This window comes from Psychrobacter sp. APC 3279 (genome assembly GCF_030407795.1).
In the GTDB taxonomy this organism is placed as follows: Bacteria; Pseudomonadota; Gammaproteobacteria; order Pseudomonadales; family Moraxellaceae; genus Psychrobacter.
In genome coordinates this window covers 1-56,162 of sequence record NZ_JASDCR010000024.1, presented here as the reverse complement: position 1 = coordinate 56,162, position 56,162 = coordinate 1, and the positions used below count along the sequence as shown (strand labels likewise).

Here is a 56,162-nt window from a genome sequence, read left to right as displayed (position 1 = left end):
GTTTGCAAGGCTTAAACACTTTCGTAGTATCGCCACTCGCTATGAGAAGTTAGCGCGTAATTTTAAGTCAATGCTTTATCTGGCGTGTACTATCGTTCATTGTAAGATGAATTGAAGACACGCCCTAGTATCTTTTTCATCATTTTATTCCTTTGAATTTATATTTAGTGTCGTTATAGATAATTCACTTAGTGTTAAATGAACTATCGTGATAAAGCTTTACTCTATCGACAAAGAGAATGATAAATGATTCTAGTATTAAGTAGATTTATGAAACTTGAAGAAAGGTTGCGATTGTTACGAGGGCATGCGCGCTTAAAGGCATGTTAAGTGTTGGCGTAATGTTTGGTTAAATGGCAGCGTATTTACGCTTTATCGGTAAGCATCGTAGACAGGATATTTATAAAAACGCGAATGACTAGCTGATTGATAAATAATGCAAATACAGAGACGGTTAGGCTAAAACTTCTGTATCGACCTTTCTGCTATTCGAAAAACCTAACTCATTAGAAATTTCTGGTTAATGTTTAAAACGAGCATGGCAATACTTCATACTGCTATGCTCTAAATGTGCTAAACAGACGTTTTCTGCAAAATATAAACCACAAACTTTGCCTTTGTGCTAAATGCTGCTGTTTCTACGGCTGCCAGTAGCGCTTGCCTTTTTTCGCTGCGGGCACGGTACGCATAAGGTGTCATCGTCATCAAATCAGCCAAATTCTCTGCGGATAATGTCAGCTCCTTACTGACACGGCAAGTCTCAGCCAACGTAAAATACGGTGCTAATTCTTGCAAAAATTTATCAGAATCATGCTCACGCACATCATCAAATAGCGCATCACGCATCGTTGCCAAATGCCCGATATCAGGTTTGGCAATGATTAAATAGCCATCATCCATCAATACATTGTCGAATGCCTCGGGCAAAATAGGGCTAAAGATACTACTAATACCCGTCATACTGTGCGGGCGTAACGGTAGATGTGCAGCACTGGTCACTAATGGATAGATCGCTGTCGTCTTGGCAGTATCTTCTTTGCGCGGCTGATACCATAGATGACCTGCTAGTTTACTGACTTTGGCCAGCTCAACCACTGCAGGCTTACTGATGTCAGCAGCTATCAGCGTATCTATAACATCTGAGCCCGTTTGCGCCATTGCCTGTGTGTAATAGCCTTCTCCGCAGCCAATATCGAGCCAATTGACCGGCTTGCTATCTTGCTCGTTTATGAGCTCATCGTTAGACAGCAATTCTGCCATTTTTTGACTAATTAGGTTTTGGAGTGGTGCGTAGTGACCATGATTTAAAAACCGCTTACGTGCATCGATAGATTCTTGGCTATCCCCAGGTGCTTTGGACTTTTTATGTTGTACTGGCAGCAGGTTGACATAGCCTTGACGCGCTACATCAAAGGGATGTGAAGTCTGTTTGGGATTCAAACTGCCATCACAGCGCCAAGTATCGGCGGCAGGCTGTAGTGGTGACTGACAAAGTGGACAAATAAATAACGACACGGGCATCTCAAATTGATAGCAATATGCTTCGCATTCTAACAAAATTCATGTGTCTTGAGCGACAAAAAGCCGTCTCAATCATGATTGAAACGGCTTTCTGGATTTTTGCAAATTGATATCCATATAGATATTCGATTGTTATAGCTTAACGTAGCTTTAGCGTCATTAGCCCAAGGATGACAAGAATAATGGCAATGATCCAAAATCTCGCCACCACTTGCGTTTCTTTCCAGCCAATTTCCTCAAAGTGATGATGCAGCGGTGCCATACGGAAGACGCGTTTTTTGCGCAGTTTATACGAGCCAACTTGCAACATCACCGATAGCGCTTCTGCGACAAACAAACCACCCATAATCGCAAAGGCAATCTCTTGGCGGGTCATCACGGCAATAGTACCTAGCATTGCACCTAGCGCTAGCGCGCCAACATCACCCATAAAGACTTGTGCTGGATGCGCGTTGAACCATAAGAAACCAAGACCTGCTCCGACCATTGAACCACAGACGATGATGACTTCGGAATTGTAAGGAATATAAGGTACATGCAAGTAATCAGCAAAGCGCACATCGCCTGATACATAGGCCATCGCACCCAAACCTGCAGCGACGAGAACGACTGGCAAAATCGCCAAACCATCCAAACCATCGGTTAGATTGACTGCGTTAGAAGCGCCATTAATCACAAAATAGGTAAAGATGATGAAGCCAATACCAAATGGCACTGCTGAAAATGGAATCATCCAGTCTTTGAATACTGGCAATAGCAGATCCTGCATCTCACGCGTGGTATTAATATCTGGTTGTAGCGTGGCGATATAATACAAAGACACACCGACAAACAATGCACCCATAGACAACCAAAAATACTTTTTGCGAGCGATTAAGCCTTTTGGATCTTTGTACTTTATTTTTAGCCAATCATCTGCCCAACCTACGGCGCCGAAGATAACCATAACCACGAGCAAAATCCAAACATAAGGATTGTTTAGTCGTGCCCATAGTAGCGTCGATATACCAATCGCACTTAGGATTAATACCCCGCCCATGGTTGGCGTACCAGTCTTGGCCAAATGCGATTGAGGCCCATCATTACGAATGGCCTGACCATATTTGAGCGAACGCAAGTGCCGAATGACACGGCCACCAAACATCATACTAAATACAAGGGCGGTAACAACGGCAAGCAATGCTCGCAGCGTCAACGAAGAAACCGCAGAAAACGGCGTATAATACTGGCCAAGCCAGCCGAACAACCAAACTAACACCGCCTACTCCTCTACTAGCGCATGAATAAGTGTTTCCATTCCCATGGAACGAGAGCCTTTGAACAACACAGTACAAGGCTTAGCTTGTTGCGCTTGCAAATACGGCTGTAAATACTGTAATAGATTGTCTTTGTCAGCAAAGGCATGAGCACTGATATCAGACACCTCTTGCGCACCCGCAACGGTATAAGGGGCATACTCGCCCACACAAAGCAGCACGTTGATACCCGTGGTCGCAATAGTACGACCCAAGCTTTGATGCTCACTGATAGCCGCCTCTCCTAGCTCACCGATATCGCCTAGCACCATGACCTGCGTACCTGTTTGCGCAGCCAATACTTTGGCAGCAGCACGTACCGAATGAGGGTTGGCATTATAAGTATCATCAATAAGACGATGCATACCAAGTATCTGGCTATTTAGACGACCTTTAGCAGGACGTGCGTTTTCGAGTCCAATCACAATGTCACTTACTTCAATATTTAGCGCATGCGCACAGGCAGCAGCAGCTAAGGCATTATTGACATTGTGCTCACCTGCCAATGGCAAGTTGATATCATGGATTTGGTTACCGATATGTAGCTTAAACTCACTACGCTCAGGCTCTACATCTAGATGGCTTGCGCTTACGTCCGTATTACCAAAGCCAATCACATGCGAGGTGTGCTTTTCAGCGATACGACGCAACTGATTGGTAAAATCATCCTTATCAGGAACAATCGCAAACTGCGCGTCCGTCAACGTATGGTAAATCTCAGCCTTGGTTTGGCAAATACCTTCACGGCTACCGAACTCGCCCAAATGCGCTGTACCGATGTTTAAGATACAGGCCACATCAGGCTGAACAATTTCAGTCGTATAAGCAATCTCGCCAATATGATTTGCGCCCAACTCCAAAATAGCGTAACGATGATGATCTGATAGCTCAAGCAACATCATTGGCACACCCAAATCGTTATTAAGGTTACCACGAGTAATCAAGGTCGGTGCCAATCTACCAAAGATACTTCCTAGCATTTCTTTGCAAGTAGTCTTGCCACTAGAACCCGTAATAGCAATCACGGTTAAATCTGGATGCTGCTGACGACGATATGCTGCCAATTGACCTAGCGCCAAACGGGTATCGCTGACCACCAATTGCGGAATAGCATTTGGGCCGGACAACGAGATAGGACGCGAGACGACAGCGGCAACAGCGCCTTTAGACATCGCTGTCTCAATATAATCATGTCCATCGAAATTATCGCCGCTTAGCGCCAAAAATATATCGCCTGGCTTTATCGTACGGGTATCGGTGGCTATACGTTTACTGGCTAAAGCAGTCTGCTCTGCTGCATAGCCTTGTGGTAGTTGCCACTGCCCATCGAGCGACGTGGTCGCTGCGAGCAGATTGTCCATTTGCCAGACATAGAGCCCTTGCGACTGGGCAGTATTATCGGTGTCGGCTGTCATAATGATTACCTTATATGATGACTACTTAATTTTTATATTTAATGATCAATTTTTACTAATGCATGTATTGAAAGCCAATCAATTACACACGTCCCGCCTGACTCAACGCCTGCTGCAACACAACACTGTCATCGAAATCATAGCGAACGTTATTAATCTCTTGATAGGTCTCATGACCTTTGCCTGCGATGACAACGATATCATCTACACCTGAGTGACTAACTGCATACTCAATAGCGGTTTGGCGGGCAGGCTCGATATGGGTTCGTTGATATTGCTCAGCGGTCATACCAGCCTGCATATCTTGCAAAATTACATTTGGGTCTTCGGTACGTGGATTATCCGCGGTCAAAATAACTTGATCAGCACCTTCTAGACCTGCTTGCGCCATCAACGGTCGCTTGCCTGCATCACGATCTCCGCCGCAACCAAATACTGCCCATAGCTGACCTTTACAGTGGGTTTTTAAACTTGCCAGCACTTGGCTTAGCGCATCTGGAGTATGCGCATAATCAACGATAAAGCAGCCATCATTTGATGGTACACGCTGCATACGCCCAACCGCACCTTGCAACTGTGCAACAGCAGGTGCAATACGCTCAATATTTATAGCCAAATTAGTATCAAGTGCTACGACAGCTGCTATCGCTGCGAGCAAATTGGCTACATTGAATCGACCTAATAATGGACTGACAATCTCTATGTTGTCAGCTTTGTCATCGCCAAAATCAGTACGCAGATTTATTTTGACGCCTTGCAGACTGGGCGTGATATCAGCGGCAACAAAAGTAGCAGCTTTTGATGAATCCAAACTGTATGTCCATACCGTCAAACCGCTATCATTTGCCATATCTAACATAACTTGAGCGTGCTCATCATCGATGTTGATAATGGCATGGGTCAAATCTGGGAAATGGGCTTTATCAAACAGCTTTGCTTTGGCAGCGGCATATTCTGCCATATCAGCATGATAGTCTAAATGGTCACGGCTCAAATTGGTATAAATCGCTACAGTGACTGGCATACCTTGTAGACGTTGCTGATCTAACCCGTGAGAGCTGGCCTCTAATGCCAATATTTCTGCCTTTTCTGTTCCCATTTGATATAAGAACTGCTGGACAGCTAAAGCATCGCCCGTGGTATGACTGGCTTGCACCAGAGCACCAAGTCTACCATTACCTGCCGTACCCATCACCGCGCTACTCTGACCCATCAACTGAGTAAGCTGTGCCACTAGTTGACTGATGGTTGTTTTACCATTCGTACCAGTCACCGCAACCACGGTCGGTAGAGTCACTGGCTGCTGATATTGCAGGCGCACTTGAATTAAGCTACCCAAAAAGTCGCGAATATTAGGAACGTATAAGACCGGGCATGGCAATGCTGCTATTTGCTGCATACTAGCGATACTATCTGTCTGCGGTTCACTACTGGCATTTGAGGAACTTTTTGCTTCGCTAAGCAAAATACTAGGATCAATTTCTGAGAGAATAAACGCAGCTTGCTCAGCGGCTTGCAGTAGATAATCGCGACTTTTTTGAGGGTTGGCTGTTTGGCTTTTTAACAGGACAAATACGTCGTTCACTTCCAATTGGCGATTATCCAAGCGAAACTGTTGAAACGGAATATGGGCAATAGACTGGGATTGATCTGAACCTACCTGATTGGATGCTTCCTGCATCGATGCTGCTATCATCGCTGTAAGCTGCTCAGCCAGTTTTTGCTGCTGACTTTTATTGGCATCTATAAGCTGTTGTAAAGTAACAGTAGCGCTATCTAGCGATGATATAGTCATAGATAAATCCTAAACAGTTAAAACGTGTCAGCTCAGTAGAACTGGACATTTAAAATAATTGAACGCTTACTGCGCTTCCGTTTTTAGTGGCTTATCCAAAGGCACATTATACAATCGTAATGCTTCTTTCATCACATTATGGAAGACAGGGGCGACCGTTAGACCAGCATAAATTTGACCACGTGGGTCTTCAATAAGCATTACGCCTACCAGCTTTGGATTGGATGCAGGTGCCATGCCAGCAAAGACGTTACGATACTGGTCGGTATAGTAGCCACCATCTGGATTGATACGGCGTGACGTACCTGTCTTACCTGCCACGCGATACCCATCAATGGCGGCGGCTTTCGCCGTACCACCAGGCTCAGTCACGCTCTCAAGCATCTGTACGATAGACATTGCTTGCTCATGCGCCATAATGCGTTTGCTTGGCTGCGACTTGTCATCTTTAATTAAAGTTAATGGATGCATGACCCCACCTGCTGCTAGGGCTGAGTACGCCTGTGCAACCTGCGCCAATGTCACTTGCAGACCGTAACCATAACTAACCGTCGCACGGCGCGAGGTTTCTTTCTCTTTTGGCGTAACGATCAAACCACTACCCTCACCTGGGAACTGCAAAGGTGTTTTTGAGCCAAAGCCAAACTGTCGTTGCATATTACTAATAGCATCGGCTGGCAGTGATAGCGCAATCTTGGTAGAGGCAACGTTACTAGATTTCTGTAGTAGCGTTGCCATGTTAATCATACCCAAATTATTATGATCTCGAATGGTATAGCCACGTACGCGAATCGAACCGGGATTGGTATCAATCAAAGTTGTCGGCGTATATTTACCCGAGTCTAGCGCTGCCGCCACGGTAAACGGTTTCATCACCGAACCTGGCTCAAACACATCTAACAGTGCGCGGTTACGCTGGTTTTCACCCGTCATCTCATTAAGGTTGTTTGAGTTAAACGACGGCCATGTTGATAATGCCAACACTTCACCAGTCTGCACATCAACGATCATACCCGTTGACCAGCGTGCTTTTTGCAAACGCCCAGCCTTTTCTAGCTCTTTATACAGCAAATACTGTAAACGCGAATCAATCGTTAATGCCACATCTTTGCCAGGTACTTCTGGCTCGATTTGTTTGATTTCTTTTAGGCTGTTTTGTTTAGCATCTTTTAGAACCAAAACTTTCCCATCATCACCCGCCAGATCTTTTTCATACTGACGCTCAATACCAGCACGGCCTTCGTAACCGCCTTCAGGATCTTTGGCGTTTTGACCCATAAAGCCCAGTAGCTGTGCATTGGACTGTGGCTGTGGATAATAACGCTGAAAGAAATTCTTTTCGTAGACGCCTGGGAAATCAAGTGAGCTGACGCTTTGGGCAATCTCAGGTGTGACCTTATTAAGCAGTGGCAAATAGTGTGAGCCCGCACCAGATGGTAAAGCAGCTTTTACGGCTTTCTCATCGGTCACATCAATACTGTCATCAATAGCAGTGACTTTTTTCAACTCATCGACCGAGATATTGGCAGCAGCGGCTAGCTTTGTCAGGTCCATATTATCCAGACGCTTTTGCATACGCGCCTGTAATTGTGGACTGCTAGGATTGGTAATGATAATGCGCTTTAGCTCGTAATATTCACGAGAATAATCATGTGGACTAAACGAAACAGTCGCGAGCGGCGCACTGACTGCAAGCGGTAGATTATTACGGTCGGTAATCATACCGCGATAGGATTTTTGGGTGCGCTCACTGGTAATGAGCTCATTACCTTTGTCTTGATAAAACTGTGCATTAGCAACCTGAATATAATAGGCGCGGCTAATCAATAGCGCTAATATGACCAGCGCTAGACCCCAGACCATACGAAAACGGTTTTTGTCTTGTTCGAAACCACCGAGAGCAGAAGCACCTGACGCTTTGCTCGAAAAAACCATTTTGCTCTTGCGGTTTTTTACACTGGTGTAAGCCCCTTGGGTATCGCTTTTTTTGATGCGTCCGAATAGTTTGGCCTTACGATTGCTTGCAGCTTTATCGGGCTTGCTGCTCGTCTGACCAGACTTAGCAGCACTGGCTCGGCGGAGAGGTTTGGTTACCTTGCCGCTGGCTGGTTTCTTGCTAGTGTTTTTTGCGGTGGATTTAGGCTTTTTCTCACTCATTGTCCTGCCTCCGTCGCTGGTTCTTCAGGAGAGATGTCGGTAGAGGCACGTGGCCCAACTACGTCAGACATATCTTCATCTGAGTCTTCCGTAACCACTGGCACCAATGCAGTCGCAACACCAGGCTGAATAATCAACTTATCCTTTAATGTTGGCGAATACATACCCAATTCAGCAACCGCTCGACTGGCAATCTGCGGAGTGGCGCTAAAGGTTTGCTGCTCAATCAATAGACGCTGATGCTCTACTTGTAGCTTACGTTCTTGTTTTTTCATGTCTTGCAAAGTTTTGTAGTCCTGATGATATTGCTGAACTTCTTCGGCAGTTTTGATACCACTCCATACAATCGTGGCTGCCAATAGCAGTAGCACGACCACATAAATGCTCACCACATTAAACCGGCGCACGAACAGCTCGCCGACATCGGTATTATAAGGTGTAGCAGTGCGGCGATTCGCAGGTTTGTCAGATATTGCCATGACGATCTCAAAAAGGTGAACGTAAACGATAGAGTAGATAACGGATTGCGAAAGATGAACGTGTCATTATTCGGTCATACCATCGATAAATATAAAACCAAAGACACTTATAACTGTAAAAACTAAACCTAAAAAACCGAATGTAAAAAACACATCCAATAGCCAATATATTCAGGAGCCACAAGTCATCACAACTCATGGCTATCAATAGGTCATGCCACAACCAAACACGTTGCATGGCTGTACTACATATAAAGCCACTCAACTATTAAGCAGATAAAAACCAACTGCTGAGCCTAACAGACAATATTTACAGATTTTTAACAGTGGCGTAGCCATTAGGACATTTGCGCATCATTTAGACAAACATTAGCAATCTTAGACTACTCAATAATCATATTCGACTATGACTTATGCCGTCATGATGTTCTTCTATAGCCCTGTTGTCTGCTCATAAGCTGTATCAGTACGCGTTGCCATACGCAACCATGCACTACGCGCGCGCGGGTTTTGACTCGTTTCAGCTTTGCTTGGGCCGACACGTTTTGGCTTGCTAAAATAGCGTGGACGATTCGGCGGCATTGGCAGGTTTTCGTCTTCTGGATATTGGCCTTTGCTATGTCGCTGCAAAAACTGCTTGATACGGCGATCTTCTAATGAGTGAAAGCTAATGACCGCAAGCTGCCCACCTGACTTTAAGATAGGAATGCTTTGCGCTAAAAAGTCGTCAACATCGCCCAGCTCATTATTAATAAAAATACGCATGGCCTGAAAGCTTTGCGTCGCTGGATGTTTGCCGCGCTGCCAGTTGGGATGCGCTACCTTGATCACTTCTGCCAGCTCAAGCGTAGACTCGTAGCTCTCCATCTGTTTGATAGCACGTGCAATACGGCGACTGTGACGCTCTTCGCCAAACTCATAAAGCACATTGGCCAACGTTTCATCATCGACTTTCTCGAGCCATTCGGCAACTGACTGGCCTCGACTGGTGTCCATACGCATGTCTACTGCCCCATCACGCATAAAGCTAAAGCCGCGACTACCGTCATCAATCTGCGGAGATGAAATGCCCAAATCCGCCATCAAGCCATCAACTTCAGTGATGCCCATAGCAGCCAGACTGTCGGTCAACGTTGCGAAACTATCGTGAACCACACGCACACGTCTGTCTTTGCTTGCCAGCTCTTGCGCCACGCTGATGGCTGTCGGATCTTTATCGAAGACAATTAGTGTGGCATCTTCAGCGAGTTGACTTAATAGCAGTCGGCTATGACCACCACGACCAAAGGTCGCATCAACATAGATACCACTTATATTTAAGCTATTTTGGTCGCCTTCTGTTTGCTTAGGCAAGGATTTTACGCCGAGCACTGCAGCGACAGTCTCTTGCAGCAGCACCGCATCATGGACAAAACTTAATACATCAGACGTGATATCGCCCTCATGACGGGCGTGAGTAACATCCAGATCGACATCTTGCGTAGACGCATCCTTTATAGCAGAAGGACTAGACACTGACTCAGAGAGATCAGCGGCGGCAGAAGGACTGGCTTTCGATTTTGGCTTAGACTTTGATAGGGACACAAACAACTCAATAGATGACGACCGTACTGGCCAGTAATTAGATGAAAATAAACAAGTTATGACTTGCTTAGCATTATTATCGCAAGGATACACCTGTAGTCAAGCACTAGAAGGGCTTTTCATTAAAAATATCACATGTCTCTGTTATACTAGCGCTATATTTTACGCTATTTCTTAACATCGACTTCATATCTTTCATCGCTATTTATACTAATAGCTTATATCGATAGCAAACTTTGAGACTTTTATCATGCAAACCTCTACTGACAGCACGCACCCTGTACGTACGCGTATCGCCCCATCACCAACTGGCTTCCCACACGTAGGTACTGCCTATATTGCCCTGTTTAACTTGGCTTTTGCCAAAGCTCACGGCGGTGAATTCATCTTACGTATCGAAGACACTGATCAGACTCGCTCAACTGAGCAATCAGAACAAATGATTTTGGATGCCCTACGCTGGGTTGGTCTGGATTGGAGCGAGGGCCCAGATATTGGTGGCCCACACGCCCCTTATCGTCAGAGCGAGCGTAGCGATATCTACAAAAAACACGCCGAGATACTCATAGAAAAAGACCATGCGTTCCGCTGTTTTTGTACCCCTGAAGAGTTAGATGCCATGCGCGCTGAACAAATGGCCAGTGGCGAGACTCCTCGTTATGATGGTCGCTGTGCTCATCTTGCACCAGAAAAAACTGAGCAATTGGTAAGCGAGGGCAAACCGCACGTGATTCGTATGCGTGTACCGACCGAAGGCACTTGTCAGGTACAAGACATGCTACGTGGCACCGTTGAGTTCCCTTGGACTCAAGTCGATATGCAAGTACTGTTAAAAACAGACGGTATGCCAACGTATCATTTAGCTAACGTCGTCGATGACCATCTGATGGAAATCACTCATGTGATGCGCGGTGAAGAGTGGCTGAACTCTGCGCCTAAGCATCAACTGCTTTATGATTATTTTGGTTGGGAAATGCCAACGCTTTGCCACATGCCGCTACTGCGTAACCCTGATAAGTCAAAACTGTCTAAACGCAAAAACCCAACCTCTATCACCTACTATCGTGATGCAGGCGTGCTACCTGAAGCGCTGCTAAACTATCTCGGTCGTATGGGCTACTCAATGCCTAATGATGCTGAGCAGTTTACGCTAGAAGAGATGATTGCCAGCTTTGATATTCAGCGTGTGTCGCTTGGTGGCCCTATTTTCGATATCGAAAAGCTAAACTGGCTCAATGCCGAATGGCTACGTGCGCTTAGCCCTGAAGAATTAAAGAATAAAATCCTTGAGTGGGCCAGCAACAGTGACAAGCTAACCGCTATCGCAGCGGCGATTCAACCACGTATCGAGCTATTGTCTGATGCGGTTAATTGGGGTGGTTTCTACTTCCAAAACCTACCTGATATCAATGCTGAGAGTTTCACTCATAAATCACTCACGCCTGAGCAAGTTATCGAGATGCTGCAATTAGCGCTTTGGCAATTAGAAGTCTTGCCAACTTGGTCAGAAGAAAACATTTATGCCACGCTAAAAGGCCTTGCTGCTCATCTGGATATCAAGATGCGCGACTTTATGGCGCCGTTCTTTATCGCTATCGCTGGTAGCACTTCATCGACGCCAGTCATGAACTCTATGGCAATTATCGGCGCTGACATGACCCTGACTCGCTTGCGTCATGCAGTTGATGTACTAGGCGGCCTCGGTAAAAAGAAACTGAAAAAACTTGAGAAACAAGCGGCAGAATTGCCAGATTTCTTAGCTGCTGCTGAATAGTTCAGAAGCTGAACAACTTATCTACTAAACAGTTAACTAGCTAAACTTGTCGAATGTAAAAGGGTCAGGCCATCTCTGGCCCTTTTTTCGTTGTTAATCAGTACAACTACCCTCGTATTATTAAACGTCTTTTATTAAATATTTCAATTGGAAATAAACATGGCCGCTAAAACCATCACAATAGAAAGCAAAGATTATGTCTTTAACACGCTAAAAGAAGCACAGAAATATTATGATGCCATCGTCAAAGAGCTTTTTGAGGCAAACCTAACCCTGACGACAGGTCAAGACTTCGAAGATTTTAAATGGATATACACCACGTACTGTGGCTACACCAAGCATAATCTAGATAAATTGGGCGAATATGACATCATTGGCGTCAAAGGTATCAGAACGATCAGAGAAAAAGGCGGCCAATATATGCCAACTGAATGCTGTGCGATTATTTTTTCTGATGGTAGCGAAGAAGAGTTTTATACTGATAAAGCCATCAAAGAGATCGCACTTAAGCAAAATCCACGCTAATTTGGGCCTATTGAGCCTTTAAAATAGTCTAAATTACTTTTTTTTGCATATTTATGCATTATTTTTAAAATAGTTGTTGACAAGACTGCTGCTCTTACATAAAATACGCACACTCTTAGCGAGGGGCTATAGCTCAGTTGGTAGAGCACTTGCATGGCATGCAAGGGGTCAACGGTTCGACTCCGTTTAGCTCCACCATACTTATTTATAGCAACGCTCAGTATTACTGAAACGTAATAATAAATACTCGCTAGTAGGACGATATCAGCACCTAGTCAATGCTTATTTAATAAGCTATCTGATATTGTGAAGTACCGTTGTAACCACTGGTTATAACACTCTATGCGTCCCCATCGTCTAGAGGCCTAGGACACCGCCCTTTCACGGCGGTAACGGGGGTTCGAATCCCCCTGGGGACGCCACTATTCGGCGTCACTTATTAGCACTTTTGCTTAGCATCAGATCAGACTAATAAGCGAACAATAAAAAAGCCCAGTCATCATACGGTGACTGGGCTTTTTTATATCTGTCATTTCTTAAAACCCTCTATTCTGTTGTCGTTAGCTTATTATTAATAGCTGCTAGCTTACTGTTGATAGCGCTATTGCCAACCTATCTAATACTCGTTAATATCGATCTGACGAGCGTATTGATAAAGTGCACCTACCTAATATAAATTATTGGGCTTAGCGTGATTAAAGGGAAGTGATTGCTATGTTTGGTATCGAGAATTATCTAGGGTTTATTTTAGCGGCTATTTTGTTAAACCTAACGCCAGGTACAGATAGCATGTACATCATCACCCGTAGTGTCTCACAGGGGCAAACAGCAGGGGTTTATTCTGTTCTTGGCATTACTTCGGGTATTTTGGTACATACGTTATTGGCGGCGCTAGGATTGTCCGTATTACTTGCCAACTCCCCTACCGCTTTTATGATTGTTAAGTATATTGGGGCCAGCTATTTGTGTTATTTAGGTCTAAAAATGCTACTGAGCAAAAACTCGAGCTCGATAGCAAACAATTTATTCAAAGATCAGAACGTGACTAGCCAAAAGGCTGTAGATGGTTGGCAAATATATAAGCAAGGTGTGTTAACCAATACTTTTAACCCAAAAGTCGCTCTATTCTTTCTCGCGTTTTTTCCTCAGTTTATCGACGCTAATTATGCTTATGGCATGCTGTCATTTTTAATGTTGGGACTGACTTTTGCCACCACAGGCTTTATATGGTGCTTGTGTTTGGCAATGTTGGCGTCAAAGTTCAGCAAAAAACTAAGAGAGAATCCAAAAATTGAATCCATGATGAATAAAATAAGTGGTGTCGTATTTATGGGGCTAGGAATTAAGCTGTTGACTGAGAAGACTTAAAGAGTAAAGTAACAAGAAGAAAAACGTCTTCCATAAAAAAGCCCAATCCCCTACTTTGAAGGAGATTGGGCTTTTTGTCATATAAAGCTTAACTAATTGCTAGCCTGCTTCTTTGCTCTCAGCAGCCAATTGACGTAGTACATAGTGTAATACGCCGCCATGACGCACATATTCGCGCTCTTTTGGCGTTTGTAGACCGACATTTACCTCAAAGGTTTCTGCCGTTCCGTCAGCACGTGTAGCCGTAACCGTGGCTGTTTTGCTCTCACCATTGTCCAGACCTGTGATGCTCAGAACTTCAGAACCATCTAGTTTGTAAGTCTCTGCATTTTGACCGTCTTTAAACGTCAATGGCAGCACGCCCATACCGACTAGGTTTGAGCGATGAATACGCTCAAACGAGCTAGTTAACACCGCTTTTACGCCTAGCAAGATAGTGCCTTTAGCTGCCCAATCACGGCTCGAACCAGAACCATACTCTGACCCACCCAGTACGACGAGCGGACGCTTATCTTCTTTATACTTCATCGCTGCATTATAGATAGGCATTTCTTCGCCATCTTGTAGCGTAGCGCTGTCATCTTTGAAGTAATAGGTATAACCGCCTTCTTTACCACCCATCATGGTATTTTTGATACGGATGTTGGCAAAAGTACCACGAGTCATAACTGCATCGTTACCACGGCGTGAGCCATAGCTGTTGAAGTCTGCTTCCATCACACCGCGCTCTTGCAAATACTGACCTGCTGGTGAATCTGGATCGATATTACCCGCTGGTGAGATATGATCGGTGGTGATTGAATCACCGAACAGACCTAGGATACGTGCGCCTTCAATATCAGGAATACCTTCTGGCTCCATAGTCATCCCATCAAAGAACGGTGGGTTCTTGATATACGTTGATCCTTCATCCCATGGGTACAGTTGGCTGTCCGCTGAGCTAATCGCGTTCCACGCTGCACTACCGTCGAACACTTCGCCGTAGTTTTTGCGGAACATGTCAGCATCGATATTATTGGCAATCAACTCGTTAATCTCTTCTGAGGTCGGCCAGATATCTTTTAGGAATACATCATTGCCATCTTGGTCTTGCCCTAATGGATGAGTGGTCAGATCGATATCGACTGTACCGGCTAGCGCATAAGCAACGACCAACGGTGGTGATGCTAAGTAACTGGCTTTGACATGCGAGTGAATACGACCTTCAAAGTTACGGTTACCAGACAGTACCGCCGCCGCGACTAAGTCATTTTCTTCAATGCCTTTTTCAATCTCTTCTGACAATGGTCCTGAGTTACCGATACATGTCGTACAACCATAACCTACTAAATAGAAGCCTGTTTTTTCTAGCTCATCCATCAGATGGGTTTTTTCTAAATAATCGGTGACCACTTTAGAACCGGGTGCAAGCGATGTCTTAACCCAAGGCTTGGCTTTAAGACCTTTGGCAGCAGCTTTTTTAGCCACTAGACCTGCACCAATCATTACCGCTGGGTTTGAAGTATTGGTACAAGAAGTAATGGCGGCAATAACTACCGATCCGTCTCGTAGCTTGTGTTGTTTGTCATCGATGCTGACATTTGAGAAGATATTATTTGCTGGCGCATAACCTGCGTTGTCATCACTGGTATCAACTTCGATATTCGGTTCAGCTGCCAAGTGTTCAGCTTGCTCTTGTTCGCCGCCTTCTTGATCAAAGCGTACTTTGCCTTCTACTTCTGACTTGCGATCTTTGGTCATTTTTTCTAGCGTTTCGCCAAACTTCTCATGCATATCAGACAAATTGATACGCTGCTGTGGCAAGTTTGGACCAGCAAGTGCTGGCTGTACTGACGATAGATCTAGTTCTAATTTGCTTGAATAAGTCGCCGCAGGTGTATCGGCATCATGCCATAAGCCTTGCGCCTTAGCATATTTTTCGACCAGCTCAATCTGCTCTTCGTCACGACCTGATAGACGCAGGTAATCAATCGCCATTTGGTCAATTGGGAAAATACCACAAGTCGCACCATACTCTGGTGACATGTTGGCAATGGTGGCGCGGTCCGCTAGCGGCATACTGTGTAAGCCTTCACCATAAAACTCGACGAACTTGCCCACTACGCCATGTGCACGCAGCATTTCAACGACACGTAATACTAAATCGGTCGCCGTGACGCCTTCGGTTAGCTTACCTTTTAACTCAAAACCGACTACCTGTGGAATCAGCATTGATGACGGTTGGCCTAGCATCGCCGCTTCAGCTTCGATACCGCCTACACCCCAGCCAAGTACGCCAATACCATTAATCATCGTGGTATGACTATCTGTACCAAATACTGTATCCGGATAAGCCGTCAGCTCGCCATCGACGTCTGCTGCCATCACCACACGGGCTAGATACTCAAGGTTAACCTGATGCACGATACCTGTCGCTGGTGGCACCACGACAAAGTTTTCAAAGGCTTGCTTGCCCCAATGCAAAAACTCATAGCGCTCATTATTACGCTTAAATTCAATTTTTTCGTTCAAATCTAGCGCATCTTCGCGACCATAAGCATCGACCTGTACAGAGTGATCGACGACCAGCTCACTAGGGATAAATGGATTGATCTGCTCAGCCTTACCGCCAAGCTCGACCACTGCATCACGCATCGCCGCCAAATCGACTACTGAAGGTACACCAGTGAAATCCTGCAATACCACACGCGCTGGCATAAAGGCGATTTCTTTTGACGCTTCAGCGCCTGCATCCCAGTTGGCAACCGCTTCGATATGGTTTTTGCCAACCGACTGGCCACCGTCTTCGTTACGCAATAGGTTTTCTAGTACCACTTTCATACAAAATGGTAGTGTCTTGATATGCTCATAAGTTTCGGTCAGCTTTGGCAGGCTGTAGTAGGCATGTTCCTTGCCAGCAACCGAAAGGGTGTCTTTTACATCAAAAATATCACTCATGATAGCTTCCTTATCGTTGTTATAAATCCTGGACATAAATTATTATAAGTCTATGTATGACTAGTGGCTCAATAAATGATTGATCTGTCTTGAATCAATATCGCAGTTTCGCAAAACTGTCTGATAGAAGTCAGTGTTAACAAAAGAGATAATCATATCTATAGTGATTAACAGAAACTTCCTTTTACCATAACAAACATACAAGGCTTTGTTAACGTCTGGACGTTGTCGAATCGTGGCACAATCGTAAACGTAACAACGGTTTAGCGAGCTATTCTCAAGCAATCCCCTTCCTATTTATTTTTTGTCTTTTTTACGTCGTCCACTGCGGAACACGTAGCTGTCCTCATAGAAGTCAGTATCTGCATTTTCTGCCCAAAAATGCGGCACCCCTAAAATCGGTAGCGGCGCAAGCTGGCGCGGTTTGACGTCATCATTTGATAATAATGTGTCCATGTATTCGGCAACTTTGTCATCCAAATAGCGCATACGTTCAGCTAACGATAAGGTAAAGAATTCTTGTGCAACGTGAATGACAATGCTGTGAGCGCATAGAGGTTTGCGTGGGTGTACCAACTGCTCAAGCAGGGCATGCCCAAAGATATAAACTGCGGCTTGAGCGCTGTTATCAGGCTGGGTTGGGTTATCCCATTTAGCACGTGGTTTCACCAAACTTGCCTGCCAGTCAAAACTAACCAACGCCTCACCGATACTAGCATCAGAAGTCACCAGCACGGCGCCATTCTCATCAAAGACAGTAATAGTGTCACGCACACGTCCTCGTCGCTCATTGATGCCTTGCTTGGCAATCTCTAGCATATGATAGTAATTGAGCATAGCCTTAGTCTTTGGGAAGGTCAGCCAAATACTGCCATTAAACAAATCATGCAAGTTGTCCCGCGTCGGAATATTGCCGCTCGTCCCGATAAAATGCTCGTAAGCTTCGCCATCGGGCAATGCATTTTGAGAGACGAATTGTAGCGTCTGAGATTTGTGGTCATGAGCTGGTTTGGTATGTGGTAACGGCTGTTGCAAATGTTCAGCCTGCTGCAGCATCGCCGTTTTTAAGACTTTGGCAATCGTGTCAGGCGTATTGATATCAGAAGCATTTATATCGTGTCTATTTGGACTTTTCACATTATCCAAACCTTTTGAATCATTCGAACCATCCAAGCTATTTCTCTGTGATTTCGAGTGACTAAGGCGCTCAATCGTGTTGCTGATATAACTCAATTGAGTGATATGCGATAACCAAGGCATTTGCCAGTCAATGGTAGCAAAGCTGTGATCAAGCTGACCTTCTACTACAGGTAGCTGCTTAGTATGAGTATCAGAGTTAAGTGTGGCGGGTAAATCATTGGCAGGCATAGAAGCTCTCTCTTACAGGCTATCTCTATTAGACGTATGGGCGGTCTATGGTATCATGGTGCGCTTTTTTACTGCTAGATACGCCGCTCGAAAGGACTTTTTGAGCGCTATGGAAGAATGAGTTTTATGGCAAATTTTAATACCCACTTAAATGTCGCCTTTATGGTCAGCGGCACACTGAGTTTGACGGTTTATAAAGCTGGATTGATTGATGATTCAGGGTTTTTGGTGTGCGTAGCGCTTGGTACTATCGGTGGATTGCTGCCAGACTTAGATTCTGATAATTCAACACCGATTAAGCTCGGTTTTAATATCACCTCGTTTATATTTGCCTTTGGGCTGGTCATGCATTGGCGTAGTGACTTGAGCTTACTGGCATTGATAGTATTGTGGCTAGCAGGCTACGGTTTTATGCGTTACGTGGTTTTTCATATTTTTACTACTATGACGGTGCATCGCGGCGTCATCCACTCTGTGCCGTATATGGCAATACTGGGATTGGGGTTGACGTGCCTAAGTTATTATGGCTTGCACCTACCACTGACGACTAGCTGGTTTTATGGTCTGTTTTTATTTGGTGGCGCGATGGTACATTTGTCATTGGACGAGCTGTATAGCGTCAATTTGTCCAATATGAAAATGAAGCGCTCATCGGGCACGGCGATGAAGTTTTATCAGCCAAAAGACAAATGGTGGTATTTGCTCTTATATACTATCCTTGCGCTACTGGTATATGCCGCCCCGCCTTTTGAAATGTTTTGGTCACGACTAAGTGATCCTTCCGCATGGGCGCAGCTCAAAGTCGGCATATTGCCAGAATTAATAAAAAGCATGCTGCAATAAAGTTATCAAAAGACCATTAAGCCTAAACGAATAAGCCCAAACAAAAATTAGAGTAAAACATGCAATCTTACCCAGATACTTGCCCGTGCCAAATTAATCCAACAGCAGAGATGACAGACGCTCCGCTATCCTATCAAGACTGCTGCCAGCCATATCATGATGCTTTTTATAATGGTGCTTTTTATAATAGTGCTTTTTATAACGATGAGGTTGACAAAGCAGATGGTATAAAAGCGGAGACAGCCGAACGGCTGATGCGCTCGCGCTATAGTGCCTTTGCATTGGTGAAATCAGAGTATATCGTCAAGACCACAGTGCCTGCTCAGCAAGCATTACTTGATATTAATGCGATTGAAAGTTGGGCAAAAGAGACAGACTGGGCAGGATTAGAGATTGTAGAGCACACGCCAAAGCTTGGTAAAAGACATGCACAGGTTGAATTTAAGGCTTACTTTAATGCAAAAGATAATGCAGGTGATTTAACAGTAAAAGTACAAGCGCATCATGAGCTGTCCACCTTCGTAAAGGTAAAAGACAAAGCAAATAAGGATACGCGCTGGTACTTTTTAGATCCGACGGTTGCGATGACTGTCAGCCAAAAGCAACCGTGCATTTGTGGGTCAGGTGAGAAGTTTAAACGGTGTTGTGGGGGTTATATTTAAACAACATTAGATATCTATTAACCGCTAAACACTCGCCCCAACCGCGCGTGCAATTGCAATACCTTCATCAACGGTCAAAAATTTACGCTGGCTTGGGCTGTCTTTATAAATGACGTCACCATCTTGAAAGATTAAGCATTCATTGACGGCGAGCTGCTGCCATTTTTCATTTTCAGTCAATGGCACGGTGACTAGAATAGTAACTTTATCCGTATCTGTAGTCACATCACCAAAGTTAATCGCCATATCATCATCAGCGAGTTTCGCTTCACCAAATGGCGCTTTGCGCGTGAGATAAAACAGTAAGCTACCGGCATAAGCCAGTTGCCACCTGCCATTGGATATTAAGCAATTAAATAATCCATTGGCGGACAGATAGCGACATTGCGTAGTCAAAAAATTAAACAGCGTTTTGTCATCAGGACGCGATTTAAAGCTGCTCTTTAGACGATTAACCAAATAACAAAACGCCATTTCAGAATCGGTCGAACCAACTGGTTGGCAATGTGACGCATTGCCATTGTCTTGCAAGCGCTGACAGCGTTTGATAAATTCGCTATTCATCTGTCCATTATGCGCAAACACCCACTGCTCGCCCCAGACTTCGCGGACGAATGGATGGGTGTTTGCCAAGCAGTTCTGCCCTTGAGTCGCTTTACGAATATGCGCGATGACATTCATGGCTTTGATTGGATAGTTATTGACCAAATCGGCGACTGGCGACAGATGGCTTGGACGATTATCATGAAACAGACGCAGACCCGTTGAGTCATTTGCCGTCTCATCGTTAGCTTTGTCATTATTGCTGCATTCGCTGCGCTCAAAAAAGGCAATGCCAAAGCCATCTTCATGACTGTCCGTCATCCCGCCGCGCTTGCGAAAGCCTGCAAAGCTAAAGCCAATATCCGTTGGGGTATTACAGTTCATTCCTAAGAGTTGACACATTTATAAAGTACCGCCGTTGTTGTCGTCTATTATTGAATTGCCTTGCGTAGCATTGCTTTGAGCGGCAGATAGCGCATCAAAGTCAGCATCACTCATCTCATCAAGCAAAGCGGCACCATCAGTTGGGATGGTATCCAAAATGCGCTGAGCTTCTGCCAAGTCGGTGTCTTCTACCCAGAGAACGATACCCGAGTTCATACCTGGGATAGCGCTGAGCGGCTGCAAGGACACGGTGATGCCGTTATTACGTAGTAGGTTGGCGTGCAGCTCACCTTGCATATTGGTATCGTAGCGCGCCAGTTTGTGCCAGTTATCAACTTGATCGGTCATGGGGTCGCCTCTAAGGTTTCGGTACTAAAATTAGTACTAGCATTGGTACTAGAATAAATGAATCAGCAATGCTTAAGACAATTGATCGAGCCTATATTCTTTGATTGCAAACTCACTACTACTTAATGTTTCCTGCGCTTGTTCGGCTTGCGTGATACTGCTAAATACGCCGACTATTTGATTATCTGGTTTGGTTAATAGTACAAATACGGTATTTTGCGACTTTTCAACATGCGTCCAATGGTAAGCGGCCAAACGTTTCATCAAGTCAGGGTTTTTGACCATGATGTTATCACCCGTACGACCTTCAGTGCGATTGTAGTGAATCACATTTAGACGTAATAACCAGAAAATCACTGCGGCCTTTGCCAGCATAACAGGTAGTGCACGCTTTTCATCGTTATTTAACGGGCGTATCGATTCATAACCTTGTAAGAACGCTGCCATTTTACTACGGTCAAAGTTAACGGATTCACCTTGTTCTGCAACGCCCCACGTAGTACAAAAATCATTGATAGTAATGGCAATATCCATCACATAGTGCTCGACACTGACTTCAGTAAAGTCCAACAGGCCCGTCAAACGCGCTTCGCCTTTTTGTAGATTCCATAATGTATTGTCAGCAAACATATCTAAATGGCACAGACCTTTTGGCAAGGTTGCCAGTGGTAATTCTGAATAAGAGCACCAAATATCGCTCATTAGCTTAGCTTCGTCACCTGGCATAAACTGCATTTCACGGTCGCGCACATCTGCCCATGGGTACAGAGGCACGCCATATTGCTCACTTGGTTGTAGTGCTTGTAGCGTTTCATGCAGCATCGCTAATGCCGCGCCAATGTCATGACACATCGCTTGCGTGGTTTGATCAGGATGTGAGCCTGCTAAACACGGCACTAAAGTAATTGCCTTGTCTTCATAGTGGATGACATAGCGCTTATCATCGCCATCCGTTTGCGAACTATTTGATTCAATGACGGCTAGCGGCGCGGCGACTGGTAGCTTGCCATTTAATTGATTGAGGATAACGGCCATTTTTTCGATATCAGCGGGCGGACGCTCTTCAAATAAAGTAAACACGTAAGAGTATGTACCATCTACATCGTCAGTCGTTTGAATAAACCAGTTTGAGTTTTTAATACCTTGAGTGATCGGAATCGCGCGGGCGAATGACACGCCAAAGCTTTGGCAAAAGGCGGCAAACTGGTCATCGGTTAACTGGGTATAGACGGACATGACATCTCACTTATGACGGTTAAATGATAGAAGTAGTAGGTGAAATAATAAATTCAATTTGGGTAATAATAAATGTAGTGACAGACGATAATAGTGACCATTACGTCGCCGATAAGCAAACTTTAAATATCGTTAGGATATTTTGTCAACAAGCGGTGCTCTACAATGTAGTTGATACCAATAAGATATCCACTTAGCAAAATAACGACTCAACAAGGCGGCTACTTAATAAAACAATTACTTGATAAATCAGCCGACACGTAAACTAGCTAATATATAGGCTAGGCATTTTTTGCGATCCTTAAACCCTCTTCAATCGATAAATAAACAGGGGAATTAGGAACATCTTGATAAACCACATGCCCATCTACAAAAATAATGCACTCATCAACGGCTAGCTGTTGCCAGTTTTCATCACTGGTAAGCGGGGTGGTAGCGAGCACTGTCATGACATCATCTGTCTCATTGACGGTCTCAAAGTCCATCGTCACATCTACATCAATGAGAGCTGCTAAGCCAAATGGTGCTTGACGGGTCACATGAAACAATAAAGTATTGGCATAGCCAAGCATCCACTCACCATTGGACATCAAACAGTTAAACAATCCATAATTTGCCAAAAAACGGCATTGCACGGTCAAGAACTCATACAGTGTCCGCGCATCAGGCTTGTACTCAAATTGGTCTTTTAACTGATTGAGCAGATAACAAAACGCAAACTCCGAATCGGTGTCACCTACTGGGCAATAGTGACGTGACTTGCCTTGCTTGATAGGGTCACTATCGTCCGCTTCTTTGATGGTCATTTTACCGTTATGAGAAAACACCCAAGCCTCGCCCCAAATCTCACGCGTAAAAGGATGAGCGTTACTGAGTAACTGATCATCTGATTTGCGTATATGGACAATAGTATTGTCAGCTTTTACTCGGGTTTGACTGACCAATTCAGCAAGTGGGGAGTCCATCGCCGCGCGATTATCACAGTACAAACGCAGTCCCGTTGGCTCAAAATAAGCGATGCCAAAACCGTCAACATGATCGTCTGTAAGGCCACCACAAGCCCGAAAACCAGCAAAGGAGAAACCGATATCAGCAGGATTTTTACTGTTCATGCCGAGCAGTTGACACATAAGCACCCTTTGCATTTGTTTTGTAAAATAGTTACGCGTATCATAGCATTTTATGTGATGTATCTTTGTATTCTTGCGCGAATTAATAGGCGGTTTTATGCTAGCAAAACGTATTATTCCCTGTCTTGACGTAGACAATGGCCGCGTGGTCAAAGGTGTTCAGTTTGTTGATATCAAAGACGCAGGCGATCCTGTTGAAGTGGCCAAACGCTACAACGAACAGGGCGCTGATGAGATTACTTTTTTGGATATTACTGCGACCAATGATGAGCGCGATACCACTTATCATACTGTTGAACGCATGGCAGAAACGGTATTCGTTCCGCTGACTGTTGGCGGCGGCGTACGAAAAATCGCTGATATTCGCAATTTGCTCAATGCTGGCGCGGATAAAGTGGCGATTAACTCAGCAGCCGTATTTACGCCGGAGTTCGTTGGTGAAGCCGCGCAGAAATTTGGTAACCAGTGTATCGTCGTTGCTATCGATGCCAAACGTGTCGCTGATATCAACGTCGATGGTATCGTCGTGCCACGTTGGGAGATTTTCACCCATGGTGGCCGTAAGCCAACGGGTATCGATGCCGTTGCTTGGGCGAGCAAAATGGCAGAGCTAGGCGCTGGTGAATTACTGGTCACCTCGATGGACGGTGATGGCACCAAAAAAGGCTACGACTTGGCGCTGATGCAGCAAATTACGAGCCGCGTTAATGTACCAGTTATCGCCTCAGGCGGCGTCGGTAACCTGCAACATTTAGCAGAAGGCGTACTAGAAGGCGGCGTAGATGCCGTACTTGCCGCCAGTATTTTTCATTTCGGTGAGTACACGGTATTGGAGGCCAAAGAGTATATGGCAGCGCAAGGAATACAGATGCGTCTTTAGCACGCTCGTAATATACAAATAAAACCCAAAAAAATGCTATCATAGCGCTAACCATTTATTTTCGTTCAATTAACTAGGGCAACGCCAAAATAATAGGCGACCGAATCGATTGAACGCATCAGACTATTTAGCTATTTATTGACGCCTATATTTCAATTGAACGCTTATTAAGCAAAGGATTTTTTATGTCGAATTTACAACAGCAGCGCAACGACGTGACTCATATCGATGGTAACCTACATCAAAACGCTGATGCTCGCATTGGTATCGTTGTCGGTCGTTTTAACGGTTTCGTCGTTGAGTCATTGGTTGATGGTGCAATCGATGCCCTGCTCCGTCATGGTGTATTGGGTAGCAACATTACTGTTATCCGTGTGCCTGGCGCATTTGAGCTACCACTTGTCGCCCAACGTGCTGCTGAATCAGATCGTTTTGACGCGATTGTGGCATTGGGTGCAATCATCCGTGGCAGCACGCCGCATTTTGATATTGTAGCTAGCGAGTCGGCCAAAGGTTTGAGCGCTGTGGCAATGGATTATAATATCCCTGTTGCTAACGGTATCATCACTACTGATAGCATCGAGCAAGCTATCGAGCGCTCTGGTACGAAAGCGGGCAACAAAGGCTCTGAAGCTGCGATGGTTGTACTAGAAATGATCGCTGTTTTGTCACAGCTAGATATTGATGACAGCATCGATGAAGCGTAAGCTTCAAAGCTCAAGTTTATTAGTTTAACTGGTGCTGCTATTTAGTAATAACAGCACCTCATAGCACTAGCCAGCTATCAAAACAATTGGCTACTTTTTGAATTTTCGCCGTATTTCTATACTCTTTGAAATTTTGAATTAACAAAGCTGAAAAGCTACTTTGTTAATTTATATTTTGACTGGGTATCATCTCAAAAATTTAGGTACAGACCCCCTATGACTGACCAACTCAAGCGCGCTATTAGCGCTGCGAAAACCGCACAAGCCAACGATGGACAAGCTGAAGCTACCCGTATAGCGAGCAGTAGTGCGGGTGATCAAACATTCGATATGAGTGAGTCTTCTTACAAGACCAGTCACACTGCTATCCGTAAGGCACGTCGCTTTGCAATGCAAGGCCTATACGAATGGCTCGTCACTGATCGCCGCTTTGATGTAGATGGTAAGCTTGGCTGGAAAGCCAATGCTCCGCACGATATTGCTGCTCGCACGCGTGCAACCAATGCCATGCATACCGTCCATATCGGTTATTATCATGAAATGATGCGCGACATCCCAGAGCAGATTGAAGCTCTCGATGCGCTTATCAGTCAGCATCTCGATCGTGAGGTTGATAAGCTAGATACGGTTGAGCACGCTATATTGTTGATTGGCGCGTACGAGCTACAGAACCGTGTAGAGATTCCTTATAAAGTCGTGCTTGATGAAGCGATGAAGCTAAATAATCACTTCGGGGCGACTGACGCCCACAAATTGATCAATGCGGTACTGGATAAAATGGCTGGTGAGCTGCGTGCTTTAGAGGTACAAGCAGATACCAATGCCAATCTACGTACGTCACAAAAAGCGGCAGCTAAACAGTCTGAAGCAAATCCAGTCGATAGCATCGAAACTGCTGCTGAAACGGAAAGCGCGATCGTCGATGAACCGACTGCATCAAACAAGCCGCGTATCAGTGCTAACAAAGCCAACGTTAAACGCAGTAGTGCCAGTAAAGCCAGTGCAAATATCAGTGACTTTAAGGCGAGCAAGAAAAACGCTAACGATACCAAAGACTAAGACTAACCATGAACGAGTTTGAGCTGATTGAGCGTATATTCTCACAGATGCAGGCCACGGATGCACCATTAACTGGTATCGAAAAAGGTATTGGTGACGACGCGGCTGTGATGGCATTGCCAGCAGGATCACGCTTGGTTAGCTGTATTGATACACTGGTTCAAGGTCGTCACTTTCATGCTGATTGGCAAAGAGTTGACGAATTAGCATTTGCGATTGGCTATAAAGCCGTGGCGGTTAATGTCTCAGATATCGCTGCTATGGGTGCGACGCCGCATAGCATTATGCTAGCGCTGGCATTACCTGAACGTCTAGCAAATCACGCATGGCTCACTGAGTTTGCCAAAGGGCTGTTTCATGCGTGCCAGCTGTTTGGCGTGACGCTGATAGGTGGTGACACCACGCGCAGTGAGCGTTTAGTACTTAGTATCAGTGCTCAGGGATTGCTATCCGCAGATACACCAGCCATTTATCGCTCAGGTGCACAAGTGGGTGATAAGGTTTATGTATCAGGCACACTTGGTGATGCCGCTTTCGCTTTACAGCATCCTGACAGCGCACAAGGTATTGAGTTGGCGCATCGTCTACATATGCCAACGCCGCGTATTGCACTAGGTGCAGCATTGGCAAAGATGGGTGCAACAGCGATGATAGACATCTCCGACGGTCTTTATCAAGATCTTGGTCATATCTGTCAGCAAAGCTCTGTAGGTATGCGCATCCATTTAGATAAGCTACCGAGTAGCGAGTCATTATCTACTGTCGATTTGTCTGATCGCTTATTAGGTCAGCTAGCGGGCGGCGATGATTATGAATTGGCATTTACTTTGCCTGTGAATATCAAACCGCCTATAGGCAACACACCTGTCACTTGTATCGGCGAGGTAATTGCACTAGCAGATCCGATAGCGACAGATACCAAGTCTCCTGATAACTCACGTCTTGAACTGTTTTATCAAAATCAGCCAGTGACGCCAACTCAGCCCGCACCGTTTTTAACGTGGCCCAATCTTACTGGTTACCAACACTTTACAGGCTAATCCATGACTGATCACGACTTATCTAAGCCTGACATCCGTAAAGCGAATGACTGCCCACCATTACCGGTTGGTGCTAATATGCTTGACCGTGTGGTCTATTGGCTTGGTATCGGTTTAGGTAGTGGTCTGCCGCGCCGTGCACCTGGCACTTGGGGTACTGTTGGTGGGCTGATTGTGGGCGTGCCCCTCATGAGTCTAGGTTTTATTCCTTTTTTACTGCTGACTATTTTATCTTGTTTGGTTGGTATCTGGATCTGTGGGCGTACTTCTGAATTAATGCAGGTGCACGATGATCCACATATTGTGTGGGATGAATGGGCAGGCATGTGGATTACCTTATTACCGTTATCTTACATTTTGTCTTATTTATTTCCTAAGCCTGAAAACACATTGTCGTTAATGATGATGCCTATGTTTTGGGGCTGGCTACCGACCGCCTTTATCCTATTTCGCGTATTTGATATCTTAAAGCCGCCACCGATTGGCTGGGCAGACAAAAAAGTTGCTGGCGGTCTTGGGGTAATGTTAGATGATATTATTGCAGGCATCATGGCAGCGGTCATTTGGTTGGTTATTTACGTCATTGTGATGATGTTCATGTCTTTTTGATATTAGCGCACAGAAATATTTACTACAGTTTTAGCTATCTTATATATTTGATTTTACTTACTTAAGTTATTGGTATTCAAATTACAAAGCCTGCACATCACAGCGTTTTTATAAATGAACATTTGCGCTATAATCCAATCTTATATTTTGTTACATTTGCGAGCCTATTATGACATCTCCTCTTTCTGTAATTATTTTAGCTGCCGGTAAAGGCACACGTATGCAATCAGCAAAGCCAAAGGTATTGCAGACCTTGGCTGGGAAGTCTTTATTAGGTCATGTGCTAGATACTTGTCATCAGCTCACTGTTGATGAAACCATCATTGTTCATGGCTTTGGTGGTGATCAAGTAAAATCGGAGATTACCAATCAATATACACAAGCATCGATTACTTGGGTTGCTCAAACTGAGCAATTGGGAACTGGCCATGCGGTCAAAGTGACATTATCTGATTTACCTAAGTCAGGACAAAGTCTCATTCTTTACGGTGATGTACCATTGGTCAGCTGTGAGACACTAGCAGCATTAAAAACTGCCAATACTGATGGCATGTCTATGCTGACGCTGACAGTCGATAATCCATTTGGCTTGGGTCGTATTAAACGCGACCAAGCAGGTAATATTGAAGCCATCGTTGAACAAAAAGATGCTGATGCTGAAGAGCAAAGTATTAAAGAAATTAACAGCGGTATTTACTGTGTTGACAATGCTCTATTGCACAAATATTTGCCTGAGCTCTCTAACGACAATGCACAGCAAGAATATTATCTGACGGATATCGTTAAAATGGCAGTCGCCGATGGTATTACTATCGCGGCAATTGAACCTGAGCATACGTTTGAGATTGAAGGAGTTAATAACCGCCAACAGCTTGCTAGTCTAGAGCGCTCTTGGCAGCGCAAACTAGTTGCTGACTTACAAGAAGCTGGCGTACAGTTCGCCGACCCTACTCGTGTCGATATTCGTGGTACGTTGACCGCTGGTCAAGATGTGTTTATTGACGTTAATGTGGTATTTGAAGGTGACTGTACCTTAGGTGACAACGTCTATATCGAAGCAGGCTGTGTTATTAAAAATGCCAAGATTGGTAATGCCTGCTATATTAAACCGTATTGCGTGATCGATCGCGCTGATATTGGTGCTGGTGTTGATATTGGGCCTTTTGCGCACTTGCGTCCTGATACCGTACTATCTGATAACAGCAAAGTTGGTAACTTTGTCGAAATTAAAAAATCGACTATTGGTCAAGGCAGTAAAGTAAATCACTTAAGCTATGTCGGTGATGCAACTGTCGGTACAGGCGTTAATATTGGTGCTGGTGTTATTACCTGTAATTATGACGGTGCCAATAAATCGCAAACCATCATTGAAGACAATGCGTTTATCGGCTCCAATGCTAGCTTAGTCGCGCCAGTGACGATTGGCGATACAGCTACCGTTGCCGCTGGATCTGTGATTACCAAAGACGTTGATCGTAGTGCCTTAGCGTTTGGCCGTGCGCGTCAGATACAAAAAAATGACTTTCAACGACCCACTAAAAAATAATTGCTCATTGGTGGTTTAGCCAACCTCAGTCATTTTTGGATAAACCTAAGCAGTACGGCAACCTTTGTGGTGCTGCTTCATTATATTTATCTGTTGATGACTCATCATTAATGTCCGACCAAATTATTTGATCTTGCACCATTATATATTGAACTACTAAAATTTGAATCTAAGGAATAGCCATGTGTGGAATTGTAGGCGCCGTTGCTGAGCGAAATATCGCTAATATCTTACTTGAAGGCCTAAAGCGTTTAGAATATCGCGGCTATGACTCAGCTGGCCTGACGGTTATTCGTGATGGTGAACTACACCGTGAGCGTCAAGTAGGTAAAGTACAGGCACTGGTTAATGCCGTTGCTATCAACCCAGAGTTTTTTGATGGCCATATCGGTATTGCTCATACGCGCTGGGCAACTCATGGTGAGCCAGCACAGCGTAATGCGCACCCACACGTATCAGGCAAAATTGCGGTCGTGCACAATGGTATCGTCGAAAACTACGCTGAGCTGAAAGAAGAGTTAATAGCCAAAGGCTACGTATTTACTTCACAGACAGATACTGAAGTTGTGGCGCATCTAATCCATGATATCTACAAAAAGACACCTGACTTATTAGAAGCGGTCCGCACCATTATCCCGTTATTGCACGGTGCTTTTGCATTGGGTATCGTCCACGTAGATTGCCCTGATGAGCTCATTACTGTACGTCTAGGCTCACCTTTGGTTATTGGCGTCGGTATCGGTGAGAACTTTATCGCATCAGATCAGTTGGCGTTGCTGCCGGTGACTAACCGCTTTATGTACCTAGAAGAAGGTGATATCGCCAAATTAACTCGTAATAACATTCAAGTTTATGCAGATGGTGTTGAAGTCCAACGTCAGATACATGAAATTGATGCCACCCAGCACAATGCCGATAAAGGCGAGTTCAAACATTATATGCTCAAAGAAATTTATGAGCAGCCAGATGCTGTCGCTCGTACGATCGAGATGGCTTTGGATAATGGTGAAACCACCAAATTACGCGACGATTTTTTACAGCGTCATGAGACACTGTTGTCAGGTATTCGTCATGTACAAGTGATTGCTTGTGGTACCAGTTACCATGCCGGTATGGTCGCAAAATACTGGTTTGAGAGCCTTATCCGTATACCTTGCTCGGTCGAGGTTGCCAGCGAATTCCGCTATCGCAATCCTGTCGTCATCGATAATACTTTGGTCATCTGTATTTCTCAATCTGGTGAAACGGCTGACACGTTATCAGCGTTACGTGATATCCAGAAGCAAACACCAGCAGGCTTAGTCAGCTTGGCACTATGTAATGTACCGACATCATCGCTAGTACGTGAAACAGATATTTTCTTACCAACATTGGCGGGGCCTGAGATTGGCGTCGCCTCTACCAAAGCATTTACCACTCAGCTTGTGGCTTTGATATTATTGATATTAAAAGTTGGTGTCACGCAGAAACGCATGACTGACGAACACCTAAATACGTTATTAAGTGAATTACATCAATTACCAGGACAACTCTACGCCAGCTTAAACCTTGATGCTCCTATCAAGACCATGAGTGAAAGCTTTGAAGATAAGAAAAGCTGTCTATTCTTAGGTCGCGGGCTACAGTTCCCGATTGCGCTAGAAGGCGCGCTAAAGCTAAAAGAAATTTCTTACATTCATGCCGAAGGTTATGCGGCAGGTGAACTAAAACACGGTCCATTAGCATTGGTCGATAAAGACATGCCAATCGTCGTATTGGCACCTAAAGACAGTATGTTTGATAAATTAAAAGCCAACATGCAAGAAGTGCATGCGCGTCATGGCGAGCTATTTGTATTCGCTAGCGAAGCCAGTCAAATGGTCGCGGAAGATAGACTACACTTAGTATATGTACCCGATGTTTGCGAGACGCTTGCCCCTATCGTCTACAGCGTGCCTGTGCAGCTGTTGTCATACCATGTAGCAGTAATGCGTGGCACAGACGTCGACCAGCCACGCAATTTGGCAAAATCAGTCACGGTAGAATAAGAAAAACTACTCTACGCTAATCTGAAAAAGACCAGTATTTACCCCTGCTATTGTAAACTCAGTAGCAGGGGTTTTTTACGATTTTAAAACGACCTACTAGCAGTTTAGAAAAAAGCAGTAATAACTGCCTGAGCAGAAATTAAATAAGAATACTTAGACCCAGCTCCAAATAATCCGCATATTTTAAAAACTGGTGAAAAGTAGAATTACGATACAAAAAAATAGTGACACTCTATCTATTAATTAGAGTATCACTATTATTGTGCTTATTTGGTGGCTACATTTAGTTGCCTGTAACGACGTTTAGTCTCTTTCTAGCACCACTCTATAGCGAGCATTACCACTCTCTAGTCGCTCAAATGCTTCATTAATCTCAGACATTTTATACGTTTCAGTGACTGGCTGAATATTATGGCGCGCAGCAAAATCTAACATTTTACGTAGCGTCGCTGGTGAGCCAACTGGCGAGCCTGATAGACTGTTCTGAGCCATAATCATTGGTGCAGCCGATATCTCTAATGGCGCTTCTAACAGTCCCACAAAATGTAGCTTACCTTTTGGTCTTAGCGTCTTGATCACGACATCCCAGTTCATATCAACGTTCACTGTTGAGATGATTAGATCGAAAGAACCTGCGGCTTTTTCAATCTCGCTATCATCTCTTGAGTTTAGTGAATGGTGAGCGCCCATCTCTTTTGCTTCTTCCATTTTTGATTCACTGGTAAATGCCGTCACTTCACAGCCCCACGCATTGGCAAACTGCAATGCCAAATGACCCAAACCACCAATACCAATTACAGCCACTCTAGAAGTTGGTTTGATGTCGTACTGCATAAGTGGGTTAAACACTGTGACACCGCCACATAACAGTGGTCCTACCGCGTTAAAATCAAGCCCTTCAGGTATCTTAATAACGCTAGTATCTTTTGCACGCACCTTATCTGCAAAGCCGCCGTGGTTACCAATGATCGTACCTTCTTGCTCAGGGCATAGGTTGTGGTCTCCATCGATGCATAGATCGCAGACGTTACAATATCCTTTATGCCAGCCAAGTCCGACTTTATCGCCCAATTCTAGATGCTTGACGTGCTTGCCTTTATTGAGGACTTTACCTGCAACCTCATGCCCACCGACAAACGGATATTGAGTCATACCCCATTCATTTTGCCACATCGATAAATCACTGTGGCAGATACCGCAGCTATGTACTTCGATTTCTACTTCGTGATCGCCTAGAGCACCTGGGTCATACTCATAAGGCTCAAATTTGCCACCTTTCTCTTGTGCTGCATATGCGTTAATCATAGTTATTCCTTATTTTCTAGTTTTTTTGAAAGATTAGTTCATAGCGATTGGTTTATCGTTCTAATAGCTGCTTATCTATTAGTAAAATTAAAATAGCACTATAAGATATAAACAATTTCTTCAATAAATTTGGTTGGACAGACTATAGCAAAGACTGACCCAACTAATCCATTCAACTTACCAGTTTTAGACTAACGACATACAAAGAGTGATACTTAGCAGGCAGTAACTCATCAAAAATACTGCTTGTGATCAGAAGTACTGCTTGGTTATTTATATAGTACATGTCTTCTTCGATACCTTGTCAGTTTTGGCGTCTTCATTACTTGCAGTGAGAGACAGATTATCATGAGTGACATGCCTAGCCAGCCAATAGGAGAGAATATTTCGCCGATTATAATGATAGCCAATATAGTGGCTACGATAGGTTCTAATAACGTGATAAGCGTGGCCTTGCTCGCCTCAATCACTCTCAACGCTTGGCCAAAGAGCAAATAACCAAAGAACATCGGCGCAATTGCAAGATACAGGGCAACGCTTATATGTTTTGCATCTAAAAACAGGTTTTCTCCTGTTAATAATAATGATGGCAACAATAAGATCGCCGACAGACCGAACATACTGGCCATTGCTGATTTCGAGTTTACCCCGTTCTCTATCATCTGACGAGCTGTCCATGAGTATGTGGCATAGGTCAATCCTGCAACTAACCCTAACAACACGCCTAGTATTCGACTATTTGCTTGTGCGTTTATATCTAAATATTGGGTTTTCCCTAAAGTCAGCAAAATAACGCCAACCACACCAAATATAAAACTTACTACCCATCGACTAGTGATTCTTTTATTGCTAATCAGACGCTCCATGATAACAGTGAAAAATGGTGCGCTAGCAATTGAAATCACTGTACCAATAGCGACACCTGCCAATCTCATAGAGGAATAAAAAGCTAAAGGATAGATAGCAACGCATAGGCTACCGATGAATAAGAGACTGGGTTTAGAAAGTAGTTTCTGTCTATCGCTTAATAAATTATTCTTAGCATTCAATACTAGCAATACACCGCCTACTCCCATAGAAAACGCACCAACGGCTAACGGACTAACGTCAGGTATAAAAGCAGACGCTGTACCTGTCGTTCCCCAGAGAACGCTGGCAGCTATCACACATAAAATAGCACTTAGACTAGATTTATTCTGCAGCATAGCAGCTACCTCTAACATTATAATGAATAACATTATTATAGAGAGTTATAGACTAATATTTGTGCAGATTAGACGGTTTGTATGTCTGGTTAGACGTGTTTTAATTTGGAAGGAGCAATACCGAAATATTTAGAAAATCGACGGCTAAAAGCACTAACATCCGTATAACCAACCAATTCGGCTATGATAGCGATAGGTGAATCAGTATGTAGTAACAAAGCTTGCGCCTTTTGCATTCTGATCCTTGTGATGTACTCAGTGACAGTTTGGTTTGTTTGCGATTTAAAGTTCTTTTTAAACTGTGTGGCACCGAGACAAGAGATATCCGCCAACACTTCGACAGAAAGGTTTTTAGCAAAATTATGGTGGATATATGCGACGACTTCTCTAATTCGAGCGTCATATTGCACAAATAGATTTTGTTGTTCTAGGAGTTTATAGAAGGTATCAAACATCAACCTCTCAACTTCAGGATTGATTTGATACCTTAACTGACTCTCTGAAAACTCCAGAAATGCCAACAATGGCGAACTTATAGAAAAAACAATTTGTGATGAATGAAGCACATTTTCTGGTAATAAGTCTGTATCCACAACGATAAACTTTGCATTCTCCTCAGCGCTAAAGTAGTGCTTTTCATTTGTCTTAACCACAACACATTCGCTTGGGATAACTTTTCCAGTATAGCTCCCAACTTCGATATTTATTGCACCTCGCAAAGGCAAAACAATCTGATGAAAGTCATGAAAATGTCCTCTAGTTTGACGAGTATATGACCTAATTGAGAGCGTGTTAATCATTTAGCATTTTCCACATTGCTACTATTGTGTCGTGTCTTGGCTCACTACTTGGCTCACTACTTGGTTAGCTATTTGGTTAGCTATTTGGCTCTCTATGAGAAGTGGCTATTAGAAGTCACTAGGCTTACCATGTGGAGCTAACCATTTTGCAAACCATCCTGATAGGTCATCCATCAAAGTATAGACGACAGGAATAACAACCAAGCTCAATAGCGTAGAGGTTACCAGACCACCCAGTACTGCTGCTGCCATCGGTCGCCTAAAAGTAGGATCTGCATCGCCCCAACCAAATACCAATGGCAGCATACCTGCACCCATCGCAATGGTCGTCATGATAATAGGCCGTGCACGCTTGCGGCATGCATCTACGATAGCCTCAAAACGCGCCAGCCCTCGGCGCTGGGCAATCAATGCATAATCGACCAGCAGGATTGAGTTTTTGGTCGCAATACCCATGAGCATAATAAAGCCAATCATCGAAGGCATCGATAAGCTGCTATTGGTAATAACCAAGCCGACAAATGCCCCACCGATCGACAGAGGTAAAGCCATTAGAATGGTAAAAGGCTGCAATAAACGACCAAAAAGTAGAATAAGTACGCCTAAAATACAAACCACACCGACGGACATCGCAATGATAAAGCCACTAAAGAGGTCTGCCATGTTTTCAGCTTGGCCCTGATCGATGATGGTAATCGAAGGTGGCAGTTGCTGCATGGTCGGCACTGCTTTGACAGCCTGTACCAAATCGCCAAGCTCGCCACTCGCAGGTTGTACCGTGATACTAATGGCACGCTCTCGATCCAGTCTACTAATCTGCGCAGGGCCAGTGCCAAAGTCTAGCGTAGCAACCTCACCGACGCGCACGCCTTGACCGGCAGGCATAGTACTCGGCACGTACAAACCTTCTAGCTGGCTAACATTTTGCTTAGCTACATCTGGTAGACGTACGACGATTGGTACTTGACGCGTATCAAGATTGAGCTTGGACAATTGCTGTTCGTAGTCACCTACGGTCGCCACACGCAGAGTCGTAGCGATATCTTGCGTGGTCACCCCCTTATCCGCCATTGCCAATCTATCTGGGGTTACCGTTAGTTCTTGGCGTGGTAGACTGCGATCACTGGTCACAGCACCTGCACTTGGTAGCCCTCGAATCTCAGACATGATTTTTTGTGCAGTTTGTTCAAGCAATTGCGGATTAGTACTGGTTAATGAAAAGTTATAGCCGCTCTCACCACCACTCGATAAGCCAACGGTAAACCGTGCTCCTGGCACCTCTTGCATCAGCTTACTAATTTTGCGTTCTATCTCTTGCTTAGTGCCTCGTTCTGCACGCGGAGCAAGCACAATATCCAAACCGGCAATGTTTTCAGCCTTACCGCCGCCACCATCTGACGCACCCATCGACGCCTGCGCCTCTCCCACTGAGGTAAAGATATTGGTCACCTCAGGCATGGCCAAAATGCGAGCACTCGCTAGCGCTGCCACGCGCTCAGTATCTGCCAACGACACGTCAGGTGTCAGCTCAATAGCCACTCGAGTTTGATCGATATCATTATCAGGGATAAATGAAGTGGGTAACAGCTTAACCAGAGCTAGCGATGCCACAAATAAAACAAGCGTTGCACCCATGGTTATCCAGCGATGATGTAGGGTCCAAGACACAATCTTAAGATAGTACTTCATCATCGCGCTTTGTTTTTCGACGTGCTTTTTCTCAGGTCGTAAGATATAAGCTGCCATCATCGGTGTAATCAGGCGCGCTACCATCAGCGAGGCAAAAATTGATAAGGCAGCCGTCCAACCAAACTGACGGAAAAACTGTCCAACGATACCGCCCATAAAGGCTGTTGGTAAAAACACCGCAATCAAAGTAAAAGTAGTCGCGACAACGGCCAGACCGATTTCATCAGCGGCTTCCATCGCTGCTTCATAGGGTGTCTTACCCATGCGTAGATGGCGTATGATGTTTTCGACTTCAACGATTGCATCATCGACCAGCACCCCAATGACCAATGACAATGCCAGTAATGAAATGATATTCAGACTAAAGCCAAATAAATACATACCCAAAAAGGTTGGAATCACTGATAACGGCAAAGCAACCGCGGCAACGATAGTCGCTCGAATATTGCGCAAAAACAGAAAGACTACCACTACAGCCAACAAACCACCCTCGATGAGCATTCTTAATGAGGCTTCATAATCCTCTGCAATGGGTGTGGCTCGGTCATAGACTTTTTCAATACTGATATTACCGACATCAGCAGTCAGCTTGGCAAGCTCCTCATCGACCAGATCCATCACGTCGACCTCACTGGCACCGCGCGATCGAGTAATGTTAAATGCCACCACTGTTTGACCGTCCAGCTTAGCAATTGAGCTTGGATCTGCTGCGCCATCAGTGATTTTTGCCATCCGACCTAAAGCCTGTGTCCCACCTGTAGGGACAGCCACTTGCAAATCGTTTAGCTCATTTGCTCGCTCAACGGCACCGAGAACACGGATGGTCTGAGTCGTATTGCCAACTTCCGCCTCCCCACCAGAACTGTCTTGCTGGATACCAGCGATTTGCTGCGATAATTGTGAAATAGAAAACTTTAGACCACTTAACGCAATCGGGTCAGCAGCAACCGTAATCTCACGCTGCAACCCGCCAACACGGCTCACGGTACTAACGCCTGGTATGTCAGATAGTCGCTTAGTAACGGTATCATCGACAAACCACGATAAATCCTCCACGCTCATATTCTCAGCAGCGACAGAGTACGTAACTACTGGAAACCCAGCAGTAGATACTTTGGTAATAATAGGATCGTTGGCGGCAGCTGGTAGATCACCGCGTACTTCGCCAACTGCTGACCGTACATCGTCTACTGCTTCTTGAATGTCTTTTTCTAAGGTAAATTCGGTGGCAATGGTCGCCGCACCCGTTTGTAGCGTGGTGCGAATATGACTCACGCCCTCGATACTGGTCAGTTTATTTTCGATCTTCTTTGCAATATCGTTTTCGAGCTGTGAAGGCGCAGCACCCGGTAGCGTGACCGTGACTACCACCGCTGGCAAATCTATGTCCGGAAACTGCTGGACTTTCATTTTCATGAAACCGTAAATACCGCCCAACGTCAGCAGCACAAACAGCAAGATAGCGACGAGCGGGTTCTTTATCGAATAAGCGGAGACGTTTAAGCTCATGGCTGTGCCTGCACTGGCTTACTGGTTTGAGTTACACCATCAACAACGCGCACTAGGTCACCGTCATTTAAGAAGCTACCGCCCTGCTTTACGATATGACTGTCACTTGGTAAAGGCTCTAGCACTGCTACGCTCTCGCCCAATCGCTCACCTAACGTGACTCGCTGCTGCTTGATACGTCCCATCGATCGATCATCTCGAGTAGTTGACTCGGTAACGAGCATCACATAATCATAACCATCACTGCTGACCACGGCGCTATTAGGAATCGTTTGCGTACTGGTACTTCCTAATAGGAATTCGCCTGTTTGATACATGCCTGCACGTATCTTTGAGTTGGCAGCTAGGCTGGCATAAATCGTAATTTGGCGGTTGTTATCTGCGGTGGGTGCGATGCGGTTTACTTGCCCCATCACTGTATCACCACCCGGTAGACTGACTTGTACAGGCGTACCGACGTTTATATCACCGATAAGCTTAGGATCTATATCTGCTCGCCATTCCAAAATGCCGCCCTTTATAATCGTAAATAGCGGATCTCCGCCTGCCACTTGACCGACTTCTACCATTTTTTCACTGATAATACCGCTGACAGGAGCGACGACTTTTGCGTTCTCTAATGTTAAACGCTGATTGCTCAAACGAGCTTTAGACGCTTGCAAAGAAGCTCTGGCGCGGACTTCCGAAGTACGGTAGCGATCGGCTTCTTGTTTGCTAATGGCATCGATATCGATCAATGGCAGCACACGTGCAGCATCAGCGCTGGCATTGGCAAGGGTAGCTTCCGCTTCTGCAACATCTGCTTGCGCTTGTAGCACTTGCTGCTCCATAGCATCGGTATCGAACACGGCTAAGACTTGACCTACTCTAACGCGGTCGCCTTCTTCGACCAAAATACGCTCGATAGCCACACCATTGACTTTTGCACTGACATTCGCAGTATCTTTAGCATTGATGGTTCCATCGGCACTGAGCGTGCTGCCGATATCATTTTGGCTTGGACTGACTGTTTCTACTGAGAGTACTGATTGCTCAATACTGGCGTCACTGCCTGTTGCTTGATCGTTTGCGACAGAATTAGCAGTTGCTGACTCATCTGCAGCGGCACTACCATCGTTGCCCCAATACTTACCAAGCAGCACCCCTATCACTAGTACGGCTGCCAATACGGGCCATAACCATATTGGTGGTTTTGAAGATGGTCTTTGAGATACAGTGTCAGGTTGACGATACGGCGGCAACTCAGATTCAGCTGACGGCTTAGAATGGGTTTCTTCAAAATCGCTCATGATAACTCTCTGTAGGTACAGTCAATATTGAAATACTCGATATAGAATGACTAAAAATATCAATCAGTCACAGCAATAATAAAAAGTGGCACGCAATCGAAGCAATGTTTGGAAAGCCTGATATAAGGCTATGAGCGTTACTTACAGAGAGTATTACGATGTTCTCTAAAGCCCTGTTTATTATTATAATAGTTCATCAAATTATCGAGAATAGCATATATTTAGTCATCATCTTATTTTTATATATAGGGTCTAGCGTTCATAAATTTAATTGAAACTTAGACCTAATATCTGTGTAGTGTTCAAGCATATCGACCAATTCAAAGAAATAAGATCGCGTATAGTCAGTCGCTGAATATCTGATGTATTCAGCGACTGACTATGGATGGAGTATCATCTATAAATAATTTTAAAGTTGTGGCCATACTATTTGCTTATATCCAGAGCTAGGTTCAATGATGCACTGAACCTAATTGCCAATACCGATACTAAGCACTAAACACTGATTACTAGACAACGGACACTAAACGCTAAGCATTGGTATAACGACTGGCTTCTGGCATCCAGCGATGAATCAATTGACTAACATCTGGTTTACGCGCTGGATCTGCAATCAAATGCTTCGCTAACCGCTGAGCAATGGCAAATAATTGCTCATCACGGATTAGGTCAGCCAAATAGTATCCAACGTTACCTGTTTGGCGCTTGCCCAGTAGCTCACCCGGTCCACGCAGCTCTAAATCCTTTTGGGCAATGATGAAGCCATCGGTACTATCGCGTAGGACGTTTAGTCGCTCAGTACCTGTCTCCGATAGCGGCTTTTGATACAATAGTACACAGAAGCTTTTAGTCGAGCCACGTCCGACTCGCCCACGCAGCTGATGCAATTGTGATAGCCCCAAACGCTCTGCATTTTCGATAACCATGAGCGACGCATTAGGCACATCGACGCCTACCTCGATGACAGTCGTCGCAATCAGCAAGTCTAGATTACCTGCTTTGAACTCCTGCATGATGGCTTGCTTATCAGCAGACTTCATCTTGCCATGTACCAGTCCAATACGAATATCTAGACGTTCGTTTAAGTCTTCATAAGTGGCTTCGGCTGCCTGCGCGTCCAATACGCTAGACGATTCTACCAGTGAGCATACCCAATACGCTTGCCTGCCCGCTTCGCAATTGATCGCGATACGTTCTATGACTTCATCGCGTCGATTACGATCGATAGTTACCGTCGTAATTGGGGTACGCCCCGGTGGCAATTCATCAATGATTGAAGTATCCATATCGCCATAGACGCTCATCGCTAAGGTTCTTGGAATCGGTGTTGCGGTCATGATTAGCTGGTGTGGGGTACTATTCGCCACGCCTTTATTGGTCAATGCCATACGCTGCTCAACACCGAATCGATGCTGCTCATCAATGATAACCAAGCCTAATTTAGCGAACTGAACTTGCTCCTGAAACAGTGCATGAGTACCGACCACCACTTGCACGGTATTTTCTGCAACCGCTTCCAATGCTTCGCGGCGTTGTTTGGCCGTTTGCTTACCTGCGAGCCAACCGACACCAATACCTAATGGCTCAAACCATTGCTTAAAATTCAGTAGATGCTGCTCTGCCAAAATCTCAGTCGGTGCCATTACCGCGACCTGCCAGCCACTATCGAGCGCATAGCCTGCCGCCCCTGCTGCCACCAACGTCTTGCCAGCACCCACATCTCCCTGTACCAGTCGTAGCATCGGAATTGAGGTCGCCATATCCGCAGTAATGTCTTTCATCACTCTTTTTTGCGCACCCGTTAAGTCAAAAGGCAATGCAGAAAACAGCTTATCAGCAAGAGGACTATTGGTAGTGCATTTGGGTGCTTTATGCTGATGTAGCTGCTGGCGACGATATAGCAAACTGAGTTGATGCGCAGTCAACTCTTCGATAATTAAGCGCTGGCAAGCAGCATGCGTACGAGCACTGAGTTGAGTGAATAGTTTGTATTGCTGAGACGCGCTAGTATAAGTAGGCGGCGTATGCAGCAGTACCAATGCTTCAAATATCGTTAAATTATAGACATTATGCTGAGCAATACTGGCAGCGACGTTATGTATGTCATTATCTGCCTGATAGGTAGAAGGATTGGGTTTATATACGCTATTGCCAATCGCATTATCAGGCACGCTGCGTGCTAACGTTGAGAAAATATCTTCGGTATATTCGGCCTCTGATACTGTTGATTTAGATGGCTCAAAAGGCACTAATGGCAAATCCGATACAACTGCAAAATCTTCAGCCGTAAACAATGTCATCGGCAGACCTTGGCTCCGAACCGTTTGCAATGCCAGTTTAATTAAAGTGCGCAGCTTGTTTTGATGTAAACCTTTGACAGTAGGATAAATAGGCTGCAATCCCGTATCAGTCATGACTGTATTATCAGTGATAACTTGATATTCAGGGTGATGTATCTGCTTACCGTAGCGGCTGACTTTGACCTCACCAAATAGCTGTAAGCGCGTTCCCAAATTCATGGTCTGTACCAGACCACGATAGACCTTAAAAAACCGTAACGATATCGTACCCGTATCATCGTCCACCGTCACAGTCATCCCACTGCGCTTGGTATCGACATGAACGATATGACCAGTAATTAGCGCTGATTGTCCATGCTCTACATCACCGATTGATACCAGTCGACTACGATCTTCATAATCACGGGGCAAATGTAATAGCAAATCGAATATCCGCTTGATATTCAATTGCGCCAACTGCTCTGCGACTTTTACCCCTACACCTGCTAGCGCAGACACTGGCATATCTAGTGCTGACAGCGGCATATCAGATCTAAAGTGATCTAATGAGTTAGATGAGGCATGACTCTCCGATATTGGCATTAAAGATCCTAACAATATTATTTTTAATTTTTGTATGCTAAATCGAGCATTTTTAGTAGGCTGCACATAATGACTTGTAGCATAGAATAGCTATAACGATAGTACGTATAAAAAGTCGACTCATTTCATTATAGCTGACAATACAATTGCTTATGCTAGGCTATTTAGTAAAATAGCACCTATACAGTCCATCTACTATAGATAAACCGCTTCTCCTCATCATATCAATAACTGATGTCTTATTTTTTGAATTCTGGCAATTTCGTAAGGTGTTTTTCTATGCTTATTTCTATTTTGCCTCGTCAGTTTCGTCACAATCTGATTCGTCATAATCTAAAACTACTGAGGTTGGGCTTAATACCAATTCTCGGTTTGTATATTAGTGCGTGTAGCACGTTGACATCTACTACTCCCAAAACTCCAGAGCCTGTTATTAAGGCTCCTACTGTCGCACTGGTTTTGGGTGGTGGCGGTGCGAAAGGGTTTGCCCATGTGGGGGTCATCAAAGCTCTAGAGGAAAATGGTATCAAACCGACATTGGTGGTCGGTACGAGTGTGGGTAGCTTTATTGGCAGCTTATATGCCAGTGGTTACACGCCGGCACAGCTTGAGCAATTGGCACTGACCACTACTGATAGCCAGCTCACAGACTTTACCTTGTCCAATCAAGGTTTTATCGAAGGTATTAAGTTAAAAAACTTTATTAATAGCAAAGTGAATGCGCGTGCTATAGAGGATTTCCCTATTGCTTTTGCGGCAATCGCAGCAGAGAAACACACACTAAAGAAAACAGTCTTTACCACTGGCGATGCAGGGCTTACCGTACAAGCGTCCTGTAGCGTACCCAATATTTTTATTGCCCCGCGCATTCCTGAAAAGGTCGGTAAAAAATATATCGATGGTGGTGTGGTCAGTTTAGTACCAGTAGATAGCGCCTATGACTTAGGTGCTGATATTGTCATTGCTGTAGATGTAAGGGGAGCTCAAAGCAGTGATAATACTAATAATCAAATACCGACTATGAACTCATTGAGTGACTTTTGGGGCTTTCTCGAAACCAATATTCTAGCTACCAACCTGACGACTAATCGCTCCGCGTCAAATCAGAGCGAGCGGGATCGAGCGGATATTGTTATTACTCCCAATGTCGGTCGTAACAGTTCGATAGATACGAAGCAGCGACGCAGTCTAATACAAGCAGGCGCTCAAGCTACAACGCCGCAAATCAATACTATCAAACAACTTATTCAAGAGAAATCTAGTAGCAAATATGCCACGCTGTAATGGAGTATTATTAATTACTTATCAGCAAAAATACCAAACGTCCTGACACACATCATAAAAAAGCACCGCAGCTATAAACTGTGGTGCTTTTTTATTGATAGCTTTCAATACTAAATGGATAGTTTTCAGTGCTAGCTATATCAATGCTAGCTAAATTTTAATCCAAAAATTCAGGACTATTTAACGCGCGCGCGATATTTTACAGCAACCGTATCATTTAGACCTACGCCCTCTAGGTCCCAACGTACCGCTTTATAGTATTTAAACGCGACATCTTGTAGTTGATTATCTACTTTGGTACGTAATGGCATACGAGCAAAGTTATTGCCATCTACACTGCCATATGGAAATTCAGGAGCAACCGTTTTTAATAGTTCTACCTGCTCTGGAATGCTCATCGTAACGGTCATTTTACGGACGCGATCTGCATTGGTATTGGTAAAGTACCCTTGATATTCCAATACATTGCCTGACTGCAAACGAGTATTGGTATCTACAGGGACGAGTACTTCTTGACCATTGGCATCAACGCTGACCAACGACGCTGTAATTCTGCTGTTAACGGCTTGAGCACTTGAGTTGCTGCTCTTGTTGGCATTTGTCTGAATAGCCATTGAGCTATCAACCGCTTGCTCTGGTGTTGGCAGCATTGCTGAGGCTTGTGTAACTACCATCGCACCGATGAGCGTACCGGCAACAACGTGAAATAAGCGGTGGCCGCTCCAAGCACTGAACGGGCTAGCAAACTGGTTACTTTTTTTCATGATTTTCATTATCCCTGGTTGATATATCGGTAAAACACAGATGGTGCAACTTAAGTTATTTTTATAATTTGTTCAACAGATAAAACGCATTACGATGTACACAAGATATCGCTGTGAAATAGTCCATACAATCTATGAAAAACATGAACTCACTTATCTAACCTGATTATCTTCGCTCAGCATCTGTAAAGCAATAGCGCTTAGCATAACAAAAAGCATTTGTACGTACATTAACCCAGTGTTGAGGTTGTGTATATCAGCGATTGGCAATTAGAATGCTTGAATACAGCTGAAATAAAAGATAGCTCATAACCGCGTTTTTTGCTATGGTAAATCTTTAGCGTTAGGCATTTTTTTGCTGCGCCCCTTTTCTTATTCTAACGACTACTGCTCCCATTATGACTACTAGCTCCATGCCCCAGATTAACCCTGAATACGTCCATTGGTTCCGTAACTCTGCACCCTACATTAATACCCATCGCGGCAAAACTTTCGTGATCATGTTTGGTGGTGAAGCGGTCAATCATGCGAATTTCAGCACACTTATTCATGATTTTGCCTTGTTGCATAGCTTGGGTATCAAGCTAGTACTGGTACACGGGGCACGACCGCAAATTGAAAAGAACTTAAAAGACGCTAACATTGAATCGCCGCTACATCAAGACATCCGTATTACGCCACGTGCAGCGATGCCATCTATCTTACAAGCCGTTGGTGCTATTCGTTTACAGATTGAAGCTCAGCTATCAATGGGGCTGGCCAACTCTCCGATGTATGGTTCACGTATCGATGCGATATCGGGTAATTTCGTGACAGCTCGCCCATATGGTATCCGTGAAGGTATTGATTACCAAATGACGGGTGAAGTGCGTTCTATCGATGTGGAAGCCATCAAAAACAACCTACTTCATGACCATATCGTTGTACTAGGCTCGATGGGCTACTCTGCGACTGGCGAAGTATTTAACTTACTGGCCGAAGATGTTGCCCTAAGCGCTGCCGTAGCACTTGGCGCTGACAAGCTTATCTTCTTAGGTGAAGAAGCGGGTATCAACGACGACGATCGTTTATTACGTGAAATGATTCCAAATGAAGTTGATCGCTTCTTACGTGACCGTGATCTAAATTGTGAAATCAATTATTTCTTGAATTGTGCAAGCTTGGCCTGTCGTCAAGGCGTCCATCGCACGCATATTATCTCGTATGCCAAAAACGGCGCATTACTAGAAGAACTATTCACACGTGATGGTTCTGGTACGCTGATTAGCCACGACCCTTATGAAGAAATTCGCCGTGCCAATATCGATGATGTAGTTGGTCTTATTGAGCTGCTGTCACCTCTAGAAGAGCAAGGTATCTTGGTCAGTCGTTCACGCGAGCGCTTAGAGCAAGAGATTGATAACTATAGTGTGATTGAGCGCGATGGTATGATTTTGGGCTGTGCAGCATTGCATACGCTAGATTCAGAGTCAGCGGAAGTTGCCTGTGTTGCCGTGCGCCCTGAGTACCGTAGTGGTAGCCGCGGTGCAGATTTACTAGCGTTTCTAGAACAGCAAGCGCGTAGCCATGGTTTGTACAAGCTGTTTGTTTTAACCACTCGTACCGCGCACTGGTTCGTCGAGCAAGGCTTTGCTGAGGTTGAAGCCAGCGCTTTACCTGAAGCACGTTTAGAAAAATACCATAATGGCCGTAATTCTAAAGTCTTTCAAAAGAATCTATAGTTTATTACTAACCTAATATCGGCTTTATAAGCTCTATATCAAGTTGACATAAATATTTACCCATAAAAAAGCCTTCATAATTATATGAAGGCTTTTTTGTAGGCTAAGCACCTAAACTAATAATATCTGCTTCAGATACTTATTTTACTTTTAATAGCTCGACAGTAAAGATAAGCGTACTGTTAGGCTCGATACCAGCGTTACCAGCTTCGCCATAAGCGATGTCTGATGGAATATAGAACTCGTATTTTCCACCTTCTTTCATCAACTGTAGACCTTCAGTCCAGCCAGCGATTACTTGGTTTAGTGGGAACTCGATTGGCTCACCGCGCTCATAAGAGCTGTCAAACACCGTACCATCAAGCAATTTACCTTCGTAGTTTACTTCAACCACGTCAGTTGCTTTTGGTGATTTACCAGTACCTGCTTTGATAACTTTATACTGTAAACCAGACTCTGTTTGCTTCACGCCTTCTTTTTTAGCGTTTTCTGCTAAGAACGCAGTACCAGCGGCTTTATTTTCTGTCGCTTTGGTTTCCATGTCTTTAACAAACTGCTCTTCTTGCTCTTTTTGATAGTCCATCAATACTTGTTGCATCTGCTCTTGGGTCAATGCTGATTCATTGCCTTCGTAGCCATCACGGAAGCCTTTTTCAAAAGTATTTAGGTCTAGATCTTTGACAGCGTCTTTATTGCCTTCTGCCATCATGAAACCTAAGCTATAACCTACTTTTTCATTAGCTGAGCTTTGTTCAGTAATGGAAACGCTTTGAGCGGCTGTTTCTTGATTGCCATTGTTGGTGCTACAGCCTGTTACTAACAACATAGCGCTAGCAAGTGCACTAACGCCTAAAGTAGTGATTTTTTTCATAAAGTACTCTCTAATTGTAAGAATAGTGGCGAGATGTCACATTCCTCTATAATAACAAATCTTAGTTTTGGGAACCACGCTTTGCACGAAATTATCGGGCCAATGTATAGTCTATGTTAATATCTTCTATCATAATAACAAGTTATCACACAAATATAGTAACAGGTAAAGCTTTCTGTCTTTAAATCCATCAATACATCAGCTAAGCTGAATTAGTTAAGGAGATAAGTAACCGAGCGTTAATTTTTATCAAAAATAAGCAGATATCGATAGCGAAGTCACTGTAATATAAATAAGAGATACTGCTGATAATAGTTTATGCTCAAAAACGATAATATCTCTATATAACTGATTCTAAAAATACTATTTATGACAACCATCTGTATGTCTTGCTCACTAATCGCTGTATGAACATTGTTTTTGGCGAGTTATATAAGATGCTTCAAGGAGGATAAGATGAACCCAATGTACACATCTTTTAACGGCTATCTCGGTGGACCTATCGGTTCCATCATTGGTGCTATTTTGATATTCGTTATTGGTTGGCTAGTAGCCCTTGGTATCGCAGCACTGGTACGTGGCGTACTCTCTAAAGTTAATCTCAATCAACGTATGAACTCTTCAACTGGTAAGACCTACGACCTTGAAGGTATCATCTCCAAAATTGTTTTCTGGTTTATTTTCATCATTGCTATCTCAGGCGCACTTAGCCAATTAAACTTAAACTCTATCTCAGCACCATTCGCAAATATGGTTAATCAAGTATTGGCATTTATCCCTAATCTTATCGGCGCTATCGCACTTGGTGTGATCGGTTGGGTCGTGGCTACTGTTGCACGCACAGCGATCAATGCTGCACTCGCGAAAACCTCTATGGATGAGCGTTTAAGTGCACAAGCTGGTGTAAAACCAATGAGCAGCACGATTGCTGATATGGTTTACTGGTTCATCTTATTGGTTGTGTTGACCATGGTACTTGGTCAATTAGAGCTTGATGGTTTGTTCGCTCCACTAACTAATATGGTCGACAAAATCTTTAGCTTCATCCCTAATATCATGATTGCTGGTGTGGTCTTCGTCGTTGGTTATATTATTGCCAAAGTCGTACGCGGCATCGTCACCAATCTTGTTTCTACTTTTAATGTACAAGAATTGGCGTCAAAAGCAGGTTTAAGTGAGCAAAACAGCTTGCCTAACATTGCAGGTTCATTAGCATTTCTTGTGGTTATCATTCCAACCATTATTGCTGCTCTAAACGCATTAAAAATCGAAGTAATTGCTCGCCCTGCGACCAATATGCTTAACAAAATTATGGAAGCATTGCCAAACATCTTTATGGCAGTGGCTATCCTAGTAGTAACTTTCTATGTTGTACGCATGGTTGCCAACATCATCAAAGGTCTGATTGAGAACACTCAAATCAATCAACTACCTGCGAAAGTTGGTCTACAAGAAACCATGGGCGATAAGAAAATTTCTGACCTAGTTGGTTATGCGATTATATTCTTCGCTATGCTATTTGCTGCTATTGCAGCCGCTGACTTGTTAGGTTTCGAGCCTATCTCAGCTATTATTACGATGTTTATCGCATTCGGTGCAAACATCATCCTAGGCGCAATTATCCTATTCATCGGATTCTGGCTTGCCAATATCATTGCAGGTGTGGTTGAACGTTCTGAGCAAGGTTCACAATTCCTAGCAAACATCGTACGTGTATTGATCATGGGCCTAGTATTAGCAATGGGTCTAAAAGCGATGGGTATTGCCGATTCAATCGTTAACCTAGCATTTGGTCTAACACTAGGCGCGGTAGCCGTTGCCTTTGCTCTATCATTTGGTCTTGGTGGTCAAGAAGCTGCAGCTCGCTTCTTACGTAAAATGCAGGATAAGATGGATCATGAACGTACTGAAGCGAAAGCAAAATCTGCGCTACAGCCAAGTTCATCAACTCAAGAAAAAGTTGCTGATTCAGTTCGTGAAAACACGCCATCTGCTGCTAGCACACCTACCACTGATTTACGTACCGATGTAGTTGATACACCACGTGTTGATACTAATGACATCTACAACAGTGATGACGTACTTCCTGGTAGCGGTCTCAATGACGACCTCAATAAATAAGTATTTTTGATTGTTTAGTTTAGATACGAAAAAGACAGCCTAGGCTGTCTTTTTTTATGTCAGTAAATATATTAATAAATCTGTGGTTCTTCTTATTAATAAACGGGTAGAAAGCTAACTACGTCTATCTACTGCTTATCTTTGCGCGCTGGAATCGTCAAGCTCATCTGTACTTGAGGTAATTTTTCTTTTTGCGCCTTCGCAGGTTTACTATCTTCCACGCTACTAGCAGGTGGTGTATTTTGCTTATTCATCTCTTGTTGTTTTAGTTTCTGCATTTGCTTAGTAAGTTGGCGCTCCCTTTGAGTCATCGCATCAACTGGCTGAATCCACAAGTCAATATCGAAAAAATTCTCATTATTTTCAGTGATAAAATCGATACCAAGCACGACTACATGATGTAGCTCAATAATTGGCAAACGTGTGGCAACGTCTTGTGCGATCTTCGCTAGCTTTGGTTGGACAGCGGCTTTACTATTAGGTCCTTTTGACTCCTGACCATAAAACACCAGTACATAATGTCGTCCCAAACTTTCATAAGAATGTTGGTGTACCACATAGCCATCTTTTTGCAGCGCTGCGCTTTGTTTAGGGTGTCTATATAGCGTACGGATAAGCTCGTGACGTGAAAACAAAGACTCATCTAGTAGTTGTTGTTGCCAGTGAGCGAGCGGTGTTTCTGTCTGTTCGTCGTTATTAGCTACGTGCTTTTTACCATACGTATCTATCATCTGCATACTCAGCTGAGACCATATCGTGGCTGCTTGTATCATATGCTGATGGTACATCTGAGCAGTTGAACTTTGGTTCTTGTAGGCAAGCGTGATGGCGACCAGTGCTGAGTTAGGTTCGTCTTGTACTTCATTTTTGATGAGCGCATTATCAACTACAATGGCAGGAGCAAACAGGTCTGGGCTTTGTAAAAAGCGCTCAACCAAAGCGTTTTCTGACTCGAAACTTGGAATATGATTTACAGCCGACTGCTGTAGCTGCTCCAGATGATAAACTAAGAAACGCCATAACTCACACGGAGTTCGTACCGCTGCTGCTATTGAGTACCAATCATCCCAACTAAAGACTTGCAGCTGCTGCATGCTTTCGCTCATGTCGACAACTAAGTCTTCTAAAAAGTAACGAACCCCAAAATTGTGTTTAAGTCGCTGTAGAGCACTGTTTGAATTGTCATCGTTATCATCTTGATTGAGCCTGCTACTTCCTCCGACAAGCTGAATATCAAAAATCATAGCTTCATAACCAGCTGAAGCATTGTCTTCATTTTGAGACGATAATGACTTGTACCATGTAAGTGCTGACTTTACCGCAGTCATACGCACAGCCTCAATGTCAGCTGATTCTGTATCATAGGGTAGATATAGTGTCAGCTCCAACAGCTGTAGCTTGCCAAGTGGTAGCTGATATTGATAGTGACGAGCGATGTACTGAGCATTGTATTCATGCTCAATCGTATGCATGCCTGCTAGAGTCGCTGCCATAGCATCTGCTTGTAAATAACTGACTAGCTCAGTCGTCAGATAGCCCCAGTCGGGCATAGTAGTAATCGAATGGGACACAAGTTCCAACCTTCTATTATCGTATGGTGAATATCGCACATGCCAGCTCATGATAATAACCACATCATTATCGCGTATTACAAATATCTGAATGATGCAAAATTATGCTACATAAGCACTATCAGAGACAGTCGCTTTCAAAGCGATCACTTGTTATGATGATATCAAAGCAGTATTGCTTGCGTGCAAGTTTATGGGTGACAAACTGTACTTAGTTGTATTTATCGAAACCATAGTCATTGAAATTTTAATCATCGAATTTTTAATGACTATTATATAATAATAAGGATTAAACATTATGAAGCGTTTTAAAGAAAAGACCGTCGTTGTAACGGGTGCAGGCTCTGGTATTGGCCGTGCAACTGCTATTCGCTTTGCCGAGGAAGGCGCTAGCGTGGTTTTAGTAGGACGTACGGCAGCAACACTAGAAGAAACTGCAAAAGAGTTGCCGCAAGATCGTACCTGGATTCATACCGATAATTATCTCATTATTACATGCGATATCAGTGTCCAAAGCCAAGTACAAGAGATGGTTGAACGTGCTATCGACAAATTTGGCAAAATTGATATCTTGGTCAACAATGCTGGCAAAGCAACCCAAGGCAAAATCACAGAATTATCTGCTGATGATTGGCGCTCTGCTATCGATGTGAATCTAAACGGGACTTTTTACGTCTCTCAAGCGGCTATGCCTCACTTAATTGCATCAAAGGGCAATATCGTCAATATTTCATCGCTCTCAGGTGTGGGTGGAGACTGGAATATGGCTGCTTACAATGCTGCTAAAGCGGGTGTGACCAATTTAACCCGTACATTGGCATTAGATCATGGTTCAGATGGCGTTCGTGTTAATGCGGTTAATCCAAGCGTCACCAAAACTGATATGACTACGGCTATTCAAGATAATGAATCTAAGACGGATAAGTTTTTAGCTCGCTGTCCGCTTGGACGCTTGGCAACCCCAGAGGATATCGCCGCTGCCATTACTTTCTTAGCAAGTGATGATGCCTCTATGATTACTGGTGTTAATCTACCTGTTGACGGCGGTGTTAGCGCTTCTAACGGCCAACCACAGTTCTAAATCGTTAAGCTGATAGACATCCAAATATTATTCAAGAAAAGCCCCTGATACCATCATATCAGGGGCTTTTTAAATATGAATTATTGGAACTTAATTGTAGGTAGCTTTGAGTTTTCATACCTGTCATATAACCAGTGATTTTAACTTAACTAATTGAACTATTATTAATACTATCTAGCTTATTCAGGTGCATTATTGATATCTTGTAGTGGCTGCGACAAACGCTCAAGATGTCTTGGCAACACCCCTTTATACTGAGAATATATTTTTGGTAAATCCGCTTCAATATCACCTGTAGGGTAAACCAGCGACATAAACCGTATTTCTTTAGTATTGTAGTCCATCGCTACTGGCAAAATCGGTACACCAGCACCCACCGCTAAATAATAAAAACCTGTCTTCCACGACTCAGTATATTGCCGTGTCCCCTCTGGTGATAATCCCAAAAATAAGGGTTCACCAGTTTTGAACTTATCAATACTGGCTTGAAGCACAGAGCCTTTATTACCACGATCGATAGGAATGACCCCTATCCAATTTAATAATTGCGCAAATACAGGTACTTTAAATAACGTGTGCTTGCCCATAATGCTGATTTTGATATCTAATGCAAACAGACTTGGAATCGCATAAATACCATCCACATTAGAAGTATGTGGCAGAGCAAGCACTACAGCTTGTGAAATATTTGGAATCTCGCCTACCGTACGCCAACCTGACGCCTTTAACAGCGCGGATGCAATAACAGGCGCAAACTTGTTGCCACGCTTAGGAACCTTATCTCCCAAATGCTTTTTGCTAAGTTTTGGGAGTACTTTGGAGCGCTCAGGTTTAGAAACAACAGACTTAGAACGGTTAAAAATCTTCGGTATCATGACAGCACAATATAATGAAAGGTACTGACATAATACCATTAAGCCTTTGTGGCTAGGCTAAATTTTGCGTGCTTTTATTATGTGATAGATCGTTTAGCCATAAATATAAGTAATGACCTATTACGATATTCTGCACCCATATTTCTTTAAATTCATTGCTACCTTTTAAGAAATATCGGCCAAATCACCTTTGCTCTCGAGCCATGACTTACGATCAGAGGCACGTTTCTTAGCCAGTAGCATATCCATCACGCTATTGGTCAGTACCATGTCATCCATATCTAACTGTACTAAGCGGCGTGTATCACGGCTCATCGTCGTCTCACGTAGTTGCTCAGCACTCATTTCACCAAGCCCTTTAAAGCGTGTAATCTGAGCTTTTTTATTGCCCGGTACGTTAGCCAAGATATGTGCAAGCTCCGGCTCATCTAACGCATAGTGAACCTCTTTACCCACATCCACTCGATACAAGGGCGGCATGGCCACAAATAAATGACCCGCATCCACTAGCGCAGGGAAATGCTTCACAAACAAAGCGCAGATCAATGTCGCAATGTGCAGACCATCAGAGTCAGCATCCGCTAAGATACATATCTTGTCGTAACGTAGCTCAGACAAGTCATCAGAGGCAGGATCAACACCGATAGCAATGGCAATATCATGAATCTCTTGGCTTGATAACACCGTATCTGATGATACCTCCCACGTATTTAGGATTTTACCGCGCAGAGGTAATATCGCCTGATAATGACGATCTCTGGCTTGCTTAGCACTACCACCCGCAGAATCACCCTCTACTAAGAACAGCTCAGCGCCATCACGCAAATCACCACGGCAGTCTGCCAATTTACCAGGCAATGCGGGTCCCTGAGTAATCTTTTTACGAGCGACTTTTTTGGCAGATTTTAGACGACGACCTGCTTTATTAATCGCCAATTCAGCGATTTGCGTGCCCATTTCCGCATGCTGGTTTAACCATAGGCTAAAGGCATCTTTTGCCAATGTCTGTACAGCGCCCGCAGCCTCTCGACTAGATAAACGCTCTTTGGTCTGTCCAGAAAACTGTGGCTCAGAGAACTTAAGAGACAGGATATAGTTCACCCCGTCCCAGACATCTTCTGCGGTTAGCTTCACACTACGTGGTAGCAAATTATGAATATCGCAGAACTCACGCAGTGCTTCTAAGATACCTGTGCGTAGTCCGTTGACGTGCGTACCGCCCTGAGCTGTCGGAATCAAGTTCACATAGCTTTCTTGAATCGGCGTACCACCATCAGGCAACCAAGACAAGGCAAAGGTAATAGCCGCTCGTTCGCCCGCTTTCGCATCATAATTATAATAAAACGGCGCTTCAGGCAATGTTTCCAAACCATCTAACTGTTCGCTTAGATACTCGACCACCCCATCCGTAAACTGCCAAACGACTTTTTCATCATTGATATCATCAGTGAATTCGATCGTCAGTCCAGCGGCCAAAACAGCCTTTGCTTTTAAATTATGCTTGAGCTGTTTTACATTGAATTTGGGCGTATCAAAGAAACTACCATCCGCCCAAAAATGTACTCTGGTGCCACGTTTGCGCTTGTTTGAGCTGACTGCTTCAGTCAATGGCGTAACTGGTGCACCATTTTCAAATGCCATGTCGAACTGTGTGCTATCACGCCATACCGTAACTTCAACGCGGGTTGATAGCGCATTGACGACAGAGATACCCACTCCATGTAGACCACCTGACACCTCATAATTAGAGGTCGAAAACTTCCCACCTGCATGCAAACGGGTCAAAATCAGCTCAATACCAGATTGACCAAACTCAGGGTGAATATCAGTTGGCATACCGCGCCCGTCATCTTCGACAGACAACGATCCATCACTATGCAATTGCACCTTGATGGTTTTAGCATAACCAGCCAACGCTTCATCAACTGAGTTATCAATGACCTCTTGCGCCAAATGATTCGGGCGCGTGGTGTCGGTATACATACCTGGACGACGACGGACTGGCTCAAGACCTTCTAAAACTTCTAACGATTGCGCATTATATTGACTCACAAATGCATCCTTAACTGTTCGCGTGCGTTTAATTCTATTAAACCATTATAACGAAAAATAGTGACGTTAACGTTAATACTCCATCGCTTACGTCATATAATGTCGTCTATTTAAGGTTGTACTAAACTCTGTAAGATATTCATCACCATCGGCAGCTGCTCATCAAAGTCACTGAAGCGATGATCGCCACCTACTTGCACCGTTACCGATGCGCCATGACTTTGATAAAAATCTTGAGACAATTCAGAATTCAACAACTCATCGCCTTCTTTTAATAGCACAGCAACTTTATTAGGATAATTTACTGATAACAGCTGATGGTCTGCAAACCACTGTAAATCTGCGGGCGTAATTCTCCAGCCTCCCGCTGTCGTATGCAGGACTTTGCTAGTAGATGACTCATTTAAATTATCTTGACTTGATACTGGTTTATTAGAGAAACGCTGTAAGGTGATATGGGGCTGGATACTAGGGTTAAGCAATAAAACTGGGCAGCCTATCTGGTTGCTTATCACAGTAGAAAAATACCCACCCAATGAGCTACCGATTAATACCGTATTTGATAACTCAGTCTGCTTATCTGCTGATTTTCTATCTTCACTATTATTTAGCGCTTTGATTAAAGACAGTAATTGCTCACACACTTGTGCTGGGGTTTTATTTAAATCAGGACGCAGCACATTAATATCAGGATGATGAAGCTGACAATATTTTTCTAACAGCACCCCTTTGGTCGAGTTGGCATCACTGTCCAATCCATGGATATAAATCAAGTTCACGTATCATCTCACTTATTAATTTTGTTATGATTATCTTATAAAGGCTATCAAAGCTAAGCATAGCACCCGCTAGACGGAAATAATAACAATAAAATGGCACACTATTAGTCAGTATTTGCGACATAATAATGTTGTACAGTGATTTTATGCAGGTCAAAGGAATGACGGTAGTCATTATGGAGAAGTCATGAATCAACAGTTTGAGCTGTTCGAGATTGCCAATCCATGTATTGGTCTTTGCCAAAGTAATAAGAAGGGTTATTGCTTTGGTTGCCTGCGTAGTCGAACTGAGCGCCAGCTATGGCATGACATGACGACAGAGCAGCAGCGCGAGGTGCTACGGCTTATCGCAGGACGGAAGCTGCGTATAGAACAAATGAAACAGCGTAAAGATGAACAGTTAGGTTTTGATTTTGAAGAGATACCTGAGATAGGTGAGTTGTTTTAAGAAGTAATTAATCAGGCCAGACATGCCAACAGTATCCTCAAAATGCGTTAAATTTCGCTAAAATATATGCCCAATAACCTAACAGTAGAATCAGTAGTACCCACGGTATGGCGAAACACCAATAATATAAATCGCCAGTAGTAAATACGTAAAAATAAATAGCCATTCCAACACTGATTACAAGTGAAGCTGCATATCCAATCAACAAGGTAAAGAGAATGTTATTCTCAATTTTGGTTAAGCTTGGGCTTCCCTCTGCACACATATAGAAAAGAAACCCGAAGGCAAAAGCCCCGCCAATAGTAATATGCATAAATGATATTAGAACCAGCAACCAAATTGACACGCATACTTCCTTATTAGTCTAATGACGGCTTTGTCTTTAATACAGTGCTTTTTACAAGTTAGAAGCGCTTTCAATAAAAAACAGCATACCTTCAAGTTTTTCTATAATCAATACTGCAATACGCTTGCTAGAATAAATTAGATAAAGAAGCCGTCACCAAATCATAGCCAAAGAAAATCCCCCGACAAGCTAATGTCGGGGGATATTTCAGAATAGAGAGCTGACGATGACCTACTCTCACATGGGCGAACCACACTACCATTGGCGCTACGATGTTTCACTTCTGAGTTCGGGAAGGGATCAGGTGGGGCCATCGCGCTATTGTCGTCAGCAAAGGG

General features: G+C 44.1%; 42 protein-coding genes, 2 tRNA genes, 1 rRNA gene and 1 pseudogene. 20 read left to right on the top strand and 26 right to left on the bottom strand.

Going from position 1 to position 56,162, the window contains the following annotated elements:
• A pseudogene (locus QL898_RS12580) lies at positions 1–115 on the top strand (IS5/IS1182 family transposase); the annotation flags it as partial.
• A 458-nt stretch (positions 116–573) separates the two neighbouring features.
• Here QL898_RS12580 and QL898_RS12575 read toward each other — a convergent pair.
• The 7 genes from QL898_RS12575 to rsmH form a co-directional block, all read right to left on the bottom strand.
• Positions 574–1,521 (bottom strand): putative RNA methyltransferase, encoded by a 948-nt coding sequence (locus tag QL898_RS12575; protein ID WP_290177051.1) that lies wholly within the window; start codon positions 1,519–1,521, stop codon positions 574–576.
• A gap of 139 nt (positions 1,522–1,660) precedes the next feature.
• The gene (gene mraY, locus QL898_RS12570) at positions 1,661–2,779 is read right to left on the bottom strand and encodes a phospho-N-acetylmuramoyl-pentapeptide-transferase (RefSeq protein WP_101205970.1); all 1,119 of its coding nucleotides are present in this window, start codon (positions 2,777–2,779) and stop codon (positions 1,661–1,663) included.
• Between the two features lie 3 nt (positions 2,780–2,782).
• Positions 2,783–4,231, bottom strand: coding sequence for a UDP-N-acetylmuramoyl-tripeptide--D-alanyl-D-alanine ligase (murF, locus tag QL898_RS12565; protein WP_290177050.1), 1,449 nt, complete (start codon positions 4,229–4,231; stop codon positions 2,783–2,785).
• 82 nt (positions 4,232–4,313) lie between these two features.
• Entirely contained in the window at positions 4,314–6,026 is a 1,713-nt protein-coding gene (locus QL898_RS12560; RefSeq protein ID WP_290177049.1) for a UDP-N-acetylmuramoyl-L-alanyl-D-glutamate--2,6-diaminopimelate ligase, read from the bottom strand.
• Positions 6,027–6,092: 66 nt separating this feature from the next.
• Positions 6,093–8,183, bottom strand: coding sequence for a penicillin-binding protein 2 (locus QL898_RS12555; RefSeq protein ID WP_057762051.1), 2,091 nt, complete (start codon positions 8,181–8,183; stop codon positions 6,093–6,095).
• Positions 8,180–8,662, bottom strand: coding sequence for a cell division protein FtsL (locus QL898_RS12550; protein WP_290177048.1), 483 nt, complete (start codon positions 8,660–8,662; stop codon positions 8,180–8,182). Before QL898_RS12550 ends, QL898_RS12555 begins: the two co-directional genes overlap by 4 nt.
• A gap of 432 nt (positions 8,663–9,094) precedes the next feature.
• A complete protein-coding gene (rsmH, locus tag QL898_RS12545) occupies positions 9,095–10,096 on the bottom strand; it encodes a 16S rRNA (cytosine(1402)-N(4))-methyltransferase RsmH (RefSeq protein ID WP_290177053.1) in 1,002 nt (333 codons plus the stop codon).
• A 397-nt stretch (positions 10,097–10,493) separates the two neighbouring features.
• Between rsmH and gltX the strand changes: the two genes are divergently transcribed.
• From gltX to QL898_RS12520, 5 genes are all read left to right on the top strand, one after another.
• Positions 10,494–12,020 carry a glutamate--tRNA ligase gene (gene gltX, locus QL898_RS12540; protein WP_290177052.1) on the top strand — a complete coding sequence of 509 codons (1,527 nt, stop codon included), beginning with the start codon at positions 10,494–10,496 and terminating at the stop codon, positions 12,018–12,020.
• A 159-nt stretch (positions 12,021–12,179) separates the two neighbouring features.
• Positions 12,180–12,545 carry a hypothetical protein gene (locus tag QL898_RS12535; protein WP_290177047.1) on the top strand — a complete coding sequence of 122 codons (366 nt, stop codon included), beginning with the start codon at positions 12,180–12,182 and terminating at the stop codon, positions 12,543–12,545.
• 122 nt (positions 12,546–12,667) lie between these two features.
• Positions 12,668–12,743 (top strand) — tRNA-Ala (locus QL898_RS12530).
• Positions 12,744–12,891: 148 nt separating this feature from the next.
• Positions 12,892–12,967: transfer RNA gene (locus QL898_RS12525), tRNA-Glu, on the top strand.
• Positions 12,968–13,259: 292 nt separating this feature from the next.
• Positions 13,260–13,913: a LysE family translocator gene (locus tag QL898_RS12520; RefSeq protein ID WP_201548431.1), complete on the top strand. Its 654-nt coding sequence runs from the start codon at positions 13,260–13,262 to the stop codon at positions 13,911–13,913.
• A 99-nt stretch (positions 13,914–14,012) separates the two neighbouring features.
• Here the strand turns inward: QL898_RS12520 and QL898_RS12515 are convergent, their stop codons facing one another.
• Both QL898_RS12515 and QL898_RS12510 read right to left on the bottom strand, forming a co-directional pair.
• Positions 14,013–16,850: an aconitate hydratase gene (locus tag QL898_RS12515; RefSeq protein ID WP_290177046.1), complete on the bottom strand. Its 2,838-nt coding sequence runs from the start codon at positions 16,848–16,850 to the stop codon at positions 14,013–14,015.
• 297 nt (positions 16,851–17,147) lie between these two features.
• Complete coding sequence (locus tag QL898_RS12510; RefSeq protein WP_201548434.1) at positions 17,148–18,218, bottom strand: DUF3025 domain-containing protein; 1,071 nt, start codon at positions 18,216–18,218, stop codon at positions 17,148–17,150.
• Between the two features lie 126 nt (positions 18,219–18,344).
• On the opposite strand from QL898_RS12510, the gene QL898_RS12505 reads away from it, so the two are divergent.
• Positions 18,345–19,061 (top strand): metal-dependent hydrolase, encoded by a 717-nt coding sequence (locus QL898_RS12505; RefSeq protein ID WP_101205981.1) that lies wholly within the window; start codon positions 18,345–18,347, stop codon positions 19,059–19,061.
• Positions 19,062–19,120: 59 nt separating this feature from the next.
• Positions 19,121–19,723, top strand: coding sequence for a YchJ family protein (locus QL898_RS12500; RefSeq protein ID WP_290177045.1), 603 nt, complete (start codon positions 19,121–19,123; stop codon positions 19,721–19,723).
• 24 nt (positions 19,724–19,747) lie between these two features.
• Here QL898_RS12500 and QL898_RS12495 read toward each other — a convergent pair whose 3' ends face one another.
• The 4 genes from QL898_RS12495 to QL898_RS12480 form a co-directional block, all read right to left on the bottom strand.
• The gene (locus QL898_RS12495; protein WP_101205983.1) at positions 19,748–20,668 is read right to left on the bottom strand and encodes a class II glutamine amidotransferase; all 921 of its coding nucleotides are present in this window, start codon (positions 20,666–20,668) and stop codon (positions 19,748–19,750) included.
• A complete protein-coding gene (locus QL898_RS12490) occupies positions 20,669–20,998 on the bottom strand; it encodes a hypothetical protein (protein WP_290177044.1) in 330 nt (109 codons plus the stop codon). It lies immediately after the preceding gene.
• Between the two features lie 72 nt (positions 20,999–21,070).
• Positions 21,071–22,234, bottom strand: a complete 1,164-nt coding sequence (locus tag QL898_RS12485; protein ID WP_290177043.1) for a homoserine kinase — start codon at positions 22,232–22,234, stop codon at positions 21,071–21,073.
• Positions 22,235–22,515: 281 nt separating this feature from the next.
• The gene (locus tag QL898_RS12480) at positions 22,516–23,364 is read right to left on the bottom strand and encodes a class II glutamine amidotransferase (RefSeq protein WP_290177042.1); all 849 of its coding nucleotides are present in this window, start codon (positions 23,362–23,364) and stop codon (positions 22,516–22,518) included.
• Positions 23,365–23,461: 97 nt separating this feature from the next.
• Here QL898_RS12480 and hisF point away from each other — a divergent pair, with 97 nt between their 5' ends.
• The 7 genes from hisF (at position 23,462) to glmS (ending at position 31,232) form a co-directional block, all read left to right on the top strand.
• On the top strand, positions 23,462–24,244 hold the full coding sequence (gene hisF / locus QL898_RS12475; protein WP_101205985.1) for an imidazole glycerol phosphate synthase subunit HisF: 783 nt from the start codon (positions 23,462–23,464) through the stop codon (positions 24,242–24,244).
• A gap of 185 nt (positions 24,245–24,429) precedes the next feature.
• Positions 24,430–24,951 (top strand): 6,7-dimethyl-8-ribityllumazine synthase, encoded by a 522-nt coding sequence (gene ribE, locus QL898_RS12470; RefSeq protein WP_075106501.1) that lies wholly within the window; start codon positions 24,430–24,432, stop codon positions 24,949–24,951.
• A gap of 216 nt (positions 24,952–25,167) precedes the next feature.
• Positions 25,168–26,010 carry a transcription antitermination factor NusB gene (nusB, locus tag QL898_RS12465; protein ID WP_290177041.1) on the top strand — a complete coding sequence of 281 codons (843 nt, stop codon included), beginning with the start codon at positions 25,168–25,170 and terminating at the stop codon, positions 26,008–26,010.
• Positions 26,011–26,018: 8 nt separating this feature from the next.
• Positions 26,019–27,050, top strand: a complete 1,032-nt coding sequence (gene thiL, locus QL898_RS12460) for a thiamine-phosphate kinase (RefSeq protein ID WP_290177040.1) — start codon at positions 26,019–26,021, stop codon at positions 27,048–27,050.
• Between the two features lie 3 nt (positions 27,051–27,053).
• The gene (locus QL898_RS12455) at positions 27,054–27,659 is read left to right on the top strand and encodes a phosphatidylglycerophosphatase A (protein ID WP_290177039.1); all 606 of its coding nucleotides are present in this window, start codon (positions 27,054–27,056) and stop codon (positions 27,657–27,659) included.
• 169 nt (positions 27,660–27,828) lie between these two features.
• Positions 27,829–29,205: a bifunctional UDP-N-acetylglucosamine diphosphorylase/glucosamine-1-phosphate N-acetyltransferase GlmU gene (gene glmU / locus QL898_RS12450; RefSeq protein WP_201548448.1), complete on the top strand. Its 1,377-nt coding sequence runs from the start codon at positions 27,829–27,831 to the stop codon at positions 29,203–29,205.
• 182 nt (positions 29,206–29,387) lie between these two features.
• A complete protein-coding gene (glmS, locus tag QL898_RS12445; protein ID WP_290177038.1) occupies positions 29,388–31,232 on the top strand; it encodes a glutamine--fructose-6-phosphate transaminase (isomerizing) in 1,845 nt (614 codons plus the stop codon).
• Between the two features lie 303 nt (positions 31,233–31,535).
• On the opposite strand, the gene QL898_RS12440 is transcribed toward glmS, so the two are convergent.
• From QL898_RS12440 to recG, 6 genes are all read right to left on the bottom strand, one after another.
• Positions 31,536–32,537 carry an NAD(P)-dependent alcohol dehydrogenase gene (locus tag QL898_RS12440; protein WP_290177037.1) on the bottom strand — a complete coding sequence of 334 codons (1,002 nt, stop codon included), beginning with the start codon at positions 32,535–32,537 and terminating at the stop codon, positions 31,536–31,538.
• 269 nt (positions 32,538–32,806) lie between these two features.
• Positions 32,807–33,742, bottom strand: coding sequence for an EamA family transporter (locus QL898_RS12435; RefSeq protein WP_290177036.1), 936 nt, complete (start codon positions 33,740–33,742; stop codon positions 32,807–32,809).
• A gap of 89 nt (positions 33,743–33,831) precedes the next feature.
• Positions 33,832–34,542, bottom strand: coding sequence for an AraC family transcriptional regulator (locus QL898_RS12430; protein WP_290177035.1), 711 nt, complete (start codon positions 34,540–34,542; stop codon positions 33,832–33,834).
• Between the two features lie 108 nt (positions 34,543–34,650).
• On the bottom strand, positions 34,651–37,740 hold the full coding sequence (locus QL898_RS12425) for an efflux RND transporter permease subunit (protein WP_290177034.1): 3,090 nt from the start codon (positions 37,738–37,740) through the stop codon (positions 34,651–34,653).
• A complete protein-coding gene (locus QL898_RS12420; RefSeq protein WP_290177033.1) occupies positions 37,737–39,029 on the bottom strand; it encodes an efflux RND transporter periplasmic adaptor subunit in 1,293 nt (430 codons plus the stop codon). The genes QL898_RS12425 and QL898_RS12420 overlap by 4 nt, the downstream gene beginning before the upstream one ends.
• A gap of 530 nt (positions 39,030–39,559) precedes the next feature.
• Positions 39,560–41,911, bottom strand: coding sequence for an ATP-dependent DNA helicase RecG (gene recG, locus QL898_RS12415; protein WP_290177032.1), 2,352 nt, complete (start codon positions 41,909–41,911; stop codon positions 39,560–39,562).
• A gap of 279 nt (positions 41,912–42,190) precedes the next feature.
• Here recG and QL898_RS12410 point away from each other — a divergent pair, with 279 nt between their 5' ends.
• Positions 42,191–43,195 (top strand): patatin-like phospholipase family protein, encoded by a 1,005-nt coding sequence (locus QL898_RS12410; protein WP_290177031.1) that lies wholly within the window; start codon positions 42,191–42,193, stop codon positions 43,193–43,195.
• Between the two features lie 176 nt (positions 43,196–43,371).
• Here the strand turns inward: QL898_RS12410 and QL898_RS12405 are convergent, their stop codons facing one another.
• Entirely contained in the window at positions 43,372–43,959 is a 588-nt protein-coding gene (locus QL898_RS12405) for a hypothetical protein (protein ID WP_290177030.1), read from the bottom strand.
• A gap of 398 nt (positions 43,960–44,357) precedes the next feature.
• Between QL898_RS12405 and argA the strand changes: the two genes are divergently transcribed.
• Positions 44,358–45,680: an amino-acid N-acetyltransferase gene (gene argA, locus QL898_RS12400; protein WP_057762129.1), complete on the top strand. Its 1,323-nt coding sequence runs from the start codon at positions 44,358–44,360 to the stop codon at positions 45,678–45,680.
• A 139-nt stretch (positions 45,681–45,819) separates the two neighbouring features.
• Here argA and QL898_RS12395 read toward each other — a convergent pair whose 3' ends face one another.
• Positions 45,820–46,551, bottom strand: a complete 732-nt coding sequence (locus tag QL898_RS12395; protein WP_101205997.1) for an FKBP-type peptidyl-prolyl cis-trans isomerase — start codon at positions 46,549–46,551, stop codon at positions 45,820–45,822.
• Positions 46,552–47,007: 456 nt separating this feature from the next.
• On the opposite strand from QL898_RS12395, the gene QL898_RS12390 reads away from it, so the two are divergent.
• Entirely contained in the window at positions 47,008–48,672 is a 1,665-nt protein-coding gene (locus tag QL898_RS12390; RefSeq protein ID WP_290177029.1) for a mechanosensitive ion channel, read from the top strand.
• A 128-nt stretch (positions 48,673–48,800) separates the two neighbouring features.
• Here the strand turns inward: QL898_RS12390 and QL898_RS12385 are convergent, their stop codons facing one another.
• Positions 48,801–50,243, bottom strand: a complete 1,443-nt coding sequence (locus QL898_RS12385; protein WP_290177028.1) for a hypothetical protein — start codon at positions 50,241–50,243, stop codon at positions 48,801–48,803.
• Positions 50,244–50,541: 298 nt separating this feature from the next.
• On the opposite strand from QL898_RS12385, the gene QL898_RS12380 reads away from it, so the two are divergent.
• Complete coding sequence (locus tag QL898_RS12380; RefSeq protein WP_057762139.1) at positions 50,542–51,324, top strand: SDR family oxidoreductase; 783 nt, start codon at positions 50,542–50,544, stop codon at positions 51,322–51,324.
• 179 nt (positions 51,325–51,503) lie between these two features.
• Here QL898_RS12380 and QL898_RS12375 read toward each other — a convergent pair whose 3' ends face one another.
• From QL898_RS12375 to QL898_RS12365, 3 genes are all read right to left on the bottom strand, one after another.
• Positions 51,504–52,199: a lysophospholipid acyltransferase family protein gene (locus tag QL898_RS12375; RefSeq protein WP_290177027.1), complete on the bottom strand. Its 696-nt coding sequence runs from the start codon at positions 52,197–52,199 to the stop codon at positions 51,504–51,506.
• A 165-nt stretch (positions 52,200–52,364) separates the two neighbouring features.
• The gene (gene parE, locus QL898_RS12370; RefSeq protein ID WP_102092137.1) at positions 52,365–54,251 is read right to left on the bottom strand and encodes a DNA topoisomerase IV subunit B; all 1,887 of its coding nucleotides are present in this window, start codon (positions 54,249–54,251) and stop codon (positions 52,365–52,367) included.
• 110 nt (positions 54,252–54,361) lie between these two features.
• Positions 54,362–55,030, bottom strand: coding sequence for a YqiA/YcfP family alpha/beta fold hydrolase (locus tag QL898_RS12365; RefSeq protein WP_290177026.1), 669 nt, complete (start codon positions 55,028–55,030; stop codon positions 54,362–54,364).
• A 187-nt stretch (positions 55,031–55,217) separates the two neighbouring features.
• Between QL898_RS12365 and QL898_RS12360 the strand changes: the two genes are divergently transcribed.
• The gene (locus tag QL898_RS12360) at positions 55,218–55,478 is read left to right on the top strand and encodes a DUF1289 domain-containing protein (RefSeq protein ID WP_057762147.1); all 261 of its coding nucleotides are present in this window, start codon (positions 55,218–55,220) and stop codon (positions 55,476–55,478) included.
• 564 nt (positions 55,479–56,042) lie between these two features.
• Here QL898_RS12360 and rrf read toward each other — a convergent pair.
• Positions 56,043–56,156: ribosomal RNA gene (rrf, locus tag QL898_RS12355) — 5S ribosomal RNA — on the bottom strand.
• Positions 56,157–56,162: the final 6 nt, after the last annotated feature.

Bases quoted from the DNA above. Each gene is read 5' to 3' on its own strand.
- QL898_RS12520 (WP_201548431.1), top strand. From the start codon at position 13,260: ATGTTTGGTATCGAGAATTATCTAGGGTTTATTTTAGCGGCTATTTTG.
- QL898_RS12555 (WP_057762051.1), bottom strand. From the start codon at position 8,183: ATGAGTGAGAAAAAGCCTAAATCCACCGCAAAAAACACTAGCAAGAAA.
- glmS (WP_290177038.1), top strand. From the start codon at position 29,388: ATGTGTGGAATTGTAGGCGCCGTTGCTGAGCGAAATATCGCTAATATC.
- QL898_RS12505 (WP_101205981.1), top strand. From the start codon at position 18,345: ATGGCAAATTTTAATACCCACTTAAATGTCGCCTTTATGGTCAGCGGC.
- QL898_RS12380 (WP_057762139.1), top strand. From the start codon at position 50,542: ATGAAGCGTTTTAAAGAAAAGACCGTCGTTGTAACGGGTGCAGGCTCT.
- QL898_RS12375 (WP_290177027.1), bottom strand. From the start codon at position 52,199: ATGATACCGAAGATTTTTAACCGTTCTAAGTCTGTTGTTTCTAAACCT.
- nusB (WP_290177041.1), top strand. From the start codon at position 25,168: ATGACTGACCAACTCAAGCGCGCTATTAGCGCTGCGAAAACCGCACAA.
- QL898_RS12420 (WP_290177033.1), bottom strand. From the start codon at position 39,029: ATGAGCGATTTTGAAGAAACCCATTCTAAGCCGTCAGCTGAATCTGAG.
- glmU (WP_201548448.1), top strand. From the start codon at position 27,829: ATGACATCTCCTCTTTCTGTAATTATTTTAGCTGCCGGTAAAGGCACA.
- QL898_RS12495 (WP_101205983.1), bottom strand. From the start codon at position 20,668: ATGTGTCAACTCTTAGGAATGAACTGTAATACCCCAACGGATATTGGC.
- QL898_RS12455 (WP_290177039.1), top strand. From the start codon at position 27,054: ATGACTGATCACGACTTATCTAAGCCTGACATCCGTAAAGCGAATGAC.
- thiL (WP_290177040.1), top strand. From the start codon at position 26,019: ATGAACGAGTTTGAGCTGATTGAGCGTATATTCTCACAGATGCAGGCC.
- QL898_RS12485 (WP_290177043.1), bottom strand. From the start codon at position 22,234: ATGTCCGTCTATACCCAGTTAACCGATGACCAGTTTGCCGCCTTTTGC.
- QL898_RS12575 (WP_290177051.1), bottom strand. From the start codon at position 1,521: ATGCCCGTGTCGTTATTTATTTGTCCACTTTGTCAGTCACCACTACAG.
- QL898_RS12435 (WP_290177036.1), bottom strand. From the start codon at position 33,742: ATGCTGCAGAATAAATCTAGTCTAAGTGCTATTTTATGTGTGATAGCT.
- murF (WP_290177050.1), bottom strand. From the start codon at position 4,231: ATGACAGCCGACACCGATAATACTGCCCAGTCGCAAGGGCTCTATGTC.
- QL898_RS12550 (WP_290177048.1), bottom strand. From the start codon at position 8,662: ATGGCAATATCTGACAAACCTGCGAATCGCCGCACTGCTACACCTTAT.
- QL898_RS12500 (WP_290177045.1), top strand. From the start codon at position 19,121: ATGCAATCTTACCCAGATACTTGCCCGTGCCAAATTAATCCAACAGCA.
- recG (WP_290177032.1), bottom strand. From the start codon at position 41,911: ATGCCAATATCGGAGAGTCATGCCTCATCTAACTCATTAGATCACTTT.
- QL898_RS12535 (WP_290177047.1), top strand. From the start codon at position 12,180: ATGGCCGCTAAAACCATCACAATAGAAAGCAAAGATTATGTCTTTAAC.
- QL898_RS12390 (WP_290177029.1), top strand. From the start codon at position 47,008: ATGAACCCAATGTACACATCTTTTAACGGCTATCTCGGTGGACCTATC.
- QL898_RS12395 (WP_101205997.1), bottom strand. From the start codon at position 46,551: ATGAAAAAAATCACTACTTTAGGCGTTAGTGCACTTGCTAGCGCTATG.
- QL898_RS12360 (WP_057762147.1), top strand. From the start codon at position 55,218: ATGAATCAACAGTTTGAGCTGTTCGAGATTGCCAATCCATGTATTGGT.
- QL898_RS12425 (WP_290177034.1), bottom strand. From the start codon at position 37,740: ATGAGCTTAAACGTCTCCGCTTATTCGATAAAGAACCCGCTCGTCGCT.
- QL898_RS12480 (WP_290177042.1), bottom strand. From the start codon at position 23,364: ATGTGTCAACTGCTCGGCATGAACAGTAAAAATCCTGCTGATATCGGT.
- hisF (WP_101205985.1), top strand. From the start codon at position 23,462: ATGCTAGCAAAACGTATTATTCCCTGTCTTGACGTAGACAATGGCCGC.
- QL898_RS12440 (WP_290177037.1), bottom strand. From the start codon at position 32,537: ATGATTAACGCATATGCAGCACAAGAGAAAGGTGGCAAATTTGAGCCT.
- QL898_RS12430 (WP_290177035.1), bottom strand. From the start codon at position 34,542: ATGATTAACACGCTCTCAATTAGGTCATATACTCGTCAAACTAGAGGA.
- QL898_RS12490 (WP_290177044.1), bottom strand. From the start codon at position 20,998: ATGACCGATCAAGTTGATAACTGGCACAAACTGGCGCGCTACGATACC.
- QL898_RS12560 (WP_290177049.1), bottom strand. From the start codon at position 6,026: ATGACTATATCATCGCTAGATAGCGCTACTGTTACTTTACAACAGCTT.
- argA (WP_057762129.1), top strand. From the start codon at position 44,358: ATGACTACTAGCTCCATGCCCCAGATTAACCCTGAATACGTCCATTGG.
- ribE (WP_075106501.1), top strand. From the start codon at position 24,430: ATGTCGAATTTACAACAGCAGCGCAACGACGTGACTCATATCGATGGT.
- QL898_RS12405 (WP_290177030.1), bottom strand. From the start codon at position 43,959: ATGAAAAAAAGTAACCAGTTTGCTAGCCCGTTCAGTGCTTGGAGCGGC.
- QL898_RS12515 (WP_290177046.1), bottom strand. From the start codon at position 16,850: ATGAGTGATATTTTTGATGTAAAAGACACCCTTTCGGTTGCTGGCAAG.
- QL898_RS12510 (WP_201548434.1), bottom strand. From the start codon at position 18,218: ATGCCTGCCAATGATTTACCCGCCACACTTAACTCTGATACTCATACT.
- QL898_RS12410 (WP_290177031.1), top strand. From the start codon at position 42,191: ATGCTTATTTCTATTTTGCCTCGTCAGTTTCGTCACAATCTGATTCGT.